This is a genomic window from Streptomyces sp. NPDC001852, from assembly GCF_042891825.1.
Taxonomy (GTDB): domain Bacteria; phylum Actinomycetota; class Actinomycetes; order Streptomycetales; family Streptomycetaceae; genus Streptomyces.
Map to the genome: position 1 here is coordinate 1 of NZ_JBIATN010000028.1, position 57,508 is coordinate 57,508.

The 57,508-nt window shown below is 71.6% G+C and carries 46 protein-coding genes and 1 pseudogene; 9 read left to right on the top strand and 38 right to left on the bottom strand.

Annotated features, from left to right (window positions below):
* Positions 1-329 (bottom strand): carboxyl transferase domain-containing protein (locus ACFYZB_RS35610; RefSeq protein ID WP_388765564.1); only part of this gene is annotated, 329 nt, incomplete at its 3' end.
* Between the two features lie 349 nt (positions 330-678).
* Here ACFYZB_RS35610 and ACFYZB_RS35615 point away from each other — a divergent pair.
* Positions 679-1,275, top strand: a complete 597-nt coding sequence (locus tag ACFYZB_RS35615; protein WP_388765566.1) for a YceI family protein — start codon at positions 679-681, stop codon at positions 1,273-1,275.
* A 145-nt stretch (positions 1,276-1,420) separates the two neighbouring features.
* Here ACFYZB_RS35615 and ACFYZB_RS35620 read toward each other — a convergent pair whose 3' ends face one another.
* Both ACFYZB_RS35620 and ACFYZB_RS35625 read right to left on the bottom strand, forming a co-directional pair.
* Positions 1,421-2,785, bottom strand: a complete 1,365-nt coding sequence (locus ACFYZB_RS35620; RefSeq protein WP_388765567.1) for a hypothetical protein — start codon at positions 2,783-2,785, stop codon at positions 1,421-1,423.
* A 48-nt stretch (positions 2,786-2,833) separates the two neighbouring features.
* On the bottom strand, positions 2,834-5,857 hold the full coding sequence (locus ACFYZB_RS35625) for a carbohydrate binding domain-containing protein (protein ID WP_388765570.1): 3,024 nt from the start codon (positions 5,855-5,857) through the stop codon (positions 2,834-2,836).
* Positions 5,858-5,995: 138 nt separating this feature from the next.
* Here ACFYZB_RS35625 and ACFYZB_RS35630 point away from each other — a divergent pair, with 138 nt between their 5' ends.
* Positions 5,996-7,861, top strand: coding sequence for a lectin (locus ACFYZB_RS35630; protein ID WP_388765572.1), 1,866 nt, complete (start codon positions 5,996-5,998; stop codon positions 7,859-7,861).
* Between the two features lie 115 nt (positions 7,862-7,976).
* A complete protein-coding gene (locus ACFYZB_RS35635) occupies positions 7,977-8,576 on the top strand; it encodes a GPP34 family phosphoprotein (RefSeq protein WP_388765574.1) in 600 nt (199 codons plus the stop codon).
* A gap of 131 nt (positions 8,577-8,707) precedes the next feature.
* Here the strand turns inward: ACFYZB_RS35635 and ACFYZB_RS35640 are convergent, their stop codons facing one another.
* From ACFYZB_RS35640 to ureA, 9 genes are all read right to left on the bottom strand, one after another.
* On the bottom strand, positions 8,708-9,127 hold the full coding sequence (locus ACFYZB_RS35640) for a VOC family protein (RefSeq protein ID WP_388765576.1): 420 nt from the start codon (positions 9,125-9,127) through the stop codon (positions 8,708-8,710).
* Between the two features lie 13 nt (positions 9,128-9,140).
* The gene (gene cimA / locus ACFYZB_RS35645; RefSeq protein WP_388765578.1) at positions 9,141-10,751 is read right to left on the bottom strand and encodes a citramalate synthase; all 1,611 of its coding nucleotides are present in this window, start codon (positions 10,749-10,751) and stop codon (positions 9,141-9,143) included.
* A 285-nt stretch (positions 10,752-11,036) separates the two neighbouring features.
* Positions 11,037-12,338 (bottom strand): MFS transporter, encoded by a 1,302-nt coding sequence (locus tag ACFYZB_RS35650; protein ID WP_388765580.1) that lies wholly within the window; start codon positions 12,336-12,338, stop codon positions 11,037-11,039.
* A 38-nt stretch (positions 12,339-12,376) separates the two neighbouring features.
* Positions 12,377-13,033, bottom strand: coding sequence for a hypothetical protein (locus ACFYZB_RS35655; protein ID WP_388765582.1), 657 nt, complete (start codon positions 13,031-13,033; stop codon positions 12,377-12,379).
* Positions 13,030-13,653: a TetR/AcrR family transcriptional regulator gene (locus ACFYZB_RS35660; protein WP_388765584.1), complete on the bottom strand. Its 624-nt coding sequence runs from the start codon at positions 13,651-13,653 to the stop codon at positions 13,030-13,032. Before ACFYZB_RS35660 ends, ACFYZB_RS35655 begins: the two co-directional genes overlap by 4 nt.
* Positions 13,650-14,039 (bottom strand): hypothetical protein, encoded by a 390-nt coding sequence (locus tag ACFYZB_RS35665; RefSeq protein ID WP_388765586.1) that lies wholly within the window; start codon positions 14,037-14,039, stop codon positions 13,650-13,652. The genes ACFYZB_RS35660 and ACFYZB_RS35665 overlap by 4 nt, the downstream gene beginning before the upstream one ends.
* Before the next feature lie 26 nt (positions 14,040-14,065).
* Positions 14,066-15,109 carry an agmatine/peptidylarginine deiminase gene (locus tag ACFYZB_RS35670; RefSeq protein ID WP_388765588.1) on the bottom strand — a complete coding sequence of 348 codons (1,044 nt, stop codon included), beginning with the start codon at positions 15,107-15,109 and terminating at the stop codon, positions 14,066-14,068.
* Positions 15,110-15,125: 16 nt separating this feature from the next.
* Positions 15,126-16,850 carry an urease subunit alpha gene (locus ACFYZB_RS35675; RefSeq protein WP_388765590.1) on the bottom strand — a complete coding sequence of 575 codons (1,725 nt, stop codon included), beginning with the start codon at positions 16,848-16,850 and terminating at the stop codon, positions 15,126-15,128.
* Positions 16,847-17,545, bottom strand: a complete 699-nt coding sequence (gene ureA / locus ACFYZB_RS35680; protein WP_388765592.1) for an urease subunit gamma — start codon at positions 17,543-17,545, stop codon at positions 16,847-16,849. The genes ACFYZB_RS35675 and ureA overlap by 4 nt, the downstream gene beginning before the upstream one ends.
* A gap of 145 nt (positions 17,546-17,690) precedes the next feature.
* Here ureA and ACFYZB_RS35685 point away from each other — a divergent pair, with 145 nt between their 5' ends.
* On the top strand, positions 17,691-19,124 hold the full coding sequence (locus ACFYZB_RS35685; protein ID WP_388765594.1) for a cytosine permease: 1,434 nt from the start codon (positions 17,691-17,693) through the stop codon (positions 19,122-19,124).
* Between the two features lie 85 nt (positions 19,125-19,209).
* Here the strand turns inward: ACFYZB_RS35685 and ACFYZB_RS35690 are convergent, their stop codons facing one another.
* The 4 genes from ACFYZB_RS35690 to ACFYZB_RS35705 all read right to left on the bottom strand — a co-directional run bounded on the left by ACFYZB_RS35690 (position 19,210) and on the right by ACFYZB_RS35705 (position 22,936).
* Positions 19,210-20,298 carry a branched-chain amino acid aminotransferase gene (locus ACFYZB_RS35690; protein ID WP_388765596.1) on the bottom strand — a complete coding sequence of 363 codons (1,089 nt, stop codon included), beginning with the start codon at positions 20,296-20,298 and terminating at the stop codon, positions 19,210-19,212.
* A 247-nt stretch (positions 20,299-20,545) separates the two neighbouring features.
* The gene (locus ACFYZB_RS35695; RefSeq protein ID WP_388765598.1) at positions 20,546-21,589 is read right to left on the bottom strand and encodes a 3-isopropylmalate dehydrogenase; all 1,044 of its coding nucleotides are present in this window, start codon (positions 21,587-21,589) and stop codon (positions 20,546-20,548) included.
* An 80-nt stretch (positions 21,590-21,669) separates the two neighbouring features.
* On the bottom strand, positions 21,670-21,801 hold the full coding sequence (locus ACFYZB_RS35700) for a hypothetical protein (RefSeq protein WP_107304243.1): 132 nt from the start codon (positions 21,799-21,801) through the stop codon (positions 21,670-21,672).
* A gap of 226 nt (positions 21,802-22,027) precedes the next feature.
* Complete coding sequence (locus tag ACFYZB_RS35705) at positions 22,028-22,936, bottom strand: LysR family transcriptional regulator (RefSeq protein WP_388765600.1); 909 nt, start codon at positions 22,934-22,936, stop codon at positions 22,028-22,030.
* A 102-nt stretch (positions 22,937-23,038) separates the two neighbouring features.
* Between ACFYZB_RS35705 and ACFYZB_RS35710 the strand changes: the two genes are divergently transcribed.
* Positions 23,039-24,034, top strand: a complete 996-nt coding sequence (locus ACFYZB_RS35710) for a zinc-binding dehydrogenase (RefSeq protein WP_388765602.1) — start codon at positions 23,039-23,041, stop codon at positions 24,032-24,034.
* Between the two features lie 84 nt (positions 24,035-24,118).
* On the opposite strand, the gene pruA is transcribed toward ACFYZB_RS35710, so the two are convergent.
* Both pruA and ACFYZB_RS35720 read right to left on the bottom strand, forming a co-directional pair.
* Entirely contained in the window at positions 24,119-25,750 is a 1,632-nt protein-coding gene (pruA, locus tag ACFYZB_RS35715) for an L-glutamate gamma-semialdehyde dehydrogenase (protein WP_351212795.1), read from the bottom strand.
* A gap of 49 nt (positions 25,751-25,799) precedes the next feature.
* A complete protein-coding gene (locus tag ACFYZB_RS35720; RefSeq protein WP_388765604.1) occupies positions 25,800-26,726 on the bottom strand; it encodes a proline dehydrogenase family protein in 927 nt (308 codons plus the stop codon).
* Between the two features lie 164 nt (positions 26,727-26,890).
* On the opposite strand from ACFYZB_RS35720, the gene ACFYZB_RS35725 reads away from it, so the two are divergent.
* Entirely contained in the window at positions 26,891-28,243 is a 1,353-nt protein-coding gene (locus tag ACFYZB_RS35725; protein ID WP_388765606.1) for a PucR family transcriptional regulator, read from the top strand.
* Positions 28,244-28,324: 81 nt separating this feature from the next.
* Here ACFYZB_RS35725 and ACFYZB_RS35730 read toward each other — a convergent pair whose 3' ends face one another.
* Positions 28,325-28,939 (bottom strand): TetR/AcrR family transcriptional regulator, encoded by a 615-nt coding sequence (locus ACFYZB_RS35730; RefSeq protein ID WP_388765608.1) that lies wholly within the window; start codon positions 28,937-28,939, stop codon positions 28,325-28,327.
* Between the two features lie 96 nt (positions 28,940-29,035).
* Here ACFYZB_RS35730 and ACFYZB_RS35735 point away from each other — a divergent pair, with 96 nt between their 5' ends.
* The gene (locus ACFYZB_RS35735) at positions 29,036-30,556 is read left to right on the top strand and encodes an MFS transporter (protein ID WP_388765610.1); all 1,521 of its coding nucleotides are present in this window, start codon (positions 29,036-29,038) and stop codon (positions 30,554-30,556) included.
* A 107-nt stretch (positions 30,557-30,663) separates the two neighbouring features.
* Here ACFYZB_RS35735 and serA read toward each other — a convergent pair whose 3' ends face one another.
* The 6 genes from serA to ACFYZB_RS35765 all read right to left on the bottom strand — a co-directional run bounded on the left by serA (position 30,664) and on the right by ACFYZB_RS35765 (position 40,650).
* On the bottom strand, positions 30,664-32,253 hold the full coding sequence (gene serA / locus ACFYZB_RS35740; protein ID WP_351212785.1) for a phosphoglycerate dehydrogenase: 1,590 nt from the start codon (positions 32,251-32,253) through the stop codon (positions 30,664-30,666).
* 257 nt (positions 32,254-32,510) lie between these two features.
* The gene (gene ilvC, locus ACFYZB_RS35745) at positions 32,511-33,509 is read right to left on the bottom strand and encodes a ketol-acid reductoisomerase (protein ID WP_351212783.1); all 999 of its coding nucleotides are present in this window, start codon (positions 33,507-33,509) and stop codon (positions 32,511-32,513) included.
* Positions 33,510-33,660: 151 nt separating this feature from the next.
* On the bottom strand, positions 33,661-34,185 hold the full coding sequence (gene ilvN, locus ACFYZB_RS35750; RefSeq protein WP_055708145.1) for an acetolactate synthase small subunit: 525 nt from the start codon (positions 34,183-34,185) through the stop codon (positions 33,661-33,663).
* A 22-nt stretch (positions 34,186-34,207) separates the two neighbouring features.
* Positions 34,208-36,055 carry an acetolactate synthase large subunit gene (locus ACFYZB_RS35755; RefSeq protein ID WP_388765613.1) on the bottom strand — a complete coding sequence of 616 codons (1,848 nt, stop codon included), beginning with the start codon at positions 36,053-36,055 and terminating at the stop codon, positions 34,208-34,210.
* 243 nt (positions 36,056-36,298) lie between these two features.
* Complete coding sequence (locus ACFYZB_RS35760) at positions 36,299-39,328, bottom strand: EAL domain-containing protein (protein WP_388765615.1); 3,030 nt, start codon at positions 39,326-39,328, stop codon at positions 36,299-36,301.
* 380 nt (positions 39,329-39,708) lie between these two features.
* On the bottom strand, positions 39,709-40,650 hold the full coding sequence (locus ACFYZB_RS35765) for a 2-hydroxyacid dehydrogenase (RefSeq protein ID WP_388765617.1): 942 nt from the start codon (positions 40,648-40,650) through the stop codon (positions 39,709-39,711).
* Between the two features lie 76 nt (positions 40,651-40,726).
* Between ACFYZB_RS35765 and ACFYZB_RS35770 the strand changes: the two genes are divergently transcribed.
* Both ACFYZB_RS35770 and ACFYZB_RS35775 read left to right on the top strand, forming a co-directional pair.
* Positions 40,727-41,725, top strand: a complete 999-nt coding sequence (locus tag ACFYZB_RS35770; protein WP_388765619.1) for an aldo/keto reductase — start codon at positions 40,727-40,729, stop codon at positions 41,723-41,725.
* A gap of 137 nt (positions 41,726-41,862) precedes the next feature.
* Positions 41,863-43,032 (top strand): PQQ-dependent sugar dehydrogenase, encoded by a 1,170-nt coding sequence (locus tag ACFYZB_RS35775; RefSeq protein WP_388765621.1) that lies wholly within the window; start codon positions 41,863-41,865, stop codon positions 43,030-43,032.
* A gap of 37 nt (positions 43,033-43,069) precedes the next feature.
* Here the strand turns inward: ACFYZB_RS35775 and ACFYZB_RS35780 are convergent, their stop codons facing one another.
* The 13 genes and pseudogenes from ACFYZB_RS35780 to ACFYZB_RS35840 form a co-directional block, all read right to left on the bottom strand.
* A complete protein-coding gene (locus ACFYZB_RS35780) occupies positions 43,070-43,288 on the bottom strand; it encodes a DUF6191 domain-containing protein (RefSeq protein WP_388765622.1) in 219 nt (72 codons plus the stop codon).
* Between the two features lie 49 nt (positions 43,289-43,337).
* Entirely contained in the window at positions 43,338-46,379 is a 3,042-nt protein-coding gene (locus ACFYZB_RS35785; protein ID WP_388765747.1) for an AAA family ATPase, read from the bottom strand.
* Between the two features lie 245 nt (positions 46,380-46,624).
* A complete protein-coding gene (locus ACFYZB_RS35790; protein WP_351212768.1) occupies positions 46,625-46,816 on the bottom strand; it encodes a hypothetical protein in 192 nt (63 codons plus the stop codon).
* A gap of 197 nt (positions 46,817-47,013) precedes the next feature.
* Positions 47,014-47,625 carry a hypothetical protein gene (locus ACFYZB_RS35795; RefSeq protein ID WP_388765625.1) on the bottom strand — a complete coding sequence of 204 codons (612 nt, stop codon included), beginning with the start codon at positions 47,623-47,625 and terminating at the stop codon, positions 47,014-47,016.
* A 58-nt stretch (positions 47,626-47,683) separates the two neighbouring features.
* Positions 47,684-48,259, bottom strand: coding sequence for a GNAT family N-acetyltransferase (locus ACFYZB_RS35800; protein ID WP_388765626.1), 576 nt, complete (start codon positions 48,257-48,259; stop codon positions 47,684-47,686).
* Complete coding sequence (locus ACFYZB_RS35805; protein WP_388765628.1) at positions 48,237-50,468, bottom strand: MMPL family transporter; 2,232 nt, start codon at positions 50,466-50,468, stop codon at positions 48,237-48,239. The genes ACFYZB_RS35800 and ACFYZB_RS35805 overlap by 23 nt, the downstream gene beginning before the upstream one ends.
* Positions 50,469-50,740: 272 nt before the next feature.
* On the bottom strand, positions 50,741-52,255 hold the full coding sequence (gene gatB / locus ACFYZB_RS35810) for an Asp-tRNA(Asn)/Glu-tRNA(Gln) amidotransferase subunit GatB (RefSeq protein WP_388765630.1): 1,515 nt from the start codon (positions 52,253-52,255) through the stop codon (positions 50,741-50,743).
* 16 nt (positions 52,256-52,271) lie between these two features.
* Positions 52,272-52,511, bottom strand: a complete 240-nt coding sequence (locus tag ACFYZB_RS35815) for a hypothetical protein (RefSeq protein WP_351212758.1) — start codon at positions 52,509-52,511, stop codon at positions 52,272-52,274.
* Positions 52,508-54,007, bottom strand: coding sequence for an Asp-tRNA(Asn)/Glu-tRNA(Gln) amidotransferase subunit GatA (gene gatA / locus ACFYZB_RS35820; protein ID WP_388765632.1), 1,500 nt, complete (start codon positions 54,005-54,007; stop codon positions 52,508-52,510). The genes ACFYZB_RS35815 and gatA overlap by 4 nt, the downstream gene beginning before the upstream one ends.
* 5 nt (positions 54,008-54,012) lie before the next feature.
* Positions 54,013-54,309 (bottom strand): Asp-tRNA(Asn)/Glu-tRNA(Gln) amidotransferase subunit GatC, encoded by a 297-nt coding sequence (gene gatC / locus ACFYZB_RS35825; RefSeq protein ID WP_004925108.1) that lies wholly within the window; start codon positions 54,307-54,309, stop codon positions 54,013-54,015.
* A 94-nt stretch (positions 54,310-54,403) separates the two neighbouring features.
* Positions 54,404-54,898, bottom strand: coding sequence for a cupin domain-containing protein (locus ACFYZB_RS35830; protein WP_351212754.1), 495 nt, complete (start codon positions 54,896-54,898; stop codon positions 54,404-54,406).
* A gap of 26 nt (positions 54,899-54,924) precedes the next feature.
* Positions 54,925-55,086: pseudogene (locus ACFYZB_RS35835) on the bottom strand (DUF4267 domain-containing protein); the annotation flags it as partial.
* 22 nt (positions 55,087-55,108) lie between these two features.
* Positions 55,109-57,355, bottom strand: coding sequence for a putative bifunctional diguanylate cyclase/phosphodiesterase (locus ACFYZB_RS35840; protein ID WP_388765634.1), 2,247 nt, complete (start codon positions 57,353-57,355; stop codon positions 55,109-55,111).
* Positions 57,356-57,508: the final 153 nt, after the last annotated feature.

Genomic DNA, 57,508 nt, shown 5'->3' on the forward strand with positions numbered 1-57,508 from the left:
AAGTCGTGCGCGTAGACGAAGACCGTACGCCCCTCCACCGTGCCCCAGCCGGTGATCACACCGTCGGTGTACGGCTTCTTGGCCTCCAGCCCGAAACCCTGCGCGCGATGCCGGCGCAGCTGCTCGACCTCCTGGAAGGACCCCGGGTCCAGGAGCAGCTCGATCCGCTCCCGCGCGGTCAGCTTGCCCTTGGCGTGCTGCGCCTCGGTCGCCTTCTCGCTGGGGCCCGCCACCGCCTGCGCACGGATCTCGTGCAGCTCGGCGACCCGCCCGCGCGCGTCCGTCGGCTCGCCGGTCGGCTCACCCGTCGTCTCTTCCAAAACGGTCATGTAGCGACCTTACGAAGGACACCAAGGAAAGCGAGCCGTTGACTCTGTACAGTCTCCGGCCCGTTTTCCTGGTGTCAGTGAACAGAACCCTGACCGCATGCAGGCGTTCCGACTGCTTACAGGGCGTCGGGGTTGTAGAGGAGGCACAAAGCCGTCACCCGGGAGCCACCCCACATTCGCCGTCGGCACATGCCATCCCCAGAGTGACACGGAGCCTCGGAGAAGCAGGCGCCCCACCGTACCGGCCCGCCGGAAGTCGGTCGCGATTGTTGAAAACCGGACGGAATAGGTCTACGGTCGGAGTCGTTAAGTTCGTTGAACGTTAAACAGAAACCTCCAGGAGGACCCCATGGGCATCTTCAGCCGCAAGGACAGCACCCCGCAGACCCCCGCCGCCGGCCCCGACCTGACCGCGCTGACCGGCGACTACACAATCGACCCGGCGCACACGACGATCGGTTTCGTGGCGCGCCACGCGATGGTCACCAACGTCAAGGGCGCCTTCCAGGACTTCACCGGCACCCTGCACCTGGACGGGGCCGACCCCGCCAAGTCCACGGCCACGCTCGACGTCACGATGGAGAGCATCGAGACCGGCAACGCCGACCGGGACGGTCACCTGAAGTCGTCCGACTTCTTCAAGACCGACGAGTTCCCGGTCATGACCTTCCGCTCCACCAAGGCGGAGGCCCTGGGCGGCGACGACTACCGCATCACCGGGGACCTGTCCCTCCTCGGCGTGACCAAGCCGATCACCATCGACCTGGAGTTCAACGGCGCCGCGAAGGACCCGTTCGGCAACGAGCGCGTCGGTTTCGAGGGCCGGGCCGAGATCCTGCGTTCCGAGTGGGGCCTGACCTGGAACGCGGCACTGGAGACCGGCGGGATGCTCGTCTCCGACAAGATCAAGCTGAACTTCGACATCTCGGCCATCAAGAACGCGTGACGCTCCGGGCCCGGCCGGGGTGCTCGGATCGCTCGGCGAGACCGAGCGCGGCGTGCCGGCACCGGCGGCCGGGCTGATGGAACGGCTGGGGCCCCAGGGGCCCCTCCGCTCCTCAGGGATGAGCCCCCAGGGATGAGCCCCCCGGTCAGAACCCCCCGCCGAAGTCTCCGCCGCCGTCTCCCCCTCCCCCGCCGAAGTCGCCGCCGTCCCCGAACCCGCCCCCGAAGTCCCCGGCGTCGAAGTCCGCGCCGGAGACGTCGCCGCCTTCGTAGCCGCCCCCGAAGTCACCTCCGCCGAAGTCGCCGTACCCGGAGCCGTAGTCGGCCGCGTACGACGGGGTGGCCATCATGCCGCCGAGGAGGGTGCCGACCAGGAGGCCCGGGAGGATGCCGCCGCCGAAGTAGCCGCCCGCCCAGGGGCCGTAGGCGGGGCCCGCGTCCCAGTAGGGGCGGCGGCCGTACTCCGTGTCGACCTCGCGGATCACCGGGTCGCGGCCGTCGGCCAGCCGGGTGGCGTCGGCCGCGCAGACCGGGACCTGACGCGCGGCGCCGCCGGGCGGGGTCCAGGTGGCGTCGGTCACCGAGGGGCCGTGGCGCGGGTCGAAGAAGCAGGGCGGGCGGCGCTCGGGCAGGGGCCGGCCCTCGCGGCGGGCGGCCAGCCGGGCGAGGGAGAAACGGCCGTCCTCCAGGGCCTCGGTGACCGTGCGGACGTCCTCCGGCCGACCCGCCTGCGCCATGCGCTGTTTGGCGGTGTCATAGGCGTCGAGGGCGTGTGCGTAGTCGGCGCGCATCGCGTCGTCGGCGCCGGGCTCGGAGGGCTGGAAGTCGAGGCGGTCCAGTTCCTCGCCGAAGGCGGTGATGTCCTCGTCCACGACCACCCGGAGGCGGTCCAGGGCGGCCCGCTGCTCCTCGGCGTGCCGACGGCGGTTCCGGCGCACCAGTGCGTAGGCGCCCGCGCCGCCCGCCACCAGCACCGCGGCCACCGCGATCAGGGCCGTGGCGGAGGATCCCCCGCCGGATGCGCCCCAGCTCTTCGGGGCGTGGCCGCCCATGTTGGCCAGGGCGCGGTCGGTGAAGTCGGTGAGCTGGGCCTTGGCCGATTCGCCCTGGACGCTCGCCACCAGGTTCCGCCGGGCCGTCGCCGGCATCACGGAGGAGTCGGCGCGGGCGTCGAAGCGGTCGCCGAGGCGGATGCCGTACAGGCCGGTGATGCCGGTGGCCGCGCGGAGGTCGGCGAAGAGGTTCGTGGTCGGGTAGCCGGCCGGGAGCACCGCGATGAACAGCGGTCTGTTCGCGGCCCTGATGCGTTTCGCCAGCGCGTCCGCGTCCGCCTTCGGGAGCTGGGCCGAGGCGGCGGGATCGACGTAGACCGGGCTCTTGCGGAGGGCCTGGGCGACGGCGGAGATGCTCGTGTCCGCGCTCGCCACGGGGGCGAACGCGGACACGACGACCAGGGCGAGGGCGGCCAGCAGCAGGGCTGGGAGGCTTCGGGTCCGCAGGACGGCCTTCATCCTTCGAAGCTACCCGAAGCCTCCCGTAATCGGTCATACAGGCCGACGCTACGCGGCCCGGTATGCCTCGATCAGCTTCTCCACCGCCTTTCCGTACCGGCCGGTCAGCAGCAGGTGGTCGGCGTCCGCGAAGGGCTTGGCCAGGGCCTCCGTCATCCGCTCACCGGCCTTCTGCTGCACGAGCAGCCGCGCCTTGGTCACCAGCTCGCGGCCGGCCCGGGCGTCGCCCCTGCGCTCGGCCGCCGTCGCCGCCGCACCCAGCGCCTTCAGGGTGGCCGCACCGCCGCGCGGCACGCCGGTGAGTGTGGTCAGGCCCCAGCCGTAGGGGAACTGCGGGTCGTACGACGCGTCGCCGACGTTGATCGGCAGCTGGGACTCGGACTTCGGCCAGGTGACGGGGAGCTGTCCGGTGAAGGGGCGCTCGCCGTAGAGGACGTCGGCGACGCCCTCGCCCTCGGTGCCGGGCAGCCAGGAGGCCACCAGCGCGTCGATCCGGTCGAGCCGGTCGCCGATCAGCTGGGGGCGGCCGGAGACGACCAGCACCGCGCACTTCATGGCCGCGCACACCTTGTCCACGGCCGCCTGGTCGGCGGCCGACAACTGGAGGCTGTGGCCGTTGCCGACGTCGCCGACGCCCTCGGCGTAGGGGGTCTCGCCGACGACGACCACGCCGGCGTCGTAGCCGTCCGTCGGGGCCGAGACGTCCTTGGAGTAGGTGACGTTGCCGCCGGCCTCGCGCATGCCCTGGAGGATGGTCGTGCCCTGGGTGTGGGTGCCGGACGCGCCCTGCCAGGTGAGGGTCCAGCCGCCGGTCTGGTTGCCGAGGTCGTCGGCGTTGGACCCGGCGACGTACACCTTCTCGCTCTTCTTCAGGGGCAGCAGCCCGCCGCTGTTCTTCAGCAGCACCTGCGACTCGGCGGCGGCCCGGCGGGCGATCGCCCGGTGGGCCGGGGAGCCGATGGCGGCGGCGCCGGACGTGTCGGCGTACGGGTGCTCGAAGAGGCCCAGCCTGAACTTCTGGGTGAGGATGCGGGAGACGGCGTCGTCGATCCGCTTCTCGCTGATCCGGCCCGCCTCCACCTCGTCGACGAGCGTGCCGCTGAAGTCCTTGTAGCCGTACGGCACCATCATCATGTCGACGCCCGCGTTCACCGCCGTGCGGACGTGGGTGGCGTAGTCGCCGGGGAGCTGGTCGATGGCGTTCCAGTCGCTGATGACGAAGCCGGCGAAGCCCATCCGGCCCTTGAGCACGCCGTTGATCATGTCGCCGCGGGCGTGCATCTTCACCGCGCCCTGGCCGTCGCCGACGATGTCGAGGGAGGAGTACGAGGGCATGACCGTGCCGATGCCCCGCTCGACGGCCGTCCTGTACGGCGCCAGGTGGATGTCCTGAAGCTGCTGCCGGGTGACCGTGGTGACGCCCTGGTCGATGGTGTAGGTGCCGGTGGTGGAGGAGCCGTACGCGGTGCCGCCGTCGCCGACGAAGTGCTTGGCGGTGGCGAGCACCTTGTCGTTGCGGCTCAGGTCCCGTCCGTCGGCCCGGCCCTGGAGGCCCTGGATGATGGTCTCCATGGACTGCACGAGGGCCGGGTCCTCGCCGAAGGACTCGTAGGAGCGGCCCCAGCGTTCGTCCCGGCTCACGCACAGGCAGGGCGCGAAGTCCCAGGGGATGCCGGTGGCCCGGACCTCGGCGGCCGTCACGGCGCCTGTCCGCTGGGCGAGTTGGGGGTCCCGGGTGGCCCCGATGCCGATGTTGTGCGGCATGATCGTGGCGCCGGCCAGGTTGTTGTGGCCGTGGACCGCGTCGACGCCGTAGACCAGCGGGATCTGCAAGCGCGTCGCCCGGGTGCGGAGCTGGAAGCCGTCGATCATCTTCGCCCATGCCTCGGGGGTGTTGGGCGTGGGCGTGGAGCCGCCGCCGGACAGCAGCGAGCCGAGGGCGTACGTCGCGATGTCGCCCCCGCCCCCGACGGCCCCGCGCTCGGCCTGGGTCATCTGCCCGGCCTTCTCCTCCAGGGACATGCGGGACAGCAGATCCGCGACGCGCTTGCGCACGGGCAGCCTGCTGTTCAGGTACGGCAGTCCGTGCGCGTCGATGACGACCTGCGGGGTCTCGGCGGGCGGCTTGGCGCCGGTGACCGTGAGTTTGAGGGGGATGGTCTTCGCGGGTGCGGGCGCCTTGTCCCTGAGCGTGGGCACCTCGATCGTTCTCGACGTTCCGGAGACGGTCCCGGCCGGGAAGGTGAGGGTGCCCTCGACAGGGGCGTAGTCGTGGCCGGCGGTGGCGGTGCCCCCCTCGGTCGTGTAGGTGACCGTCACCGGCTCGTCGACGGGCAGGTCTCCGGTCGTGGCCAGGGTGACCCTGACCTCGGCGGTGCCGCCCGCCCTGACGGGGTACACGGGCGCGTCGGTGCCCACGGAGGCGCGCAGCGACTGGTCGGCCTTGCCGTACAGCTCGACGTCGTCCATGGCGAAGTCGCCCTTGGTGCCGGCCGGAAGCGTGACGGCGTACCCCCACATCCGGGTGAGGCCGAGGACGTGGTCGATGCCGCCGACCGGCTGGTAGTCGGTGCGGTACTGGAAGTCGGTGAAGGGGATCTCGATCTGCTTCCAGCCGGTGAAGTTGTCCGTGAAGGACGTCGTCCAGAGCTCGGAGGCCTCGCCGTTCGCGCCGCCGTCCTTGATCTCGAAGGCGATCTTCCGGCCGTTGTTCCGGCCCTCCCACCAGAAGCGGACGCCCTGGTGGGCGGACCAGTCGTGGGCGGGCCGGTCGGCGGCGAAGTCGTGGGTGAAGCCGCCGTAGCCGCTGATGTCGTAGGTGCCGGTGAGGACCTTGGCGCCCTCGGGGGCGTCCGCACGGTCGGTGAGGTGCAGGGTGGGCGGGTCGTCGGCGTCGCTTCCCCAGGTGAAGATGCCGTCGGCGGGCTGGGCGGCGAAGGGGACCTCGCCCTCGAAGCGGTCGACGGGGAGCGGGGCGGGGTCGTCGGCGGCGTGGGTGGCGGCTTGGGCGGCGGACAGGGGCAACAGGGCGGCAAGCAGGGCCCCGGAGACGAGCAGGGCGGTTCTCGGCATGGACCTTCCCTCGGCTCTCGTGGTTCACTCATGGCTTAGATCACGTCGTGAGTTAACTAACGGCGCACCAACCCGTCAAGACGGCACGTCAGTTGCACCCCCACCGGTTCTGTCGACCCGAGAGGAAGGGCGACGCACATGAGGAGATCCCCCCGCGCGGTCCGGCTGCTGCTGGCCGGGCTGCTCTCCACCGTCGGCCTCACCGCCGCCGTACCCCCCGCGCACGCGGCCGGCGAGCAGGTCACTGCCTATCTCACCACCACCGACGACTCCGCAGGGCGGCATGTCGTGCGCGGTCTGCAGGCCCAGGCGCCGTTCGCCTTCCAGGCCGGCACGGGCGGCGACGGCACGAACATCACCGTGGACGAGAACACCCGCTACCAGACCTTCACCGGCGGCGGTGCGTCCTTCACGGACACCGCGGCCTGGCTGCTGAACAGCAGCGGGGCACTGTCCCAGGCGACCCGGGACGCGACCATGCGCATGCTGTTCTCGCCGACGGACGGCATCGGACTGTCGTTCCTGCGCAACCCGATGGGCGCCTCGGACCTCGCGCGGTACGGCTACACGTACGACGACGTGCCGTCCGGCCAGACCGACCCGTCCCTGACGAAGTTCTCCGTCTCCCACGACCTCGCGGACGTCGTCCCGCTCACCAGGCAGGCGCTCCAGCTCAACCCGGCCCTGACGGTGATGGCCTCCCCCTGGACCGCCCCCGCCTGGATGAAGGACAGCGGCTCGCTCGACGGCGGCTGGCTGAAGGCCGAGGACTACGGGACGTACGCCGCCTACTTCGTGAAGTACCTCCAGGCGTACCGGGCCCAGGGGATCGACGTCTCGTACGTCACCCCGCAGAACGAGCCGACCTGTTGCTCCGGCTACCCGTCGATGAGCTGGAACGCGTCCGGCATCCAGTACTTCCTCAAGAACGACCTGCTGCCGCAGCTGCAGTCGGCGGGGCTGGGCACCAAGGTCCTGGCCCACGACTGGAACTGGGACACCTACGACTCCTACGCCGCCCAGTCCGTGGACGACCCGGCGATCCGCAACCACCCCAACTTCGGCGGGATCGCCTGGCACGGCTACGGCGGTGACGTCACCAAGCAGACCACCGTGCACGACCAGTACCCCTCGCTGGACGCCTTCGGCACCGAGCACTCCGGCGGCACCTGGATCGCCGACCAGCAGCACGAGGACATGTCCAACATCATCGACTACACCCGCAACTGGGCGAAGTCGGTGACCAAGTGGTCGCTGGCCGTGGACCAGAACGGCGGTCCGCACAACGGTGGTTGCGGCACCTGCACGGGCCTGGTCACCGTGCACGACGGGGACGGCGCGAGCGGGACCGTGGACTACACCGTCGAGTACTACGACATGGGCCACCTGACCAAGTTCGTCCGGCCGGGCGCCCAGCGGATCGCCTCCACGGCGTCCACCACCGTGCCGAACGTGGCCTGGCGCAACCCCGACGGCAGCAAGGCACTGATCGCGTACAACGGCTCCTCCTCGGCGCAGACGGTGACGATCGACTGGGGCTCCGAGCACGCCACCTACTCGCTGCCCGGCAGGACCTCGGCCACCTTCACCTGGTCCGGCACCCAGTCCGACGGCGGCGCACGGAGCGGCTCCTTCGTCGGCCTGGCCGGCAAGTGCCTGGACGTGGCGGGCGGTTCGAGCGCCAACGGTACGGCGGTGCAGCTCTACGACTGCAACGGCACCGTCGCGCAGCGGTGGACCGTGGCGGCCGACGGGTCGGTCCAGGCGCTCGGCAAGTGCCTGGACGTGACCTCGGGTTCGACGGCGGACGGTGCCAAGGTCCAGTTGTACGACTGCAACGGCACCGGTGCCCAGCAGTGGTCGTACAACGCCTCGACCGGTGATGTGGTGAACACGGCGGCGAACAAGTGCCTGGACGTCACGGACGACTCGTCGGCGAACGGGGCGCGGGCGCAGATCTGGTCGTGCACGGGCGCCGCGAACCAGAAGTGGATGCTGCAGTAGGACGCACGGCGCCGCCACTGACGTCCCCCAGGGGGCTCCGCCCCCTGGGGACTCCTGCCGACCGGGATCGGTGCGCCGCGCTGCGTATCGGTCCCCCACGGCCCATGGTGGTGGTATGACCACACCGCAGGATCTGTTCCTCGTCAGCCTCGACGTGCCCGGCGATCATCCCGTCGAGGCGGGCGATCTGTCGCTGGCCCTCGCGGGGGCCGAGCTGATCGATCTTCTCGGGGCGCGGGCTCTCACCCTGGACGGTGAGCGCATCGTGCCCGGGCCCGCGCTGACCACCGGTGACCGGATGCTGGACGAGGCGGGGGCCGCGCTCGTGCGCGAGGAGCCGTACGAGACGGTGGAGGACTGGCTGTGGCGCCGGGGGGAGGGGCTGGCCACGGCCTACCGTGACGTGCTGGACACCTCCGGGCAGCTCTCCGGCAAGCCGCACCGCTGGCCGCACCGGGCGGACAAGGCAGCGGCCGCCGACACCCCGGCCCGGCGCCACGCCGCCGACCGCTGGTGGTCCCGTGAGCCGGTCCTCGCCGGGCTCGGCGCCACCCTGGGCATCCAGGGCGAGCGGCCTCCCGAGGAGGAGCCCGGCGAGGAGGCGGTCGTCACGGTCCTGGTGGCGGTCGGCGACGCGGTGACCGAGCTGGGGGCGGTACGCGAGCGGCGGCGCATCGAGAACGCGGCCTTCGACAACATCTGGCGGGCGCCCTGAGCTACCGCCCCAACGGGCAGACGTTGCCTGCCGGGGCACTAGGCCCTGTCGTCAAACTCCCTCCCCCAGAGCACGCACCTGACGCCGCGCGGCCGCCCTTCGGGCAAACGACGGGAGTTTGACGACAGGGCCTAGAAGACCGGCTGGCCGATGCCCAGCAGGTTGCCCTCGCTGTCGCGGAACCAGGCGCCCCGCTCGCCGCGCGCGCCCTTGCTCGGGTAGTTGCCCTCGACCTCGGCGATGCCGTCCCGGGTGCGGAGGCCGGGGACGTCCACGTCCTCGAACACCACGCCGCGCCGCCTCAGCTCGGTCACCGCCGCCGCCAGGTCGTCCACCTCGAAGGCCATCTGGGTGAAGGTGCCGGGCGAGGAGCCGGTGGAGCGGAACACGACGAACTCCGCCCCCGCGCACCGGTACAGCAGGCCGCCCGGGCGTTCGTCCGCCGGGTTCAGGCCGAGCTTCTCGGCGTAGAAGCGCCGGGCCCGCTCCAGGTCCCCGGCGGGCAGCCGGGTGGCCACGCGGGCCCGGGACAGCACATCGGCGTCGGTCATGCCTCCACTGTGACTACTCCGCCGGCTCCACGCCCGCCCGCAGCAGCCCGTAGGTGTACGCGTCCTCCAGCGCCTGCCAGGACGCGGCGATCACGTTCTCCGCCACGCCGACCGTGGACCACTCGCCGGCGCCGTCGGAGGTGGAGATCAGGACGCGGGTGGTGGAGGAGGTGCCGTGCACGCCCTCCAGGATGCGGACCTTGTAGTCGACCAGGTCCAGCTTGGCGAGCTGCGGGTAGATCTTCTCCAGGGCCACGCGCAGCGCGCGGTCGAGGGCGTTGACCGGGCCGTTGCCCTCGGCCGTGGCGACGATGCGCTCGCTCTTGGCCCACAGCTTCACCGTGGCCTCGTTGGCGTGGGTGCCGTCGGGGCGGTCCTCGACGATGGCCCGCCAGGACTCGACGTCGAAGTACTTCAGGGGGCGGCCCTCGACCTCGGCCCGCAGCAACAGCTCGAAGCTCGCGTCGGCGGCTTCGTAGGTGTAGCCCTTGAGCTCGCGCTCCTTCACCCGCTCGACCACCCGGCCGACCAGTTCGCGGTCGCCGCCCAGGTCGATGCCGAGTTCCTTGCCCTTGAGCTCGACGGAGGCTCGGCCCGCCATGTCGGAGACCAGCATGCGCATGGTGTTGCCGACCAGCTCGGGGTCGATGTGCTGGTACAGGTCCGGGTCGACCTTGATCGCGGAGGCGTGCAGGCCGGCCTTGTGTGCGAAGGCCGACACGCCCACGTACGGCTGATGGGTGGAGGGGGTCAGGTTGACGACCTCGGCGATGGCGTGCGAGATCCGGGTCGTCTCGCGGAGCTTGCCCTCGGGCAGCACCTTCTTGCCGTACTTCAGCTCCAGGGCCGCGACCACCGGGAAGAGGTTGGCGTTGCCGACGCGCTCGCCGTAGCCGTTGGCCGTGCACTGCACGTGGGTCGCGCCCGCGTCCACGGCGGCGAGCGTGTTCGCGACCGCGCAGCCGGTGTCGTCCTGGGCGTGGATGCCGAGCCGGGCGCCGGTGTCGGCGAGGACCGTGGAGACGACGGCGTGGATCTGGGCGGGCAGCATGCCGCCGTTGGTGTCGCAGAGGATCACGACGTCGGCGCCGGCCTCCGCCGCCGTACGGACGACGGCCTTGGCGTACTCGGGGTTGGCGCGGTAGCCGTCGAAGAAGTGCTCGCAGTCCACGAAGACCCGGCGGCCCTGGTCCTTCAGGTACGACACGGTGTCGCGGACCATCTCCAGGTTCTCGTCCAGGGTGGTGCGCAGCGCCAGTTCCACGTGCCGGTCGTGCGACTTGGCGACCAGGGTGATCACCGGGGCGCCGGACTCGAGCAGGGCCTTGACCTGGGGGTCCTCGGCGGCCTTGGCGCCGGCACGGCGGGTGGCGCCGAAGGCGACCAGCTGGGCGTGTTTGAAGTCGATCTCCGCCTGCGCGCGGGCGAAGAACTCGGTGTCGCGGGGGTTCGCGCCGGGCCAGCCGCCCTCGATGAAGCCCACGCCGAAGTCGTCCAGGTGCCGTGCGATGGCGAGCTTGTCCGCGACGGTGAGGTTGATCCCCTCGCGCTGCGCGCCGTCGCGCAGCGTGGTGTCGAAGACGTGGAACGAGTCGTCGAGCTCGCTGGTTGCCGTCTCGGTCATGGTCTCAAGGCTCCTGTTGTGGATCTTCGGTCTTACCGGAATGACCGGCTCCACCGTCCCCCCAATGGTCCCTCGCGCACCGCTCCCGGCTGCGGGTGGGCCGGAAAACGAAAAAACCCCTCGCGGGTGCGAGAGGTCTGCGCGCGGGTCGAGGACGACGGTGGCCACCCGCACCTGGTCGTACGAGGTGGTCACTGCGGACCGGCGCGCCTGCTGCCAATAATCATGGCGAACGAGAGCACGGGGGCAGTCTGGCACAGCCCCGCCCCCGGCTCACGGACCGTCTCAGGATGCGGTCGTCAGACTGGAATCCGTACGGTCCCTCACCCGGGCGAGGTCCAGGTCCCTCGTCTCCCGCATGGTGACGTACACGACAAGGGATACGGCGGCGCAGCCCGCCACGTACCAGGAGAAGCCGGACTCGATCCCGGCCTTCTTGAACCACAGGGCGACGTATTCCGCGGTGCCGCCGAACAGGGCGTTGGCGAGGGCGTACGGCAGGGCGACCCCCAGCGCGCGGATGCCGGTCGGGAACAGCTCGGCCTTCACACAGGCGTTGATCGAGGTGTAGCCGGTGACGACGACCAGCGCGAGCAGGGCCAGCCCGAGCGCGGGCCAGAAGCTGCCCGCGTGCTTGAGCAGGGTCATGATCGGCACGGTGAGGACGGTGGAGCCGATCGCGAAGGTGATGAGCAGCGGGCGCCGGCCGATCCGGTCGGACAGGGCGCCCGCGAGCGGCTGGAGGCAGGCGAAGACGATCAGCGCGGTGAAGGAGACGAGCGTCGCCGTCTGCTTGGGCAGTCCCGCCGAGTTGGACAGGTACTTGGTCAGATAGGTGGTGTACGTGTAGTACGCGACCGTGCCGCCCATGGTGAGCGCGATGACCAGGAACGCCTCCCGCCGGTGCTGCCACAGGGCGCGCAGGGTGCCGCGCTCCTCGGCGTGCGAGGCGTCCTCCTCGTAGACCTCGGTCTCCAGCATGCTGCGCCGCAGATAGAAGACGATCGCCGCGCCGAGCGCGCCCACGACGAACGGAACGCGCCAGCCGTAGCTGTGCAGCGCGCTGTCGGACATGGTCCGCTGCAGGATGATCTGGAGTCCGAGGCCGACGATCTGCCCGGCGGTCATGGAGACGTACTGGAAGCTGGAGGCGAACCCGCGCCGCCCCGGGTCCGAGGCCTCGGTCAGATAGGTGGCGCTGGCCGCGTACTCGCCGCCCACCGACAGGCCCTGCAGCAGGCGGGCGACGAGCAGCACGAGCGCGCCGCCGTATCCGGCGACCGCGTAGGTCGGGGCGACGGCGATGAGGATCGCCGACGCCGACATCAGCGTCACGGTCAGCGTCAGCGCCGCCTTACGGCCCTTGCGGTCGCCGACCCGCCCCAGCAGCCAGCCGCCCACGGGGCGCATGAAGAAACCGACCGCGAAGATGCCCGCGGTGTTCATGAGTTGGGCCGTGGGATTGCCGCTCGGGAAGAACGCTCCGGCGAAGTAGGTGGCGAAGCTCGCGTACACGAACCAGTCGAACCACTCCACCATGTTCCCCGCCGAACCGACCCAGATCCTCTTCCAGTGTTGTCGTCCCATGCGCCGGTACATGCCCGGCCCCGGAGCAACCGATTCCTTCACCCGCCTCCGCGCAGCCCCCGGTCGTCGAGGCCGGAGTAGATCACCGCGGTGCGGCCGCGGGGGAAGGAGAGGGCTTCGGCCTCCCCCGTGCAGACCGCCACCAGCGAGTCGGCCCCGCGCCACCAGGTGTCCGCCAGGCCCCTCACCTCGCCCACCGGCTCGTGGCCGTCGCGCTCGATGCGGTCGACGTCCTCGCCGACGACCTTGGTGATCCCTTGCGCCCACATGGCCGCGTGGTGGGCCAGTGCGAGTGATTCCACCCAGCCCTCGACGGTCGCGTGCAGGGGCACCCACCGCTCCGCGTGGATGCCGAACTCACCCGACGGACCGATCATGAACGAGTAGGGCACCGCGGTCCGTTGCAGCCCGGCCTCGAACCACCACCCCTCGGAGTCCGACCCCTCCGGCGAGTCGGGATCGAGGTACCGGGGTCCTCCGTCGTACCGCGCGGCGGGCGGCAGGAGCAGGCCGCCCCAGCGCTGCTGGTACGCCGCCATGCGGTCGATCACCGGCGCGGGGATGCCTCGTTCGAGCCACCACCGCCGGTGGGTTTCGACGGGCCGGACGTCGATCCTGACTCCGTGCGTGCCGACGCATGACCGGGCTCGCCGGGTCAGGCCGTCGGGGACGTCGTGGACGAGGTGGGGACTCATGGGCGGGGGTCGTCCGCGAGCAGGGAATCCGCGATGAACTCCTGTACATGTGCCAGGACTTGGTGCCGGTCCGTGCCGCGCAGGCCGATCGCCACGTGAATGGAGAAGCCGTCGAGCAGCGCGCGCAACCGCGTCGCGAAGCGGTCGGCGTCGACGCGGCGGAACTCGCCGCGCGAGACGCCCTCGGCGATCAGTGCGACCAGGTCGCGGTGCCAGGCGCCCTCGATGGCCACCTGACGGGCACGCGCGTCGTCGTCGGCGTTCTGCGAGCGGTTCCAGACCTCGAGCCACAGCGTCCAGTGGGGGTCCCGGTGGCCGTCGGGGACGTACAGGTCGACGTAGGCCGACAGGCGCTCGGCGACGGTTGCGGGGCCGGTGAGCAGCCGGCCCCGTTCCGCGCCGAGCCTGCCCTCGCTCCACTCCAGGGTCCGCAGCAGAAGCTCGTCCTTGGAGCGGAAGTAGTACAGGAGATGGCCGCTGCTCATCCCGACCTCGCGGCCGAGCGCCGCCATGGTGAGCTTCTCCAGACCGCGCTCGGCGATCATGTCCATGGCGGCGGCGAGTACCTCCTCGCGGGGCGGGGCGGGGGTACGGCGGCGGGGGGGCGGGGTCTCGCTCATGCGGGAACCGCCCGTACGGCGTCGGGGACGAACCGGGTGGAGTACTCGCTGGTGCAGTCGGCGGCCACGATCGCCACCTCGGCACCGCAGGAGCACAGGCGGTTGACGCCGTGCTCCCCGTCGGGGCCGCAGCCGCGCTCGTCGGACATCCACTTACCGCCGGGCACCACCCCGTCGTACTCCTCGTCGTCAGGGACGGGGACGAACGGCGCCCCGTAGGGCAGCGGGTCGACGGCGTAGCCGCCGCGCGGGAGCCGCGCCGGCGGCCGACGCAGCCCGTCGGGCCCGGGCAGCCCGTCCCGGCCGGGGAACCCGGGGATCTCGTCGAGGCGCCGGACCGGTTCGGCCGGCCGGTGGCCGCACGCGGCGCAGAGCAGTACATCCACGCGTATGTTCTACCTGAACCCCGGCGTCACCGGACCTTCGGCTGCTGCTGGGTGATGCAGTGGATGCCGCCCCCGCCTGCAAAGATCGCACGCGCGTCCACCAGGGTCACGGTCCGCTCGGGGAAGAGCCGGCGGAAGATCCCGGCGGCGATCTCGTCGCGGGGGTCGTCGAAGCCGCACAGCACCACGCCGCCGTTGCAGATGTAGTGGTTGATGTAGGAGTAGTCGGCCCAGTGGCCGTCGGCCTCCAGGACGGTCGGGGCAGGGACCTCGACGACCTCCAGCGCACGGCCCCGCGCGTCGGTCCGGGAGCGCAGGATGTCGATGACCTCCTTGGTGACCTCGTGGTCGGGGTGGGCCGGGTCCGGCTGGGAGTGCGCCACCACGACGCCGGGCCGGGCGAAGGCGGCGACGATGTCGACGTGGCCGAGGGTGCCGAAGCCGTGGGGCGGGTAGTCGCCGGTCAGGCCGCGCGGCAGCCATATCGCCTTGCTCGTGCCGAGGTGGGCGTGGATCTCGGCCTCGACCTCCTCCTTCGACCAGTGCGGGTTGCGCTCGGGGCCGAGCTGGACCGTCTCGGTCAGCAGCACGGTGCCCTCGCCGTCGACGTGGATCGCGCCGCCCTCGTTGACGAGCTTCGAGGCGTACGTCTTCGCGCCCGCGAGGTCCGAGACATACGCGGCGATCTTGGCGTCGTGCTCCCAGCGGGCCCAGTCCTGCGCGCCCCAGCCGTTGAACGTCCAGTCCACCGCGGCCAGTTCACCCTTGCCGTCGGTCAGGAACGTGGGGCCGATGTCCCGCATCCAGGCGTCGTCCAGGTCGCGCTCGACGGTGTCGACGTCCGGGCCGAGCAGCGCCTGCGCCTCGGCGGACTGGCCGGGACCGCAGACCACGGTCACGGGTTCGAAGCGGCGGATCGCGCGGGCCACCGAGGCCCAGGCGACGCGGGAGGCGGCGAGGTCGTCCGGGTCGTCGAAGGTGGGGTTGGGGCCCGGCCACGCCATCCAGGTGCGCTCGTGCGGGGTCCACTCGGCGGGCATGCGGAAGCCGTCGGCGGCGGGGGTGGTCATGTGAAGTCCCTGATGGTTAGAGGAAGTAGAGACGGTTGAGGGAGACGGAGTCGGCGGGCTCGGAGCTGAGCGGATCGCCGTCGAGGGTGACCAGGCCGGTGCGCCGGTCGACGTCGACCGCTCCGATGCGGGCGTTCAGCCGGAGGTCGGCCGGGCCGATGCCCCGGGTGCCGCGCACGGCGACCCTTCTGCGGCGCGTCGGCATGGTGTCGCCCCCCTGGTCGACGGCCGCCCGGGCGACGAACGCGACCGAGAGGTCGGCGGCGGTGGCGCCGTACGAGCCGAACTGCGGGCCCAGCACGAGGGGTTCGCAGGTGTCGGTGGCCGCGTTGGGGTCGCCGGTCACGCCGTACGCCGGGAAGCCGGACTTGAGGACGAGCTGGGGCTTGGCGCCGAAGTACTCCGGGCGCCACAGCACGAGGTCGGCGAGCTTGCCGACCTCGATCGAGCCGACCTCGTGCGCGAGGCCGTGCGCGATGGCCGGGTTGATCGTCAGCTTGGCCATGTAGCGCAGGACGCGGGCGTTGTCGTCGCCCTCGCCGTCGCCCTCCAGGGGGCCCAGCTCGGCCTTCATCTTGCCGGCCATGGCGAAGGTGCGGCGGACGGTCTCACCGGCCCGGCCCATGCCCTGGGCGTCGGAGGAGGTGATGCCGATCGCGCCCAGGTCGTGCAGCACGTCCTCGGCGCCCATGGTGCCGGCCCGGATGCGGTCGCGGGCCATGGCGGCGTCGCCGGGCAGGTCGGGCTTGAGGTCGTGGACGGAGACGATCATGCCGTAGTGCTCGGCGACCGCGTCCCGGCCGAAGGGCAGGGTGGGGTTGGTGGAGGAGCCGATGACGTTGGGGACGCCGGCCATCTTCAGCACGTTGGGCACGTGTCCGCCGCCGCAGCCCTCGATGTGGAAGGCGTGGATGGTGCGGCCCTCCAGCACCCTCAGGGTGTCCTCGACCGACAGGCACTCGTTCAGGCCGTCGCTGTGCAGGGCTACCTGGACGTCGTGCTCCTCGGCGACCCTGAGGGCGGTGTCCAGGGCCCGGGTGTGGGCGCCCATGTCCTCGTGCACCTTGAAGCCGGACGCGCCGCCCTCGGCCAGCGCCTCGACCAGAGGGGCGCTGTGCGAGGACGAACCCCGGCCCAGGAAGCCGATGTTGACCGGCCAGGCGTCGAAGGCGCTGAAGGCGTGGCGCAGGGCCCACGGCGAGTTGACGCCGACGCCCCAGACCGGGCCGAACTCCTGCCCGATGATCGTGGTGACGCCGGAGGCCAGCGAGGCCTCCATGATGCGCGGCGACAGCAGGTGGACGTGGGTGTCGACGGCTCCGGCGGTGGCGATCAGCCCCTCGCCGGAGACGATGGAGGTGCCGGTGCCGACGACGACGTCCACGCCGTCGAGGGTGTCCGGGTTCCCGGCGCGGCCGATGGCGTGAATACGGCCCTCCCGGATGCCGATCGAGACCTTCCTGATCCCCTGCACCGGGTCGATCACGACGACGTTGCTGATGACGACGTCACAGGTCTCGCGCACGGCGGCGGCCTTCAGGTGCAGTCCGTCGCGGGCGGTCTTGCCGAAGCCGGCCAGGAACTCGTCGCCGTAGCGCTGGGCGTCGGACTCCACGCGGACGGTGAGCCCCGAGTCGCCGAGGCGGATGCGGTCGCCGGCGCGGGGACCGTGGGTGGCGGCGTAGGCGTGCGGGTCGACGTGGATCGCCCGGCTCACCTCGCGTCCCTTCGAGCGGCTCATCGTTCCTCGCCTCCGTCCGTCGTCGCTCCCAGGTATCCGCAGGCGGCGGCCCTGCGCAGGGCCTCTTCCCGCGCGCCGGGCGCGTCCAGTGGCCCGTCGACCAGTCCCGCGAAGCCGATCGCGATCCGGTCGCCGCCGATGGGCACCAGTCCCACCTCGACGCTCTCGCCGGGCCCGAAGCGCACCGAGGAGCCCGCGGGGACGGCGAGGCGCATGCCGTAGGCCTTCTCCCGTGCGAAGTCCAGGCGCGGGTTGGCCTCGAAGAAGTGGAAGTGGGAGGTGACGGAGACCGGCACGGTCGCGGTGTTGGTGACCGGCAGCCGGACGACCGGTGCGGGGTCCGCGTGCTGGGGTCCGGGCAGCAGCGCGCCCGGTGCCTGCTCGCCGAGGCCGCCGCCGATGGGGTCGGAGACCACCGCGAGCCGGGAGCCGTCGTCGAAGACCGCCTCGACCATCACCTCGGTGACGACGTCGGCGACCCCGGGCAGCACGTCCTCGGGGCCGAGCACCGCGCGGGCCGCCTCGACGGCCTCGGCGAGCCGCCTGCCGTCCCGGGCCGCCTCGCACACGGTGTCCGCGATCAGCGCGGTCGCCTCCGGCACGTTCAGCTTCAGTCCGCGCGCCCGGCGGGCCCGGGCCAGCTCGGCGGCTCCGAAGAGCAGCAGCCGGTCACGTTCCGTGGGGGTCAGTCTCACGACGCGGCACCTCCTTGCCTTCCATACTTTAGAACATCACTCTAAACACAGAATTGGTGAGACGGAAGCATTGACCGAGGGACTGGCCTCACGTCACATTGAACGTCGCTCAAATCGAACCGGCGGTAGTCGAAGGAGACCAGCCATGCCGATAGAACAGCGCGGAGTCGACACCATCCCGGACGAGGAGCGGACCAGTGGTCCGCGCGACCTCGTCTCGATCCTGCTCGGCTCCAACCTCTGCCTCGGAGTGATCATCTTCGGCTGGCTGCCCCCGTCCTTCGGGCTCGGCTGGTGGGCGTCGGTCAGCTCGATCGTGGCGGGCACGGTCGTCGGTACGGCGGTGACGGCACCGCTGGCCCTCATCTCCCTGCGCACCGCGACCAACCTCTCCACCTCCTCGGGCGCCCAGTTCGGCGTCCGGGGCCGGCTGGTCGGCTCGGTCGTCGGTCTGCTCCTCGCCCTCGGCTACACCGCGCTGACGGTGTGGATCGGCGGCGACGTGATGATCGGCGTGCTCGGCCGGATGTTCGGGCTGCCCGCGGACGGGGGGTCGTACGCCGTCGTCTACGCGCTGCTCGCCGGTGCCACGGTCGCGGGCGCGGTGTACGGCTACCGGGTGCTGCTGAACATGTCCAAGGTCCTGTCCATCGGCATGACCGTCCTGCTGCTGCTCGGCGTCCTCGCCTACGCCCCGCACTTCTCCACCGCGGCCATGCCCCAGACGGGCGGCTATCTGCTCGGCTCGTTCTGGCCGACCTGGTTCCTGTCGGCCGTGGCCGCGGGCCTGTCCGGTCCCATCGCCTTCATCACCCTGCTCGGCGACTACACCCGGTACATCTCGCCCGCCCGGAACTCCAACCGCCGTGTCCTGCAGGCCACTTGGGTCGGCCTGGTCCTCGGCCTGCTGGTGCCGCAGCTGTTCGGCACGTTCACGGCGTACGGCGCCCACGCGGCCCTCGACTACGCCGGTCCGCTGGTGCAGGCCTCCCCCACCTGGTACCTGGTCCCGCTGCTGTTGTCCGCCTCGGCCGGCTCGGTCGGCAACGCCGGTCTGATGCTGTACTCCATGGGCCTGGACCTGGACGCGATCCTGCCCAGGGCGTCCCGCGCCCGCGCCACCTACACGGTCGCGATCGTGGCCACGGCCTGCGTGTTCGTGGGCCACTACGCCTGGAACGCCCAGTCCGCGATGACGTCCTTCGTCCTCCTTCTCACCGCCATCGGCACCCCGTGGGCCGTGATCACCCTCATCGGCTTCGCCCGCTGTCGCGGTGTGTACGACGCCGACGCCCTGCAGGTCTTCAACCGCCGTTCGCGGGGCGGGATCTACTGGTACCGCGCGGGCTGGAACGTACGGGCGACCGTCTCCTGGGCGCTGGGCGCCGGCGTCGGTCTGCTGGCGGTGTCCCTGCCGTCGTACCAGGGCCCGCTGCTGCGCCTGACCGGCGGCGTGGACTGCAGCTTCCTGCTGTCCGGCACGGTCGGCGGCCTGATCTACCTGGCGCTCACACCCCGGACGGCCTCGGCCCGGGCGGCGACCGAGCAGGAACCGGTCGGCGCGGAGAGCCGGGTCTAGGCAGTCACCCTACCGCTGCTCCGTACGGCGGTGACCGGCGGTGCCGAACCGGACCTGGGTCGTCGGGCACCGCCGGCCGAAAGGCTCAGCCGATCTTGTGCATCCAGCCGTGCTTGTCGTCCGTCACACCGCGCTGGATGCCGAGCAGGGCCTCGCGCAGGCGGAGGGTGACCTCGCCGGGGGTGCCGTCGCCGTGGGTCCAGGCGTCCGTCCTGGTCTTGACGTGGCCGATGGGCGTGACCACGGCGGCGGTGCCGCAGGCGAAGACCTCGGTGAGCGCACCCGAGGCGGCGTCCTTGCGCCACTGCTCGAGGGTGACCACGCCTTCCTCGGCGGTGTAGCCGAGGTCGCGGGCGACCTGGAGCAGGGAGTCGCGGGTGATGCCCTCCAGGATCGAGCCGGTCAGGGCGGGGGTGACGATCCGGTCGCCGTACACGAAGGCGACGTTCATGCTGCCGCTCTCCTCGACCTTGGTGCGGGTGACCGCGTCGAGGTAGACGACCTGGTCGCAGCCGTGCGCGGCGGCCTCGGCCTGCGGCAGCAGCGAGGCGGCGTAGTTGCCGCCGGTCTTGGCGTCGCCGGTGCCGCCGGGGACCGCACGGACGTGGTCCTCGGAGACCCAGATGGTGACCGGCTTGACGCCACCGGCGAAGTACGCGCCGGAGGGCGAGGCGATGAGCATGAACAGGTACTCGTTCGCCGGGTGCACACCGAGCGCGGCCTCGGTGGCGAACATGAACGGACGCAGGTACAGCGACTGCTCGCCGCCGTGCGGCGGGACCCAGTCGGCGTCCTGGGTGAGCAGCGCGTCCAGCGCGGCGATGAACAGCTCCTCGGGCAGCTCGGCCATGGCCATGCGGCGGGCGGAGTTGCGGAAGCGGCGGGCGTTCGCCTCGGGGCGGAACAGCGCGATCGAGCCGTCGGGCTGGCGGTAGGCCTTCAGTCCCTCGAAGATCTCCTGGCCGTAGTGCAGGACGTGGGTGGAGGGGTCGAGGGAGATCGGGCCGTACGGGACGAGCTGGGCGTCGTGCCAGCCGCGGCCCTCGGTCCACTTGATCGTCACCATGTGGTCGGTGAAGTGGCGGCCGAACCCGGGGTTGGCCAGGATCGCCTCGCGCTCTGCGGCGGCGAGGGGGCTGGCGGAGGGCTTGAGCTCGATCGTGGGCGTCGTCATGAGTGATGTGTCCTTCACCGGTTGTTGTGACGGGCCGCGCTCACGCCCCGTCACTGCGACCTGCCAGTGTTAGGACATCCGAGCTTTCCCTCATACCGCGGCTCCGCGTTCGATTATCGCGCGGGGCCCGCGGCGGAAGGAATGGGGGTGAATGCGGCCCAGGGGTCGATGGTGGCACCCGGCGGGGACATGCGGAAGCCGCCGGGTGGTCGTCCGACCCGGCGGCTTCTCGTGCGGGAGCGCCGGGTCAGCCGGCTACTCGGGTGGCGAGCGCGTCGCCGATCTGCGAGGTGCTGCGGGCACCCAGCGCGGCGCGCTCGGTGAGGTCCGCGGCGACCGCCGCGTCGATGCGGTCGGCCTCGCTGTCGTAGCCGAGGTGGCGCAGCAGCAGGGCGACGGACAGAACGGTGGCGGTGGGGTCGGCCTTGCCCTGCCCGGCGATGTCGGGCGCGGATCCGTGGACCGGCTCGAACATCGAGGGGAACTCGCGGGAGGGGTTGATGTTCCCGCTCGCGGCCACGCCGATGCCGCCGGAGACGGCCGCGGCGAGGTCGGTGATGATGTCGCCGAAGAGGTTGTCGGTGACGATCACGTCGAACCGGCCGGGGTCGGTGACCAGGTAGATGGTCGCCGCGTCGACGTGGATGTAGTCGGTGGTGACCTCGGGGAACTCCTGGGCCACCCTGTTGAAGACGTTCGTCCACAGGTGACCGGCGAAGGTCAGCACGTTGTTCTTGTGGACGAGGGTGAGCTTCTTGCGCGGGCGGGCCTGGGCGCGGGCGAAGGCGTCGCGGACCACACGCTCGACACCGAAGGCCGTGTTGACGGAGACCTCGGTGGCGACCTCGTGCTCGGTGCCCTTGCGGATGGTGCCGCCGTTGCCGGTGTACGGACCCTCGGTGCCCTCGCGGACGACGACGAAGTCGATCTCCGGCTGGCCGGCGAGCGGGGTGGCGACACCGGGGAGGAGCTTCGACGGGCGCAGGTTGACGTGGTGGTCGAAGGCGAAGCGGAGCTTGAGCAGGAAGCCGCGCTCCAGCACGCCGGACGGCACCGACGGATCGCCGATGGCGCCGAGCAGGATGGCGTCGTGCTGCTTCAGCGCGTCGAGATCGGCGTCGGTGAGGGTCTCACCGGTGGCGTGGTAGCGCTTGGCGCCGAAGTCGTACTCCTTGGTCTCCAGCTTCACATCCTGCGGCAGGACGGCGGAGAGGACCTTGAGACCCTCGGACACGACTTCCTGTCCGATGCCGTCCCCGGGGATCACTGCGAGATCGATGCTGCGAGACATGCGGGCACCCTACTCCTCGTCCCAGGTGATGACACGGCCCGTCCGCCATATGGACGACCGGGGCGGGGTCCGACGCGGGCTCAGTGGCCGGTCTCGCCGCCGTTGTCGCGGCGGTCGAGGGCACGCTGGAGGGCGGCGGCGGCGTTCTTGCGGTCGGACTCGCTCGCGGGGGACACGTGGCGGACTCGGCGGCGGACGGTCGTCTCGGCCATGGGAATCGACTCCTTCGGCAAACACGGAGCACGGCAATGAGGGGTTACGAGACGCCGGATGGGGCGGGGAGCCGAAGGGCCGCAGGGGTTGCCTGCACCGGGCCCGGCTCACGACCGCCATTCGCTTGATCGAGCGAGACGTTCGGCTCCTACAAAACTAAGGGAGCGGCCCGCTTCTGTCTCCACAATTACTCGGACTTCCTACTATCTGAGACAGTGCACCGCGTCACACCGCCCTGAGCTGGGCTTTCGTGCCTTCGGGTGACGTGCCGTCGAGTGACCGCAGGGTCCGGATCAGGGCCCGTACGGCGGCGGTGGCGGCGAGTTCCGGGGTGGTGACGTAACCGACGCAGCGGTACGGCCGTTCCGGTCCGAGGTCGGTGATCTCGACGGCGGGCGGCGCCCCGGCGAGGGAGAGCGCGGGCATGATCGCCATGCCGAGCCCGCTGCCCACCATCGACAGCACCGCCCCGTCGTCCTCGGCGCTGACGGTCGCCGCCGGGATCCAGTCCTGGGCGGCCCACCAGGCACGGGTGTAGGAGCCGCAGTTCTCGGCCCAGTCGACCAGCGGCAGCGTGCGCGGATCCGGGTGGCCGGCCGGATGCACCAGGGAGTACGGCTCCCGCAGCAGCTCCCCGCCGACCAGCCCGTCCGGCGGCGGCCCGCTCAGGGTGGCGATCCCGAGGTCGGCCCGCCCGGCGGCGACCTCGCCCGCGGTGCCGGCGCCCAGTTCCCGTCCGACCGTGACGGTCACCTCGACGCCGGGGTGCCGGGCGGCGAGCCGCTCCAGGGCGGGCGGCAGCAGACGCAGCGCGGCGCTGCGGAAGGCGGCGATCCGCAGCGGCCCGCAGAGCTCGCCGGTGTCCGCCGCACGGGCGTCGGCGGCCAGCGCCCGGAGCATGCGCAGCACCCGCCGCGCGTGCGCCGCCGCCCGGTCCCCCGCGGGCGTCGGCCGGGCACCGAACCGCCCCCGCTCGAAGAGCACGACGCCCAGCTTGCGTTCGATGCCGCGCACGGCGTGCGAGACGGCCGACTGGGTGGCCCCGAGCCGGGCGGCCGCGGCGGAGAAGGCGCCCTCCTCGGCCACGGCAACCAGGATCCTCAGCTCCTGCGGGGCAAGGTCGACTGCTGTCACTCGGGGCTCCCGCCTGCGTGTATGAGGGCGTTTCATGGATCGCCGGTTTCCATGAACCGTACCGTCTGCCCACCCCGGCCGACCCTCCCTACGGTCCTGCTCATGACCGAGATCGCGCTCACCGTCCAGCAGACCGCCCGTCCCACCGGCTTCCCCACCGCCGGACACTTCCGCTTCGCCGAGTCACCGGTACCGCAGCCGGCGCCCGGCACCGCCCTGGTGGAGAACCTGCTGTGGTCCGTGGACCCGTACCACCGCGAAATGATGGACGGCGACTTCGAGCTGAACGCCCCGCTGGAGGGCCGCACCCTGGGCCGGGTCACCGCCTCCCGCACCCCGGAGCTGCCCGAGGGCGAGATCGTCTTCCACCGTCGGGGCTGGCGCACGCACGCCGTGGTGCGCCCCGAGGAGGTCCGGCGGCTCCCGCACCACCCGGGCGTGCCGCTGTCGGCGTACCTGAGCGTGCTGGGCGGCACCGGCCTGACGGCGTACGTCGCCCTGACCCGGATCGCCCGGCTGCGCGAGGGTGAGGACGTGTTCGTCTCCGGCGCCGCGGGCGGGGTCGGCACGGCGGCCGGCCGGTTCGCCCGGCTGCTCGGCGCGGGCCGGGTGATCGGCAGCGCGGGCACCGCGGAGAAGGTGAAGTACCTGACGGAACGGGCCGGCTACGACACCGCCTTCGACTACCGCGCGGCCCCGGCCGCCGACCTGCTGGCCCACGCCGCCCCCACCGGCATCGACGTCTTCGTGGACAACGTCGGCGGCGAGCAGCTCGGCGCGGCGATCGGCGCGCTGCGCGAGCGGGGCCGGGTGGTACGGGTCGGCACGATCAGCCAGTACAACACCCCCACTGCCCCGCCCGTCCTCTTCGACCACGCCGACGTGGTGGAGAAGATCCTGCGGATCGAGGGCTTTCTGGTGAAGGACCACCGGGACGCGCAGGAAGAGCTGTACGACTTCGCCGTACCGCATCTGCGCAGCGGGGCGCTGGCGGCGGACGAGACGGTGATCGACGGGTTCGGGCGGATCGTGGAGGCGTTCCTGCTGATGCTGCGCGGCGGGAACACGGGCAAGATCCTGGTCCGCGCGACGGATTGACGTCCCGTCGGGCAGCACAGTGGAAACGGGCCGGGAAGCCTGCTCGGTGTCAGGCTTCCCGGCCCGTGCTCAGGGGGCCGGGGGTCAGCCCATGTGCGGGTAGGAGTAGTCGGTCGGCGGGACCAGGGTCTCCTTGATGGCGCGGGTCAGGGTCCAGCGCAGCAGGTTCTGCGGGGCGCCGGCCTTGTCGTTGGTGCCGGAGGAGCGGCCGCCGCCGAAGGGCTGCTGGCCGACGACGGCGCCGGTCGACTTGTCGTTGATGTAGAAGTTGCCGGCCGCGTAGCGCAGCTTCTCCATCGTGTACGCCGCCGCCGCGCGGTCGCCCGCGATGACCGAGCCCGTGAGGGCGTAGTCCGACACCGACTCCATCTGGGTCAGCATCTCGTCGTACTGGTCGTCCTCGTAGACGTAGACGCCGAGGAACGGGCCGAAGTACTCCGTGCGGAAGATCTCGTTCTCCGGGTCGGTGGAGACGACGACCGTCGGACGGACGAAGTAGCCGACCGAGTCGTCGTAGCTGCCGCCCGCGACGATCTCGCAGGTCGGGTCGGACTTCGCGCGGTCGATCGCGGCCTTGTTCTTGGCGAAGGCACGGTCGTCGATCACGGCGCCGATGAAGTTCGACAGGTCGGTGACGTCACCCATGGTGAGGTAGTCGACCTCGGCCGCGAACTCCTCCCGGAAGCCCGAGTTCCAGATGGAGGCCGGGATGTAGGCGCGGGAGGTGGCCGAGCACTTCTGGCCCTGGTACTCGAAGGCACCGCGGGTCAGGGCGGTCTTCAGCACCGCGCGGTCGGCGCTCGGGTGGGCGACCAGGAAGTCCTTGCCGCCGGTCTCGCCGACCAGACGCGGGTACGAACGGTACTTCTCGATGTTGTTGCCGACCGTCTTCCACAGGTACTGGAAGGTCTTGGTCGAACCCGTGAAGTGGATGCCGGCCAGGTCGCGATGGACCAGGGCGACCTTGGAGACCTCGATGCCGTCACCGGTGACGAGGTTGATGACGCCCTTGGGCAGGCCGGCCTCCTCCAGGAGCTGCATCAGCAGCACGGCCGCGTGGGTCTGCGTCGGGGACGGCTTCCAGACGACGACGTTGCCCATGAGCGCGGGGGCCGTCGGCAGGTTGCCCGCGATGGCGCTGAAGTTGAAGGGCGTGATCGCGTAGACGAAGCCCTCCAGCGGACGGTGGTCGAGGCGGTTCCACACGCCCGGGGAGTTCGCCGGGGGCTGCTCGGCGAGGATCTGGCGCGCGTAGTGGACGTTGAAGCGCCAGAAGTCGACCAGCTCGCACGGTGTGTCGATCTCGGCCTGCTGGGCGGTCTTCGACTGGCCCAGCATGGTGGAGGCGGCGATCGTCTCGCGCCAGGGGCCGGCCAGCAGTTCGGCGGCGCGCAGGATGATCGCGGCGCGGTCGTCGAAGGACATCGCGCGCCAGGCCGGGGCGGCGGCCAGGGCGGCGTCGATGGCGTCCTTCGCGTCCTGCTGGGTGGCGTTGCGCAGGGTGCCGATGACGGCCTTGTGGTTGTGCGGCTGGACCACCTGGAACGGCTCGCCGCCGCCCATCCGCTTCTCGCCGCCGATGGTCATCGGCAGGTCGATCGGGTTCTCGGCCAGCTCCTTGAGCTTGGCCTCCAGCCGGGCGCGCTCGGGCGAGCCGGGGGCGTAGCCGTGCACCGGCTCGTTGACGGGGGTGGGGACCTGGGTCACAGCGTCCATGAGATCCGAACTCCTTGTACGTGAGCGGGTGTTGGGGCGGTTGGGGGGCTCAGCCCTTGCTGACCATCGAGCGAAGGAAGAACCGCAGGTTGGCGGGTTTCTCCGCGAGACGGCGCATGAAGTAGCCGTACCAGTCGGTGCCGTAGGCGGTGTAGACGCGCATGCGGTGGCCCTCGGCGGCCAGTCGCAGGTGCTCGTCGCCACGGATGCCGTACAGCATCTGGAACTCGTACTCGTCGAGCTTGCGGCCGGCCTTGTGGGCCAGCTCCTGGGCGATGGCGATCAGGCGCGGGTCGTGGGACCCGATCATCGGGTACCCCTCGCCCTCCATCAGGATCCTCAGGACACGGACGTACGCCTTGTCGATCTCGTGCTTCTGCTGGTAGGCGACCTCGGCGGGCTCCTTGTAGGCGCCCTTCACCAGGCGGACGCGGCTGCCGTTCGCGGCGAGGCGGCGGGCGTCGGCCTCGGTGCGGAACAGGTAGGCCTGGATGACGCAGCCGGTCTGCGGGAAGTCCTTCCGCAGCTCGTCGTGGATGGCGAACATCGAGTCGAGGGTGGTGTGGTCCTCGGCGTCGAGGGTGACGGTCGTGCCGATGGCGGCGGCGGCCGCCACGACCGGGCGGACGTTGGCGAGCGCCAGCTCGTGCCCGCCTTCGAGCGCCTGCCCGAACATGGACAGCTTCACCGACATCTCGACCCGCTCGCCGAGCTCCAGCTCCTTGAGGTGGTCGATCAGCAGCAGATACGCGTCCCGGGCGGCGGAGGCCTGCTCGGGGGTGGTGATGTCCTCGCCGACGACGTCCATCGTCAGCTCCAGGCCCTTGGCCGTCAGGTCCTTGATGATCGGCACGATGTCGTCGACGGTCTCGCCCGGGATGAAGCGGTCGACGACCTGCTTGGTCACCGGGGCCGCCGAGATCAGGCGTCGCATCCGGTCGCTGCGCGACGCGGCGAGAATCACGGGACCCAGCACGGGGCACCTCCACAGACAAGCACCAATTCGGCCGTCACCCGACGATTCGGGTACGGCACGGAGAACCACCGTGAAACCTAAGGATCTCTCCGATCGTGGGCCATCGACAGCTGTCACGCATCCGTGCACAGGATCTCAGACAGGTGTATGAAGGCCGCCGGAAAATGAGGGAGAATGCCCGAGTGGCGGCGGATTTCAAAGGCTTCCAGGCCTTCAAGGGCGACTACCAGGAGCTGGTGGACGAGATCTCGGAGCTGCTGGGCGCCCCGGCGACCCTGGAGAACCGCGACTTCGAGCTGATCGCCTTCGGCGCCTACGACAGCGACGACGAGCTGGATCCCTCCGCGCTGGACCCGGTGCGCACCCGCTCGATCCTGACCCGGCGCTCCACGGCCACGGTCCGGGCGTGGTTCGAGGGCTTCGGCATCACCCGTGCGACCGGACCGGTGCGGATCCCGCCGACCCCGGAGGCCGGGGTGTACCGCGGCCGGATCTGCCTGCCCGTACGCCATCGGGGCGTCGCCCTCGGCTACGTCTGGCTGCTGGACAGCGACCCCGGGCCGACGGACGCACAGCTGGCCGCCGCGATGGAGGTGGCCGGCCGGATCGGCGCGCTGCTCGCGGACGAGGCGGAGGCCGGGGCGGGGCTGAGCCGGGAGCTGCGGGCGGTGCTCACCGCCGAGCCCGGCTGGCAGCAGGACATGGCGGTGGCGGAACTGCGCACCGCCCTCGGCCCCCGCGCCGACGGCCCGCTCACCCTCGTCTGCGTCGCCCCCTGGCCCTCGGCCGACCCCGAAGACGCCCCCGCCGCCCGCACGATCCCCCACGCCACCGCCCTGTGCACGCTGCCCTGGGGCCCCTCGGAACAGAGCCTCGCCCTGCTGGTCCGGCTGCGGACGCCGGAGGTGACCACGCCGGCCCTGGCAGCGGCCACGCGACTGCTCAAGGAGGCCGAGGGGGTTCAGGGCACGATGGGGGGCGGGGGGCGCGGGGCTGGGGCTCGGGCGGCTGCGGCGGGGACCTCCGGAGCGGCCCGGGTCGCCGGGGGCGCGGGGAGTGCCGGGGGTGCGGGGAGTGCCGGGGGTGCGGGGAGTGCCGGGGGTGCCGGATGCGCCGCCGGGGTCGGTGATCCCCGCACCGGCCTCGCCGAGTTGGGCACGGTCTGGCAGGAGGCCGCCGCCGCCACGCGCGCCGCGCTGGCCGAGCCGCGGTTCGGGCCGGTCGCCCAGTGGGCGCGCATCGGGCCGTACCGGCTGCTGACCGCGCTGCCGCCGCAGGCCGCGCACGACCCCGTGGTCGGCCCCCTCCTCTCCCCCGCCCACCGGGAACTGGCCCGCACCGCCGAGGTCTACCTCGACTGCGCCGGCCAGGCCGGCCGTACCGCCGCCGAACTGGGCATCCACCGGCAGACCCTCTACTACCGCCTCTCCCGCGTCGAGCAACTGACCGGCCTGGACCTGGACGACGGCGAGGACCGCCTGCTGCTGCACATGGCACTGAAACGGGCGCGGCTGTGAAGTGCCGGATCCCGCACGGGCATTCCGGCAGGGCGCGACCGGGTGGCGCAGACCCGGGCCGACGAGGTGCCGCTCAGTGCCTCATCGAGCGCCCGCGGCCGCATCCGTCTCCGTGCCCCCGCGCGCCGCGATGACCCGCCGCAGGCCCTCCGTCAACTGCTCCGCGCTGGTGGCCGAGTCCGGGTCGAAGAGCCACTGGACCATGAGGCCGTTGAGGAGAGTCATGTAGAAGCGGCCCTCGGTTTCGGCGGCTTCCTCGTCGAGGTCGGCTTCCGGGATGCCGCTGAACATCGCCACGAGCCCCGAGCGCCCCTCCTTCTGCGCCTCGGCCAGCAGCTTGCGCACCTCCGTGATCCGGTCGTCGCCCTGGAACATCAGCTCGAAGCTGAGGAGCCAGACCGCCCGCGACTCGGGAACCGTGCGGATGATCGTCGCCCAGACCTCCCGGAAGCGCTCCAGCGAACCCGGCGGCTGGCTCAACTCGCCGCCGTACGCCGGGTCGAACCCCTCCCCCACGCCCTCGATCAGCGAGATGTACGCCTGCACCAGCAGCTCGTCCTTCGACCCGTAGTGGTAGCCGATCGACGCCAGGTTGGTCCCCGACTCCTTGACGATGTCCCGCGCGGTCGTACGCAGGAACCCCTTCTCCAGCAGGCAGCGCTTGGCGCCTTCGAGCAGATCCTCACGGTGTCCCATGGCCCCACCTTACCGCCGATCCATACGAGCGTCCTAGACAAGTGACTTATACATTCGTTCTAGACAAGCGTTTAAGACGCCCGTACAGTCACTGGCATGACGAACGCGACGAGCACCACCACAACCCCGGCCACCCGTGCGGGACGGCGCGAATGGACCGCTCTCGGCGTGCTGATGCTGCCGCTGCTGCTGGTCTCGATGGACGTCTCGGTCCTGTACTTCGCGACCCCCGCGATCAGCGCGGACCTGCACCCGAGCGGCACCCAACAGCTGTGGATCTTCGACGTCTACGGCTTCGTCCTGGCCGGCCTGCTGATGACGATGGGCTCCCTCGGCGACCGCATCGGCCGCCGCAGGCTGCTCCTCATGGGAGCCGCGGCCTTCGGCGGCGCCTCGCTCCTCGCGGCCTACGCGAACAGCGCCGACACCCTGATAGCGGCCCGCGCGATCCTCGGCGTCGGCGGCGCGACCCTGATGCCGTCCACGATGGCGCTGCTGCGCACGATGTTCACCGACCCCGCTCAGCGCACCAAGGCGATCGGGCTGTGGTCCGGCGTCATGACCGGCGGCATCGCGCTCGGCTCCGTGATGAGCGGCATCCTGGTCGAGCACTTCTGGTGGGGCTCGGTCTTCCTGGTCAACCTGCCCGCGATGGCGCTGCTGTTGCTCATCGGTCCGGTGCTGCTGCCGGAGTCCAGGGATCCGAACCCCGGGCGTTTCGACTGGGTGAGCGTCCCGCTGTCGATGGCCGCCGTGCTCCCCGTGATCTACGGCCTGAAGGAGATCCCCTCCGAGGGCTGGCACCCGCTGTACGTCGCCTCCGTCGCCGTCGGCCTGCTCTTCGCGGCGCTCTTCGTCCACCGTCAGCGCAGCAGCGACTCGCCGCTGATCCCGCCGGCCCTGCTCAAGGGCCACGGCTTCGCCCCGGCGCTGGTCCTGAACCTCCTCGGCAGCCTCGGCATGATGGGCTCGGCCATCTTCACCACGCAGTACCTGCAGTCGGTCCTCGGCTTCAGCCCGCTGTCGGCGGCCCTGTGGAGCCTGCTGCCCTCGGTGTTCATCGGGCTCGCCGGGCCGGTCACCGCGCAGCTCGTGCAGCGGGGCGTCAACCGGGGGTACGTGGTCGCGGGCGGCTTCGCCGCCATGGCGGCCGGTTACGCGATGCTCGCCCTCGTCGGCACCGACTCGCTGTGGCTGGCGCTGGCCGGGTCCGGTGTCCTGGCCTGCGGCGTCGTCGCGATCATGTCCCAGCTGACCGACCTGGCCATGAGCAGTGCCCCGGTGGAGCGTGCGGGAACGGCCTCCTCCCTGCTGGAGACCAGCGCCGAGTTCGGCGGCGCGCTCGGCATGGCGGTCCTCGGCTCGATCGGTACGGCGGTCTACCGCCACGAGATGCCGGCCACCGCCCCGGCCCGGGCCCGCGAGACCCTGGGCGACGCCCTCGCCACGGCCGCGCACCTGCCCGGCCGGGCCGGCGAGTCCCTCCTCGGCACGGCCCGCGAGGCGTTCACCACCGGGATGCAGGGCGCGGCGATCGCCGGGGCGGTGCTGCTGGCGCTGGCGGCGGTGGGGGCGGCTGTGAGCCTGCGGAGGATCGAGGTCAGGAACGAGAAGTAGGGCACCGCACAACGCCGGACGGGCTGAGCAAACCTCAGCCCGTCCGGCGTTTGAGGACGACTCCGGCCCTCCGGCCGACCGAGTCGGGGTGGAGGGCCGGGAGAGAATCAGACCAGGTTCACCGACCGAGCCGACACAGCACCGATCTCCGACGCGACCTCGGCCAGCACACCGGCGGCCACCGTGTCATCGACCGTGAGCACGGCCAACGCCTCGCCGCCCACCGCCGCGCGAGCAACCTGCATGCCGGCGATGTTGATGCCGGCCTCGCCGAGGATCCGGCCGACGGTGCCGACGACACCGGGACGGTCCTCGTAGCGCAGGACGACCATGTGGTCGGCGAGGGCGAGGTCGACGTCGTAGTCACCGACCGCGACGATCTTCTGGACGTGCTTCGGGCCGGCCAGCGTGCCGGAGACCGACACCTCCTCGCCGTCCGCGAGCGTGCCGCGCACGGTGACCACGTTGCGGTGCTCGGCCGACTCGGAGCTGGTCGTCAGCCGGACCTCGACGCCACGCTCCTGCGCGAACAGCGGCGCGTTGACGTAACTCACCGTCTCGTCGACGACGTCCTCGAAGACGCCCTTGAGCGCGGACAGCTCCAGCACCTTCACGTCGTGCTGGGTGATCTCGCCGTAGACCTCGACGTCGAGGCGGTGCGCGACCTCGCCGGCGAGCGCGGTGAAGATACGGCCGAGGCGCTCGGCGAGCGGCAGGCCCGGCTTGACGTCCTCGGCGATGACACCGCCCTGGACGTTGACCGCGTCCGGGACCAGCTCACCGGCGAGGGCGAGGCGGACGGACCTGGCGACCGCGATGCCCGCCTTCTCCTGGGCCTCGTCGGTGGAGGCGCCGAGGTGCGGGGTGCAGACGACCTGGTCCAGCTCGAACAGCGGGGAGTCGGTGCACGGCTCCTTGGCGTACACGTCGAGGCCGGCGCCGGCGACCCGGCCCTCCTTCAGCGCCGAGTACAGCGCCGCCTCGTCCACGATGCCGCCGCGCGCGGCGTTGACGATGCGCACGCTCGGCTTGACCCTGCGCAGCGCCTCGTCGCCGATGAGGCCGAGGGTCTCGGGGGTCTTGGGCAGGTGGACGGTGATGAAGTCGGAGACCTCCAGCAGCTCGTCCAGGGACAGCACCTTGACGCCCATCTGCGCGGCCCGCGCGGGCTGGACGTAGGGGTCGTAGGCGACGACCTTCATGCCGAAGGCGGACATGCGCTGGGCTACCAGGGCGCCGATGCGGCCGAGGCCGACGACACCGAGGGTCTTCTCGGCCAGCTCGACGCCCGTGTACTTGCTGCGCTTCCACTCGCCGTTCTTCAGCGCGGCGTTGGCCTGCGGGATGTTGCGGGCGGAGGCGAGGATCAGACCGCAGGCCAGTTCGGCGGCGGTCACGATGTTGGAGGTCGGAGCGTTGACGACCATCACGCCGGCCTTGGTGGCGGCGGAGACGTCGACGTTGTCCAGGCCGACGCCGGCGCGGGCGACGACCTTGAGCTTCTTCGCGGCGGCGATGGCCTCGGCGTCGACCTTGGTCGCGGAGCGGATCAGGATCGCGTCGACGTCGGCGATGGCGGGGAGCAGTTCGGCTCGGTCGGCTCCGTTGGCGTGCCGGATCTCGAAGTCCGGGCCGAGTGCGTCCACGGTCGCGGGCGACAGCTCTTCAGCGATGAGTACGACGGGTTTCGAGCTCACGTGAGGTCCTCACAAGTCCAGAGCATGCGGACGGCCGTCCCGACGGCCGCAGGCGGAGGAGGGGGGCTAGCCGCGGAAGACGCACGACGCTGTGGGCCTGACGCGTGTTGTGTGCAGCAGTGTAGTGGCGTGGCGCAGGGCGTCTTGCGCCTCCACGGAAGGATCACCCGTCCGGGGCTGGACGGGGTGGACAACAGGTCGACAGACGGATGGACAACGGGGCCGGAGCAGCATGCCCCGGCCCCCTGACGTGAGGCTTACGCCTCCTCGTTCACCCAGCTCATCAGCTTGCGCAGCTGCTTGCCCGTGGTCTCCAGCAGGTGCTCGGAGTCCTGCTGCTTGTACTCGTTGTACTTCTTCAGGCCGCCGTGGTACTCGTCCATCCACTGCTGGGCGAAGGAGCCGTCCTGGATCTCGGCGAGGACCTTCTTCATCTCGGCCTTGGTGGCGTCGGTGATGATGCGCGGGCCGGTGACGTAGTCGCCCCACTCGGCGGTCTCGGAGATGGACCAGCGCATCTTCTCCAGGCCGCCCTCGTACATGAGGTCCACGATCAGCTTCAGCTCGTGCAGGCACTCGAAGTAGGCGATCTCCGGCTGGTAGCCGGCCTCGGTCAGGGTCTCGAAGCCCGCCTTGACCAGCGCGGCCGTACCACCGCAGAGGACGGCCTGCTCACCGAACAGGTCGGTCTCGGTCTCCTCGGTGAAGGTCGTCTTGATGACGCCGGCGCGGGTGCCGCCGATGCCCTTGGCGTAGGACAGGGCGAGCGCGAAGGCGTTGCCGGAGGCGTCCTGCTCGACGGCGGCGATGCACGGAACGCCGCGGCCCTCCTCGTACTGACGGCGCACCAGGTGGCCCGGGCCCTTCGGGGCGACCATGCAGACGTCCACGCCGGCCGGGGGCTTGATGAAGCCGAAGCGGATGTTGAAGCCGTGGCCGAAGAACAGCGCGTCGCCGTCCTTCAGGTTCGGGGCGATGGACTCCTCGTAGACCTGGGCCTGGATCGGGTCCGGCACCAGGATCATGATGACGTCGGCCTCGGCGGCGGCCTCCGACGGCGTCACCACGCGCAGGCCCTGCTCCTCGGCCTTGGCCTTGGACTTGGAGCCCTCGTGCAGACCGACACGGACGTCGACACCGGAGTCACGCAGCGACAGCGCGTGGGCGTGGCCCTGGCTGCCGTAGCCGATGACCGCGACCTTGCGGCCCTGGATGATGGACAGGTCGGCGTCAGCGTCGTAGAACAGCTCGGCCACTTTGGGTTCTCTCCTTGGTGTGCAGGTTGTGCGTCCCACCGTATGCCGGTGGGGGGAAGGGAAGTCTCGGGGTCTCGGCATCCGGGCGGACGGCGTGTCGCCACCCGCCCGGTTTCAGCCGTACTTCAGCTTTCTTCAGCTCTACTCAGCTTTACGCGGATCGGTCGAGAGCGCGCAGCGAGCGGTCGGTGATCGAACGGGCGCCGCGGCCGATCGCGATCGTGCCGGACTGCACCAGCTCCTTGATGCCGAACGGCTCCAGCATCTTGAGCATGGCGGACAGCTTCTCGCTGGATCCGGTGGCCTCGATGGTGACGGCCTCCGGGGAGACGTCGACGGTCTTGGCGCGGAACAGCTGGACGATCTCCACGATCTGGGAGCGGGTCTCGTTGTCGGCGCGGACCTTCACCAGGACGAGTTCGCGCTGCACGGCCTGACCGGGCTCCAGCTCCACGATCTTCAGCACGTTGACGAGCTTGTTGAGCTGCTTGGTCACCTGTTCCAGCGGCAGGTCCTCGACACCCACCACGATGGTGATGCGGGAGATGTCGGGGTGCTCGGTGACGCCGACCGCGAGCGAGTCGATGTTGAAGCCGCGGCGCGAGAACAGGGCGGCGATCCGGGCGAGGATGCCCGGCGTGTTCTCCACCAGGACGGAGAGCGTGTGCTTGGACATGGTCTTTTTACGTCTCTCTCGCTCAGTCGTCTTCGTTGTCGCCGAAGTCGGGGCGGACGTCCCGGGCGGCCATGATCTCGTCGTTGGAGGTGCCGGCGGCGACCATCGGCCACACCATCGCGTCCTCGTGGACGATGAAGTCGACGACCACCGGTCGGTCGTTGATGGAGTTCGCCTCTTCGATGACCTTGTCCAGGTCCTCCGGGCGCTCACAGCGCAGGGCCACGCAGCCCATCGCCTCGGACAGCTTCACGAAGTCCGGCACGCGCGTGCCCTTGGCCTCCGGGTTGATGTCGTCGGGGCCGCTGTGCAGCACGGTGTTGGAGTAGCGCTGGTTGTAGAACAGTGTCTGCCACTGGCGGACCATCCCGAGGGCGCCGTTGTTGATGATGGCGACCTTGATCGGGATGTTGTTCAGGGCGCAGGTGGTCAGTTCCTGGTTGGTCATCTGGAAGCAGCCGTCGCCGTCGATCGCCCAGACCGTGCGACCCGGCTGTCCGGCCTTGGCGCCCATGGCGGCGGGGACCGCGTAGCCCATGGTTCCGGCGCCGCCGGAGTTCAGCCAGGTGGCGGGCTTGTCGTACTGGATGAAGTGCGCGGCCCACATCTGGTGCTGGCCGACGCCCGCGGCGAAGATCGTGCCCTCGGGCGCGAGTTGGCCGATGCGCTCGATGACCGCCTGCGGGGAGAGCGAGCCGTCCTCGGGCTGGTCGTAGCCGAGCGGGTAGGTCTCGCGCCAGCGGCTCAGGTCGCTCCACCAGGCGGTGTAGTCGCCCTTGTGGCCCTCGCTGTGCTCCTTCTGCACCGCCTGGATCAGGTCCGCGATGACCTCGCGGGCGTCACCGACGATCGGGACGTCGGCAGCGCGGTTCTTGCCGATCTCGGCCGGGTCGATGTCGGCGTGGACGATCTTGGCGTACGGGGCGAAGCTGTCCAGCTTGCCGGTGACGCGGTCGTCGAAGCGGGCGCCGAGGGCGACGATCAGGTCGGCCTTCTGCAGCGCGGTGACGGCGGCGACCGCACCGTGCATGCCCGGCATTCCCACGTGCAGCGGGTGGCTGTCGGGGAACGCGCCGAGCGCCATCAGGGTGGTGGTGACGGGCGCTCCGGTGAGCTCGGCGAGGACCTTCAGTTCGGCGGTGGCCTGCGCCTTGAGGACGCCGCCGCCGACGTAGAGGACGGGCCGCCTGGCGGAGGTGATCAGCTTGGCGGCCTCGCGGATCTGCTTGGCGTGCGGCTTGGTCACCGGGCGGTAGCCGGGCAGGTCCATGGTGGGCGGCCAGGAGAAGGTGGTCTTCGCCTGGAGGGCGTCCTTGGAGATGTCGACCAGGACCGGGCCCGGGCGGCCGGTGGAGGCGATGTGGAACGCCTGCGCGATGACCCGGGGGATGTCCTCGGCCTTGGTGACCAGGAAGTTGTGCTTGGTGATCGGCATGGTGATACCGACGATGTCCGCCTCCTGGAAGGCGTCCGTGCCGATCGCCTTCGAGGCGACCTGGCCGGTGATCGCGACCAGCGGGACGGAGTCCATGTGCGCGTCGGCGATCGGCGTGACCAGGTTGGTGGCACCGGGGCCGCTCGTCGCCATGCAGACGCCGACCTTGCCGGTGGCCTGCGCGTAGCCGGTGGCCGCGTGGCCGGCGCCCTGCTCGTGGCGGACCAGCACGTGACGGACCCGGGTGGAGTCCATCAGGGGGTCGTACGCCGGCAGGATCGCGCCGCCGGGAATGCCGAATACCGTGTCAGCGCCGACCTCCTCGAGGGAGCGGATGAGGGACTGCGCACCCGTGACGTGCTCGACGGGGGCGGAGTGCTGTCCTCCGGATCGGGGCCGCGGCTGCGGATGGGCCCCGGTGGCCTGCTCGGTCATCGGCATTCTCTTCTCGATGCTGAGGGTTTTTGCGAGGTTTGTGCGGAGTTCAAGCGCTGCACGAAAGGCACTCGTGCAACAAAAAACCCCTCGTGCCGTAGGGCAAGCGAGGGGAGCGCGCCGGTGAGGTCGCTGGGGTTTCCGGATCGTCCTCCGGTGGGTCCCAGCTCAGCCGACGCGCTGTCCAAGTACGAGAATTCGGGTGCGCATGGCACTGACCCTCCCCCCGACGCGCACCACGTGTCAAGTGGGTGGGACGGGAGTCTCAGAATGTGAGCGAAGGGCACTGCCGCCTCCGAAGACAGCCGTAACACCCCCTGTGTACACCCCCGAGCGGCCCTTCGGCTCGCTCACACTCCCCGCGAACGCCGGTTCGGCGGGCGCGTGCGGCACCGGGTAGTGGCCGGATCCGAGCGCCCGGCGCAGCCGGTACTCGTCCAGCGCCCCCGCGAACGCCATGCCCTGCCCGTGCGTGCAGCCCATCGCTCGCAGCGCGACGACCTGCTCCGGCAGGTCCACGCCCTCGGCCACGGACTGCAGACCCAGATCGCCGGCGATCCGCAGCAGACCGCTGGTGATCTTGTGCAGCCGTGCGGACTCCACGACGCCCTCGACCAGGGTGCGGTCGAGTTTCAGGAGGTCCACGGGGAGCCTTCGCAGGGCGGTGATGGCCGCGTGGCCGCTGCCGAAGCCGTCCAGCGCGATCCGCACCCCGAGCCGGCTGAGCGCGGTCAGCCGCCGCTCCAGCTCGTCCAGGGAGATCCGCGGATCGGTGTCGGACAGCTCGAGGTGCAGCGCGCCGGGCGGCAGCCCGTGCCGGGCGAGCAGCGCCTCCACGGAACCGAGCGGCATCGAGCGGTCCAGCAGACGCCGGGCGCTGATCCGGACGGCGACCGGTACGACGGCCCCGGTGGCGGCCCGTTCGGCGGCCTGCTCGACGGCCTCCTGCAGGATCCAGCGGTCGAGCTCGGCGGTCTTGTCGCCGTCCTCGGCCACTCGGAGGAACTCGGCCGGGGTGAACAGCACCCCCTGCGAGGAGCGCCAGCGCGCCTGCGCCGAGACCGCCGTGATCCGGCCGCTCGCCAGGCACACCACCGGCTGGTGCAACAGGGCGAACTCGCCGTCGTGCAGTGCGGCGCGCAGCCGGGTGGCCAGCTCCGCCTTGCGTACGACGTCCTGCTGCATCTGCGGCTTGTACAGCTCGACCCGGCCCTTTCCGGCCGCTTTCGCGCGGTACATCGCGAGGTCGGCGTTGCGCAGCAGCTCGCCCGCGCCGAGGCCCGGCTCGGCGAAGGCGACTCCGATGGAGGCGTTGACCCGGACGTCCTGGCCGTCGATCGCGTACGGCTGGGAGAGGGTCACCCTGAGGCGGTCGGCGAGCTCCAGGATGTTCCGCTCCCGGGCCGCACGGTCCCGGGTGCCGTCCCCGACGATCAGGGCCGCGAACTCGTCGCCGCCCAGCCGGGACGCGGTGTCCCCGTGCCGGACCGCGTCCTGGAGTCTGCGGGCGGCCTGGACGAGCAGTTCGTCCCCGGCCTGGTGCCCGATCGTGTCGTTGACGGCCTTGAAGCCGTCCAGGTCGATGAAGAGCACGGCCGTGCCCCGCAGGGCGGCGCCCCGGTCGGTGGCGCGGCGGCCGGACACGGCCTGCTGCACGCGCCGGGTGAACAGCGCGCGGTTGGGCAGGTCGGTCAGCGGGTCGTGCTCGGCGTTGTGCTGCAGCTGTGCCTGCAGGCGGACGCGCTCGGTGACGTCCCGGCTGTTGAAGATCAGGCCGCCGTGGTGGCGGTTGACGGTCGACTCGACGTTGAGCCAGCCGCCGTCGCCGGACCGGAAGCGGCACTCGATGCGGGTGGTGGGTTCGTCCTGGGGGCTGGCGGCGAGGAAGCGGCGCACCTCGTGCACCACGCAGCCCAGGTCCTCCGGGTGGATGAGGCCGGCCAGTTCCGTGCCCACCAGGTCCTCGGCGGGGCGGCCGTAGACCCCGGCGGCGGCCGGGGAGACGTACCGCAGGACGCCGTTGGGCGCGGCGATCATGATCACGTCGCTGGAGCCCTGCACCAGGGAGCGGAAGTGGTTCTCCTTCTGCGCCAGTTCCTGGGTGAGGGTGATGTTGTCCAGCAGCATGATGCCCTGCCGGATGACGAGCGCGAGCACGACGGCTCCCGCGGTGATCAGCACGACATGGTCGGGTCGGCGCCCGTTGAGGACGTTGTACAGGATGCCCAGGGTGCACACGGCGGCGGCGAGGTACGGGGTGAGGGCGGCGAGGGAGCCGGCGAGCGGCCGGCCGGCCGGATACCGGCTGTGATCACCACCCGGGGCGGGCACGGGCACATGGTGGTGGCTCGCGCCGCGCTGTCCGGGCACGTGCTCGTGGACCACGCGCGTGTGCCCGTCCGGTACGTGCGCCTCCTGTGCGCCCTTGCGGCGGGGCGCGGCCCAGGGGGCGTAGGCGAGCAGCAGCGAACCGGCGAACCAGCCGGCGTCCAGCAGCTGCCCGGAGTGGTAGCTGCTGTGCAGCAGCGGCGAGGTGAACAGCGCGTCGCACATCACGGTCAGTGCGAGCGCGCCGATCGCCGTGTTCACCGCGGTGCGGTTGCCCGGGGTGCGGCGGAAGTGCAGCGCGAGCACCATGCTGACCAGCGCGATGTCGAGCAGCGGGTACGCCAGCGACAGCGCGGTGTGCGCCACGCTCGGTCCGTCGAACCGGGCCGCCTGGGCGAGCGCGAGGCTCCACGACAGGGTGAGCAGCGAGCCGCCGATCAGCCAGGCGTCCAGCGCCAGACAGATCCAGCCGGCCTTGGTCACCGGCCGCTTGGCGAGCACCAGCAGGCCCACGATGGCGGGCGGCGCGAAGCACAGGAAGAACAGGTCCGCGTAGGACGGGCTGGGCACGGGCCGGCCGAGGACGACCTCGTACCACCCCCAGACCGCGTTGCCGAGGGAAGCCATCGCCGAGGAGAGGGCGAACAGCAGCCAGGCCGAGCGGAAGCGGACGCGCGGACTGCGGGCGTACAGGAAGCAGGAGACGGCAGCGGTGCCCGCCGCGGCGGCCAGCCCGAAGTCGCCCATGATCAGCGCCAGTTCGTCCGTGCCCCAGTCGAAGGCGGCCCCGACGGCGTAGGCCGCGCAGACCAGGGCGAGAACGAGCTGCTCCTTCGTGCGCGTGCCTTCGCCGGCGGCCGGCCGGCGGAGCGACGGCGCCTGCTGCGGATGCGGTGCGCGCACCGTCGTGTCGAGGGCGGTCGTCACCGAGGGCGGCGCGCTCACCGGGGCCTCCCGGTCTGAGCCGCTCCCGGGTCCCGACGGTCCCGGTGCGCTGGGTGTGCATGCCTCCTGCGGCCGCTGTGCCTGCGCTGCTGGTGGCTGTGGTGGCTGGTGTGGTGACCACGTCTGCGCGTGGTCGTGCGCCAGGGTCGTCGGCGGCTCCGCCGCGTCGGATCGTTCGTCCATAGGCCGTGCATCGCCCGTCGCCCCCCTCACAAATCTGAAATGTCCATCCCCGGCGCCGAACGGTCGGCGGCAGCCCCTGTCGGGACGATACACCAGGATCGTCACTCAGGGACATAGCGTCTCTACGCTCCGTGACGACCAGCGGGGATGCGGGTACGGGCCGCGTCCGAGGGGTTGCGGAGGGTGCCGGAACCGGACTAGGCCCCTGTCGTCACGATCACGTTTCGCAGCGGCTCGTGGTTCACGTAGCGGGTCAGCTGGTCGACGAGCAGCCGCTTCGCGCGTGGCAGGAAGGCGGAGGTGGGCCCGCCCACGTGGGGGCTGATGAGCACGCCGGGGGCCTGCCAGAGCGGGTGCCCGGGCGGCAGCGGCTCGGGGTCGGTGACATCCAGGGCCGCGGTGACACGTCCGCTGTCCAGCTCCGCGAGCAGCGCCTTGGTGTCCACGACGGGACCGCGCGCGACGTTCACGAGCAGGGCACCGTCCTTCATCCGCCCCAGGAACTCGGCGTCGACCAGCCCTCTTGTCTCCTCCGTCAAGGGCGTGGAAAGGATCACGACGTCGGCGTGTGGAAGCAAAGAAGGCAATTCGGTGAGCGGATGCACCGGACCGCGCGCCGTGGTGCGCTTGGAGCGCGCGACGCGCGCCACCCGCGCGAGTTCAAAAGGCGCGAGCCGGTCTTCGATGGCTTCGCCGATGGAGCCGTAGCCGACGATGAGGACGGACTTGTCGGCGAGGGCCGGCCGGAACCCGCCGAGCCACTCGCCGCGCTCCTGGGCCCGCACGAAGTCCGGGATGCCGCGCAGGGAGGCGAGGACCAGGGTCAGCGTCAGCTCGGCGGTGCTCGCCTCGTGCACCCCGCGCGCGTTGCACAGCCGCACGCCGGGGCGCAGGTGGTGCAGGCCCTGCTGCACATGGTCGATCCCGGCCGACAGCGTCTGTACGACCTCGACGGAGGTCATCTCCGGCAGCGGGCGCACGCCGATCCCGGCGGGCTTCATGTAGGGCACGACGTAGAAGGAGCAGTCGGCCGGGTCGGCCGGGAACTCCTCGCCGCCGTCCCAGAACAGGTACCGGAGCCCCTCGGGAAGCCCCTCGATCTCCTCCGGCGCTATGGGAAGCCACACGTCAGCACTCATGGCATGGAGGCTATGTCAGGTACGCGCGCGTGCAGAGGTTAGGTTGGGGGCCGGGCAGAGGGAGGTTCACGAGCAGGTGGAGCGCAGGACGATCGGCGCGGGGGCGCTCGCGGTGGGGGCCGTCGGACTCGGGTGCATGCCGATGAGCTGGGCGTACAGCGGGTCGCGGCAGCGGGGCGACGCATCGCTGAGGACCGTGCACCGGGCGCTGGACCTGGGCTCGACCCTGCTGGACACGGCGGACATGTACGGCCCGTTCACCAATGAGCTGCTGCTGGGCCGGGTGCTGAAGGAGCGGCGCGCGGAGGCCTTCGTGTCCACGAAGGCGGGGCTGCTGGTGGGCGAGCAGCACATCGTGGCCAACGGCCGTCCCGGATATGTGAAGCGGGCCTGCGACGCTTCCCTGCGTCGCCTCCAGACGGACGTGATCGACCTCTACCAGCTGCACCGCGCCGATCCCGAGGTCCCCATCGAGGAGACGTGGGGCGCGATGGCCGAGCTGGTGCGGGCCGGCAAGGTGCGGGCACTGGGCCTGTGCGCGGTGGGCGCGCGCGGCGGCCGCCGCTCGGGGGCGGGACTGCACGACGGCACGTTGCGGCAGTTGCGGCGGGTGCAGCAGGTGTTCCCGGTGGCCGCGGTGGAGGCGGAACTGTCGGTGTGGTCGCCGGAGGCGCTGCAGGCGCTGCTGCCGTGGTGCGAGGCGCGGGGCGTGGGTTTCCTCGCGGCGATGCCGCTGGGCAACGGCTTCCTGACCGGCACGCTGACCCCCGGTGAGGGCTTCGAACCGGACGACGTCCGGGCCCGGCACCCCCGTTTCACCGCCGAGATGATGGCCGCCAACCAGCCGATCGTCGCGGGCCTGCGCCGCATAGCGCGCCGCCACGGCGATCACGTCACCCCGGCCCAGGTGGCCCTGGCCTGGGTCCTGGCGCAGGGCCGCCATGTGATCGCCCTTCCGGGCACCAAGCAGGAACGGTGGGCCGTGGAGAACGCGGCGGCGGGCGACCTGCGGCTGACCGAGGACGACCTCGGGGAGGTGTCGCGGCTGCCGGCGGCCCGAGGGTCGTGGGACTGAGGGGGCCCGGCGGTCGAGGCGGGTCCGTGAGGGTGGGGGGTACCCGGCGGTGGAAACGGGGAGCCTGGAACCGAGGGCACCCTGCGCGCTGTGCGCGCCCTGCGCACCTGCCGCCGGATGACCGCCTCGAAGGGACCGTGATCGTGCAACGACGAGCTGTGCCGGCCGTGTTGGCCGCGGCCGCCCTCCTGCTGACGGCCGGCTGCTCCTCCGACGGGGGAGGGCCTCCTGGCGGCTTCGGGGGGCCGGCGGCCAGGGGTACGGCACCGGGCACGGCCCCCTCCGGCCGCACCACCGAGCCGGCACCGCCGGCCAAGGGTTCGGTGAAGGTGCTGCGCACCGTGGCCGAGGGCCTGAAGACACCCTGGGGCCTGGCCCCGCTGCCCGGCGGCGGTCTGCTGGTCTCCTCCCGTGACGACGGCACGATCACCCGGATCGACGAGAAGACGGGCCGCAAGACCGAGCTGGGCACGGTCTCCGGGGTCTCCCCGGCCGGCGAGGGCGGGCTGCTGGGCATCGCCCTGTCCCCCGACTACGCCTCGGACCACATGATCTACGCGTACTTCACCTCGGCCTCGGACAACCGCATCGTCCGCGTGCTGTACGACGAGCGGAAGCCGCCCGGTGAGCAACTGGGCGCTCCGGACACGGTGTTCAAGGGCATACCCAAGGGCCGGGTCCACAACGGCGGCCGGATCGCGTTCGGCCCGGACGGCATGCTGTACGCGGGCACCGGCGAGAGCGGCGAGCGGGGCCTGGCGCAGGACAGGAAGTCCCTGGGCGGCAAGATCCTGCGCCTGACCCCGGAGGGCGAACCGGCGCCGGGCAACCCGTTCCCCGGCTCGCCGGTGTATTCCTACGGCCACCGCAACGTCCAGGGTCTGGCGTGGGACGACCGGCAGCGCCTGTTCGCCTCGGAGTTCGGGCAGGACACCTGGGACGAGCTGAACGCGATCAAGCCGGGCGGGAACTACGGCTGGCCGAAGGCCGAGGGCAGGTCCTCGAACCCCGCCTTCCAGAACCCGATGGCCCAGTGGCACACCGACGACGCCTCCCCCAGCGGCATCGCCTACGTCAAGGGTGTGATCTGGATGGCGGGCCTGCGGGGACAGCGCCTGTGGCGCATCCCGCTCAAGGGCACGGAGGCCTCGGCGGCACCCCAGGCCTTCCTCACCGGCGAGTACGGCCGGCTGCGCACGGTGGTCGCGGCGGGCGGCGACAGGCTCTGGCTGGTGACCAGCAACACCGACGGCCGGGGCCGGCCGACGAAGGGGGACGACCGGGTGCTGGAGGTGGCGGTGCAGTAGCGCTCGCGCTCAGGTGACGTACCGCTCGCCGGACCGTTCACGCGGATTCGGGTCTTCCCTCCGGACCCTCCTTCTCCTCCGCCTCGGCCGGCGATGGCTCCGGCAGTCGTATGACCGCCTTCCCGGAGGCCAGGTCTATCGGGCCCCGTCCCGGGTCGTTGTCGCCGACGTCCTCGCGGGTCAGCTCCAGGCGGTTCTGTTCGTCCCGGGTGTGTTTGCGGCCGGGTGCGAACAGTTCCTCGAAGGCGTTGAACACGGCCCCTCCCCCGCTTTCTCCCCCTTGCGGCTTTTCTTCAGCGTAGATCTCAGCCCGTCGTTCCGGCAGTGAGCGTCTCGGCCGGGAACAGCCCCAGCCGGTGCGCCATCGCCGCCGCCTCGCCCCGGCCGGAGACGCCGAGCTTGCCGAGGATGTTGGAGACATGGACGCTCGCGGTCTTCGGGGAGATGAACAGCTCCTCGGCGATCTGGCGGTTGGTGCGGCCGGCCGAGACCAGGCGCAGCACGTCCCGCTCCCGGCTGGTGAGGCCGAGGGCCGCGGCCGGGTCGGCGGAGGCGAGGGCCTGCCGGGGCGTGCGGGTCAGGGTGAGGCGGGCGCGCTGGGCGAGCCGGGCGACGGTGTCGGCGAGAGAGCGGGCGCCGAGGTGGGCGGCGACGGCGGCGGCCAGCCGGAGCAGTTCCACCGCGCGGTCGCGTTCGTCGTCGCCGCCGTCGGCCAGGAGCGCTCCGGCGAGACGGTTGCGGACCCGGGCGAGCTCGTAGGGGCGGTCCAGGCACTCGAAGGCGGTGACGACCGGCGACCAGTCGTCGGCCGTGTCCGTGCCCTCCGCGCGGCGCAGCTCCGCGCGGGTCCACCGGTCGTAGGCCTGCCAGAGGGGGGCGCCGGTGGTGAGCGTGCGCACGGCTTCGCGCAGGCGCTCGAGGGTCTCGGCGCGGCCGGGTTCGGCAGCGGGCAGGGCACGGGCCTCGGCCTCCGCGGTGGCGGCGGCCCGCAGCAGCGGCCAGCCGTAGCGCTGGGTGCCGGGCGGGAAGCCGTCGTCCAGGGCCCGGTGCAGTTCGGCGCGGGCGTCGGCGATGCGGCCCTCCTCGGCGGCGACACCGAGGGTGACCCGGGCCAGGGGCAGGGCGTGCTGGGGCATGGGGTCATGGGTGCCGTAGTGGGCGCGGGCGGCGGCGAGTTGGCGGCCCGCCTCGGTGAGGTCGCCACGGGCCAGGGCGAGGTGCGCCAGGAGCAGGGCGCCCATGCCACGGGTCTTGGCGCTGTGGCCGGCCCCGGTCGCGTGGGTGGCGGCCTCGGCGGCCTCCGCCCAGTCGCCGAGCGAGTACAGCGTCTCGGACAGGTTGCCGCGTATCCAGGACTCGGAGTCCAGCAGCCCCTGTCTGCGAACGAAGGCGATGCCCTCGCGCAGGAGGGGGAGGGCCTCCCGGGCGCGGCCGATGCCCTGCAGCTGGGAGGGCAGGTTCACATAGGCGCGGCCCGCGACGTGGTGCACGCCCTCCGCGAGGGTGTCGCGCAGCACCTGCCGCATCTCCGCCAGGCCCGTGTCGGTGTCGCCGGAGTCGACCTTGAGGCAGCCCAGGGTGAGACGGGCGTGCAGTTCGATGTCGCGGGCGCCGACCATGCGCGCGTACTCCACGGCGCGCTCGGCGGCGGCGAAGGCATCGGGTCCCGGCCGGTGCAGCATGGACCAGTTGGCGGCGAGGGCCAGCACCTCGGCGTGCACCTCGGACGGTGGCAGGCCGCGCACCAGGTCCTGGGCGGTGGCCAGTTCCTGCCGGCCGTCGCCGCGGGCCTGGGCCTGGACGAGCCGGGAGCGCTGCACCCAGAACCAGGCGGCGCGCAGGGGGTCCGGCTCGTCCTCCAGGAGACGCAGCGCGCGCTTGGTGATCTTCAGCGCGCGTTCCCGCTCGCCACCGAACCGGCCGGCGACGGCTGCCTCGGCCATCAGGTCGAGATAGCGCAGCGGGGTGGCGGCCGGGTCGCAGCCGCACGGGGGATAGACCTCGGTGTAGTCGACCGGGCGCAGGGCGGAGCGCACCTCCTCCGGGGCGCTGTCCCACAGCTCCATCGCCCGCTCCAGGAGCCCGAGTTGCTCGGTGTAGGCGTGCCGGCGGCGGGCCACGACGGAGGCGTCCAGGACGGCGGGCAGGGCCTTGGCGGCGTCGTGGGCGTGGTACCAGTAGCTGGCCAGGCGCATCACCCGGGCGTCGGCCGGGACGAGCGCGGGACCGGCCTCCAGGGCTTCGGCGTAGCGCCGGTTGAGCCGGGAGCGTTCGCCGGGCAGCAGGTCGTCGGCGACGGCCTCGCGGACCAGGGAGTGCCGGAAGCGGTAGCCGTCGCCGGCCGGGGTGACGGTGAGGATGTTGGCGCCGACGGCGGCCCGCAGCGCCTCGATGAGGTCGTCCTCGGCGAGCTGGGCGACGGCGGCGATCAGCCGGTACTCCACGGTGGAGCCGCCCTCGGCGACGACCCGGGTGACCTGCTGGGCGCTCTCGGGCAGCGCCTCGACCCGGACCAGGAGCAGGTCGCGCAGGGAGTCGGTGAGTCCGGTGCAGCAGCCGTCGCAGGCGGCGACGGCGAGTTCCTCGACGAAGAAGGCGTTGCCGTCGGAGCGTTCGAAGATCTCGTCGACCTGGGCGGGGTCCGGTTCGGCGGCGAGGATGCCGGCGATCTGGCGGCCCACCTCCTCGCGGGTGAAGCGGGCGAGTTCGATACGGCGGACGGTGCGCAGCCTGTCGAGTTCGGCGAGCAGCGGGCGCAGCGGGTGGCGGCGGTGGATGTCGTCGGAGCGGTAGCTCGCGAGGACGAGGAGGCGGCCGGCGCGCAGGGTGCGGAAGAGGTAGGCGAGGAGGTGGCGGGTGGAGGCGTCGGCCCAGTGCAGGTCCTCCAGGACGAGCACGACCGGGTGTTCGGCGGCGACCCGTTCCAGCAGCCGGGCGGTGAGCTCGAACAGGCGGGCCATGCCCTGCTCGTCGTGGCGGCCGGCGCCGGCCTCGCCCAGGTCGGGCAGGAGGCGGGCCAGTTCCCCCTCCTGTCCCTGCGCGGCCGCGGCGAACTCCGCGGGCAGGGCGTCGCGCAGGGCGCGCAGCGCGGTGGAGAAGGGCGCGAACGGCAGGCCGTCGGCGCCGATCTCCACACAGCCGCCGACGGCGACGGCCGCGTGCCGCCCGGCGGCGTCGGCGAACTCCTCGACGAGGCGGGTCTTGCCGACCCCCGCCTCGCCGCCGAGCAGCAACGCCTGGGGCTCGCCGGCGCGGGCGCGGGCGAGCGCGTCGTTCAAGGTGTTCAGCTCGTCGGTGCGGCCGACGAACACAGGGCTGACGGACCTGGTCTCCACGGGCCCGAGCATCGCACGGGGTGCGGACGGCACGGCAGCGGTTTTCCACAGGCCCGGTGCGATCGTCGTACCGGCGACCGGGAGGGTCGTATCAGCAGACGGAAGGGTCGTACGACTGGGGCGGGCAGTCGTACGGCCCTGGTCCGGGAGGTCAGGACGATCCGGCAGGTCCGCAAGGCCCGGAGGGCGGCCGACCCCCGTACGGCCACCCTCCGTCCCGGCCCCGTTCGTCCCGGCTCCGCCCGACGGTCCGGTGCTCACGCGGTGCGCGGGACACGGCGCCGGCGGGGCCGGTCGGTATGGGACTCGGCGACCGCGCCGGCGTGGCCGGCGGAGCCCTCGCGGCGGGCGGCGCGGCGGGCCCGGGCGGCCTCGCGGGCCAGGCGCACCTGCTCGGCCTCGTGGATCAGCTGGGCGGAGCGCATCTTGTGGTACTCCAACTCGATCATGACGTGTCCTTCGGGGAGAGCCGGTGTCGTGCGTCGCTTTCTGCGATGCCTCCACCTTCGTCTCCCAGGGGGGTGCGCCACATCGGGAGAGTTCCGCATCTTCGGGCGGCGTACGGGCACGCACGCACGCGTAAGGGGCCTCAGGGAGTCCGTAAGGTGCTCTCGGATTCCCTAAGGCCCCTGGGACCTGCGGTTTCTCAGCCGGTCGAGGGCAGGGCGAGCAGGGCGTCGGAGTACTTCAGAACGGCCAGCAGCAGGCCGACGACCCCGAGTGAGACACCGGCCCACGCGACCGACCTGGTCCAGGGCGCCTGCGGGCGGCCCGGAGCGCCGAAGGCGGGCCGGGCGAGCACGACCACGCCGGTGAGCAGCGCGGCCAGCGCGAACAGGCCGGCCCACAGGGCGGTGCTGTGCCAGGCGTTGCCGTAGACCGCCTTGATCTGGGTGGCGACGCTCGCCGTGGAGGAGGTCCGCAGTTGGCCGATGAGCTGCTCGCGGGCGCCGGCGACGGTGCCGATCCAGCCGCCGCTGAGCGAGACGAGGCCCAGGGCGGCCGAGACGACGGCACCGGCGCCCTGTCCCACCCCGGAGGGCGCCTTGTCCGGCGCGGGTTCCTGCTCCCCGGCGGCTTCCTCCACGGAAGCCGCCTCCTCGACGGCCCCCTCCTCGACGGCGTCCGCCCGCCCCGAGCCGTCCTCAAGGACCTCCGCCCGTCCGGCTTGTTCCTCGGTGGTGGCGGCCTCCACCGCCGTCTCGTCGCCCTGCGCCTCGGTGCCGGCCTCGGCGCCTTCCACTGTCTTCGTAGCCATGCCCGGCACCGTACGGACCCTGTCTGAGAGGTCCCTTAATGATCGCAAACAGTGATCGTCAGCGATCGTCGTGCGCGGTACGCGCGCGTGCCGCGCGCCATTCGGGGGCGAGCACCGACCAGATCTCGGTGTCGTGCCGGACGCCCCGGTGCCGATGGTTCTCCCGGAGCACGCCGTCCCGGGTCATCCCCAGCCGCCGGGCGACGTTGATGCTCGGCAGGTTGCCGGAGGCCGCGTGCCACTCCACGCGGTGGATGCCCCGCTCCTCGACCGCCCAGTCGATGAGCAGGCGCATCGCCCGGGTGATCAGTCCCCGTCCGGTCGCGGCGGGCTCCAGCCAGCAGCCGACCTCGCAGTTGCCCCGCTCGGCGTCGAAGTTCAGTGTCAGCACCCCGCCGACGAGCTTCCCGTCCAGCCAGATGCCGTGGTAGGAGGCGCTGTCGGCGGCGCGCAGATCGGCGTACCGGCGGAGCGTCTCCCGGGCCGAGGCCGGGTCCGTGACCTGCGAACCGAACGGGATGAACTGCCCGATGAACTCCCTGCCCCGGTCCAGGTGGGCGAGGAACTCCTCCGCGTGCCACACCTCCAGGGGCCGCAGTTCGGCGCCGTCGTCACCCAGGGATATCGCGTACATCGCGCTGCTCTTCCTTCCGCAGTTCCGCCACCGACACCGCGCCGAGCCTCTCATGCGCGACGCGGCACTCGGGCGGCTCGATGCTGAGGCGGGGCAGGCGGCGCTCGAGCCAGGCGGGCAGCCACCAGTTGGCGGCGCCGAGCAGATGCATCAGGGCGGGCACGAGGAGGGTGCGCAGGACGAAGGCGTCCAGGGCGACGGCGGCGGCGAGCGCTATGCCGAACATGGCGATCACGCGGTCGCCGCTGAGCACGAAGGCGAGGAAGACCGAGATCATGATGATCGCGGCGGAGTTGATGACGCGGCTGGTCTCGGCGAGGCCCACGCGGACGGCGCGCCGGTTGTCACCCGTTTCCAGCCACTCCTCGTACATCCGGCTGACCAGGAAGACCTGGTAGTCCATGGAGAGTCCGAAGAGGACGGACACCATGATCACCGGGAGGAACGGCTCGATGGGCCCGGCCCGGCCGAGGCCGAGCAGTTCGCTGCCCCAGCCCCACTGGAAGACCACGACGACCACGCCGAACGCGGCGGCCACGGCGGCGATGTTCATCACGGCAGCCTTGAGCGGGATGCCGAGCGAGCGGAACGCGACGAGCAGCAGCAGACAGCCGAGTCCGATGACCGCGCCGACGAACAGGGGCAGTTTGCCGACGATCACATCCGCGAAGTCGTCGTAGCCGGCGGTGACCCCGCCGACCTGGATGTCGAGCGAGGTGCCGGTCTCCGCGCGCGGCAGCACCTTCGTGCGCAGCCGGTCCACGAGGTCGCTGGTGTGCTGCGACTGCGGCGCGGAGTCGGGGACGACGGTGAGGTAGGCGGTGCCGCCGCCGGTGTCGTAGGTCGCCGGGGTGACGGAGGAGACGCCCGGCGTGGCCCGCAGGGTCGTGTCGAGGTTGTCCAGGGCGAGCCGGTCGGCGGCGCCGTCCACGCGGGTGACCAGGGTGAGCGGTCCGTTCACTCCGGGCCCGAAGCCCTCGGCGAGCAGGTCGTAGGCCTTGCGTGTGGTGGCGGTGCGCGGGTCGTTGCCCTGGTCGGAGGTGCCGAGGTGGAGGGAGAGGGTGGGCAGGGCGAGCAGGGCGACGACGGCGACGGCGAGCGAGCCGAGCAGCTTGGGTCGGCGCTCGACCAGCGCCGACCAGCGGGCGGCGAGACCGGTGGGCAGCTCCGGGCGCGGCCCGTGCGCGGCGAGCCGGCGTCGCTCGCGGCGGCTGAGCGCCCGGGGGCCGATGTACGACAGCAGGGCGGGCAGCAGGGTGACGGAGGCCGCGACGGTGAGCACGACCGTCAACGAGGCGGCCACGGCGACCCCGTTGAGGAAGCTCAGCCTCAGTGTCAGCATGCCCAGCAGGGCGATGCACACCGTCGCACCCGCGAAGACGACCGCGCGTCCGGTGGTGGCCACGGCGTTCACGGCGGCCTCGGTGACACTCAGGCCGCGTTTCAGTCCGCGCCGGTGTCTGGTCACTATGAACAACGCGTAGTCGATGCCGACGCCGAGGCCGATGAGCATGCCGAGCATGGGCGCGAAGTCGGCGACCGTCATGGCGTGGCCGAGCAGGCCGATGCCGGAGTAGGCGGTGCCGACGCCGACCAGGGCGGTGGCGATGGGCAGGGCCGAGGCAGCGAGCGAGCCGAAGGCGAGGAACAGTACGACGGCGGCGACGAGCACGCCGACCAGCTCGGCGGTGTGTTCGCGCGGGGACGCCGTGAGCCCGATGGCACTGCCGCCCAGTTCCACCTGGAGCCCGTCGCTCTCGGCGGCCTTGGCGGTGTTCACCACGGCCTGGGCCTGGGCCTTGCCGATGTGCTCGGATTCCTGCGCGAAGGTGACGGTGGCGTAGGCCGTGTGGCCGTCGGCGCTGATCCGGTGGGCGCCCTGGCCGCCGTACGGGCCGGTCACCGAGGCGACGCCGGGCAGCGAGGCGATCCGGTCCAGGGTGCGGGTCATGGTCTGCTCGACGCCGGCGGCACGGACGGTGCCGGTGGCGGTGTGCCAGACGACGGTGTCGCTGTCACCGCCCAGGCCCGGGAAGCCCTCCTTGAGCAGCTGCGCGGCGCGGCCGGCCTCGGTGCCGGGGACGTCGTAGGCGTTCGAGTACGACGAACCGGCCACGGCCGCGGCCGTGGTGACTCCGCCGAAGGCGAGGAGCCACAGCAGCACGGCGATCAGCCGATGCCGGACACACCAACGGGCGAGGTCTGCCACGGACGTGCTCCCAGAAGTGCGATTTTTGGATCTTTGGCCGGGAACGATCGTCCATAAACTGAACAGCCCGCAAAGAAGGTATGAGCAATCAGAAGACACTCTTGCAGGCGAAAGTGATCGTTTGCGACGATCATGGGCTTATTCACCGGAGTGGGAGCGACATCACAGGACACTCCAGCGAACTCTGTCGCCTCATAAGGTCCTTATAAGCGAGCGAGGGGCAGTACACCGGGTTCGGTGCACTGCCCCTCGGGATCGTTCCGCGCTGCCGCTCAGCCCTCGCCGACGCCCAGCTTCTGAAGGATCAGCTCCTTGACGCGGGCCGCGTCGGCCTGCCCCCGGGTCGCCTTCATGACCGCGCCGACCAGGGCACCGGCCGCGGCCACCTTGCCGCCACGGATCTTGTCCGCGACGCCCGGGTTGCCGGCGATGGCCTCGTCGACGGCGGCGGTCAGCGCGCCCTCGTCGGAGACGACCTTCAGACCGCGCTTGTCGACGACCTCTTCCGGGGTGCCCTCGCCCGCGAGGACGCCCTCGATGACCTGGCGGGCCAGCTTGTCGTTCAGGTCGCCCTTCGCGACGAGCTCGGCGACCCGGGCCACCTGCGCCGGGGTGATCGCCAGCTCGTCCAGCGCCTTGCCGGACTCGTTGGCGCTGCGCGCCAGTTCACCCATCCACCACTTGCGGGCGGAGGCCGCGTCGGCACCGGCGTCGATCGTGGCGACGATCGGGTCCAGCGCACCGGCGTTGAGGATCGCCTGCATGTCGGTGGTGGAGATGCCCCACTCGGCGAGCAGCCGGGTGCGGCGGGCCAGCGGCATCTCGGGCAGGGCCGCGCGGATCTCCTCGACCCACTCACGGGAGGGGGCGACCGGGACGAGGTCGGGCTCCGGGAAGTACCGGTAGTCCTCGGCCTCCTCCTTCGTACGGCCGGAGGTGGTGGAGCCGGTGTCCTCGTGGAAGTGGCGGGTCTCCTGGACGACCTTGCCGCCGTCGTTCAGCACGGCGGCGTGGCGCATCACCTCGAAGCGGACCGCGCGCTCCACCGACCGCAGGGAGTTGACGTTCTTCGTCTCGCTGCGGGTGCCGAACTTCTCGGCGCCCTTCGGCATCAGCGACAGGTTGACGTCGCAGCGCATCTGGCCCATCTCCATGCGGGCCTCGGACACGCCGAGGGCACGGATGAGCTCGCGCAGCTCACGGACGTACGCCTTCGCGACCTCGGGGGCGCGCTCGCCGGCGCCGACGATCGGCTTGGTGACGATCTCGATGAGCGGGATGCCGGCGCGGTTGTAGTCGAGGAGGGAGTGCTGCGCGCCGTGGATACGGCCCGTGGCGCCGCCGACGTGCGTCGACTTGCCAGTGTCCTCCTCCATGTGGGCGCGCTCGATCTCCACGCGGAAGGAGGTGCCGTCCTCCAGCTGGACGTCGAGGTAGCCGTTGAAGGCGATCGGCTCGTCGTACTGGGAGGTCTGGAAGTTCTTCGGCATGTCCGGATAGAAGTAGTTCTTCCGGGCGAAGCGGCACCACTCGGCGATCTCGCAGTTCAGGGCGAGACCGATCTTGATCGCGGACTCGACTCCGGTCGCGTTGACGACCGGGAGCGCGCCCGGCAGGCCGAGGCAGACGGGGCAGGTCTGGGTGTTCGGCTCGGCGCCGAGCGCCGTCGAACAGCCGCAGAACATCTTGGTCTTGGTGCCGAGTTCGACATGGACCTCGAGGCCCATGACGGGGTCGTACGACGCCAGCGCGTCCTCGTACGACACCAGGTCGGTCGTGGTGGTCACGGTGAAAACTTCCCTCTCAGCCCAGCAGGACGTCGTCGTCGCCCAGCCGCTTCAGCTCACGGCAGAGGATCGCGAGGCCGGTCACGATGGCCACGGCGGAGACCGTGGCGTCGATCAGCCGCAGCGTGTCGTGCTCGGCGCGGGCCTTCTTGATCTGCTTGGCGACACCGAACGCGCCGAACGCGGTGGTGGCCATGGACAGGTACGTACCGGACTTGGACTTCTTGAAGTCCTTGGCCTTCGACAGCTTGCTCACAGCGACGGTGCCTCCTCCAGCAGCGGGTGTCCCCACTTTTCCACGAAGGCGGCCTCGACGGCGGCGCCCACCTTGTACAGACGGTCGTCCTGCATCGCCGGGGCGATGATCTGCAGGCCCACCGGGAGGTTGTCCTCCGGGGCGAGGCCGCAGGGCAGGGACATGGCCGCGTTGCCCGCCAGGTTGGTCGGGATGGTGCACAGGTCCGCGAGGTACATCGCCATCGGGTCGTCGGCGCGCTCGCCGATCGCGAAGGCGGTGGTCGGCGTCGTCGGCGAGACGATGACGTCGACCTGCTCGAAGGCCTTCTCGAAGTCACGCGTGATGAGCGTGCGGACCTTCTGCGCGGAGCCGTAGTACGCGTCGTAGTAGCCGGAGCTCAGGGCGTACGTGCCGAGCATGATGCGGCGCTTGACCTCGGGGCCGAAGCCGGCCTCGCGGGTCAGGGAGGTGACCTCCTCGGCCGAGTGGCCGCCGTCGTCGCCGGTCCGCAGGCCGTAGCGCAGGCCGTCGAAGCGGGCGAGGTTGGAGGAGCACTCGGAGGGCGCGATCAGGTAGTACGCCGACAGGGCGAGGTCGAAGGACGGGCAGTCCAGCTCGACGATCTCGGCGCCCAGCTCCTTCAGCAGCTCGACCGACTCGTCGAAGCGCTGGATGACACCGGCCTGGTAGCCCTCGCCGCGGAACTGCTTGACCACGCCGACGCGCATGCCCTGCACGGAGCCGTTCTTCGCGGCCTCGACGACCGGCGGGACCGGGGCGTCGATGGAGGTGGAGTCCATCGGGTCGTGCCCGGCGATGACCTCGTGCAGCAGGGCCGCGTCGAGAACCGTGCGGGCGCAGGGGCCGCCCTGGTCCAGGGAGGACGAGAACGCCACCATGCCGTAGCGGGAGACCGCGCCGTACGTCGGCTTCACGCCGACCGTGCCGGTGACGGCGGCCGGCTGGCGGATGGAGCCGCCGGTGTCGGTGCCGATGGCGAGCGGAGCCTGGAAGGAGGCGAGCGCGGCGGAGGAACCGCCGCCCGAGCCGCCGGGGATCTTGGTGAGGTCCCACGGGTTGCCGGTCGGCCCGTACGCGCTGTTCTCGGTGGAGGACCCCATGGCGAACTCGTCCATGTTGGTCTTGCCGAGGATGACGACGTCGGCCGCCTTCAGCTTCTTGGTGAGCGTCGCGTCGTACGGCGGGATCCAGCCCTCGAGGATCTTCGAGCCGACGGTCGTGGGCACGCCCTCGGTGGTGAAGATGTCCTTGAGCGCGAGCGGGACGCCGGCCAGCGGGCCGAGCTTCTCGCCACGGGCCCGCTTCTCGTCCACGGCGCGGGCCTGGGCGAGGGCGCCCTCGCGGTCGATGTGCAGGAAGGCGTGCACCTTCTCGTCGACGGCCTCGATCCGGGCGAGGTGGGCCTCGGTGACCTCGACGGCCGTGAGCTCGCCGGAGGCGATCTTCTCGGCGATCTGCGCGGCGGTGAGCCTGATGATGTTGCTGTCCGTCATGGTGGTCACTCCTCCCCCAGGATCTGCGGCACCTTGAAACGCTGCTGCTCCTGGGCCGGGGCGCCGGAGAGCGCCTGCTCGGGGGTGAGCGAGGGACGGACCTCGTCCGGGCGCATGACGTTCGTCAGCGGGAGCGGGTGCGAGGTCGGCGGTACGTCTTGGTCGGCGACCTCGCTGACGCGGGCGACCGCGCCGATGATGTCGTCCAGCTGGCCCGCGAAGTGATCGAGCTCTTCGGGCTTCAGCTCCAGACGCGCCAGCCGGGCGAGGTGGGCGACCTCCTCGCGCGTGATGCCAGGCATGCAGCGTTCCTCTGGGGTGAGTGTGTGTGGTTTGGGGCCAATCCTATGGGGCGGGGCGGGGTGGCCGTGAAACGGTTTCCCCGGGCCCCGCCGCTCAACGGTGTCGCCCCTCCCAGGCCGCGCTCTTCAGGAAGTGGTTGTCGTACAGCTCCTGGACCTCCAGGATGCTCTCCGGGGTGGCCTCGCCGAGGCGGATCCGCTGGAGGTGGCGGAAGTACTCGAAGCGCTCGACGCCCGGGGCGATCACGATCAGGATGTCGGCCGGGCTGCCGGGGGCGGCGGCGAAGGCGTGCGGCCGGTCCGGCGGGACGATGACCAGGTCGCCGCGCCGGGCGGTGACCACGTCGTCGCCGGACAGCACCTCCGCCTCGCCGTCGAGCAGGAAGAACATCTCGGCGGAGTTGTGGTGCACGTGCGGGCGGGCGCCGTCCGCACCCTCGCTGAGGGTGACCCGGACGGTGGACAGTGCGCCCCCGGCGGCGCTGCTGTCCGCGAGCAGCTTGACGGTGGTGGGCGCCTGGCCGACCACCTCGGCCTCCGCGTCCCGGACGAGGACGGTGTCGTCGAACTTCGGAACGAACAGCGACATGATGCGTTTCCCCCTGTCGGATGCCGTCAGACCGCGAAGAGCAGTCCGGCACTGATCAGTACAACGATCGCGGTGGCGAAGTGGATCCCGAACGCGACGCCCTTCGTGCCGCCGTTGCGCAGGACTGTCACGGTGTCACCGAACGGTACGAGTGCCACAGCGACCATGAACCACGCCTCCGCGTGGGCCGCCCGGCGGGGGGAGAGAGAACTACTCGGCCGCGGGCAACGCTGCGCGCGGCCGCTGCCAGCCACGGGACCCCCGCGCCCGCAACCACGCCGTCGTCTCCTCGGGCGGCATCGCCGCGGCCACGAGCCATCCCTGAACGGCGTCACACCCGAGGTCGCGCAGCCGCTCCCAGGTCTCGTCGTCCTCCACGCCCTCGGCGACGACGAGAAGACCGAGCGAATGCGCGAGATCCACCGTGCACCGCACGATCTCCGCATCCTCCGCGTCGACCGCCAGCCGCGCCACGAACGACCGGTCGATCTTCAGCTCGCTCACCGGCAGCCGCCGCAGGTGCACCAGCGACGAATATCCGGTGCCAAAGTCGTCCAGCGACATCTTCACGCCGTGCCCGGTCAGCCCGGCGAGGGTGTCCGCGGCCCGCTGCGGATCCTCCAGCAGCACATGCTCGGTGATCTCCAGCTGCAAGGCCCCCGCAGGGACCCCGTGCCGGGCCAGCCGCGCGGCGACCGACCCCGCGAAGCCGGGCGTGTGGACATCGCGCGGGGAGACGTTGACGGCGACCGGGACCCGCAGCCCCTGCGCGCGCCACTTGGCGACCTGCGCGAGCGCGGTCTCCAGGACGTACTCGGTCAGATGGGGCATCAGCCCGGAGGATTCGGCGATCGCTATGAACTCGTCCGGCGGAACCTTCCCGCGCTCGGGATGCACCCAGCGCACCAGCGCCTCCAGGCCGGCCACCTGACCGTCGAAGCGCACCTTGGGCTGGTAGTGCAGCTGCACCTCGTGCGCGTCCAGCGCCCGGCGCAGATCCCCGAGGAGGCCGAGCCGGTCGGGGGTGTTGGAGTCCCGCTTGGACTCGTACACCTCGACGCCCGTACGGTCCCTCTTCGCCTGGTACATCGCCACGTCGGCCCGGCGCAGCAGCCCTTCGGCGTCCAGGGCGTGGTCGGGGAAGACCGCGACGCCGGCGCTGGCCTCCAGGACGAGGGTGAGGCCGTCGAGGTCCAGCGGGGAGCTGAGCGCGGCGACGAGGCCGCGGGCGACGCGGGTGGCCGACGTGGTGGAGTCGGCTACGGGCAGTAAGACGGCGAACTCGTCGCCGCCGAGCCGCGCGGCCTCCGCTCCGCGCGGCAGGGCGAGCCGCAGCCGGTCGGCTATCTGGAGCAGCAGCCGGTCACCGGCGAGATGACCGAGGGTGTCGTTCACCGACCGGAAACGGTCGAGGTCGATCAGCATGAGGGCGGAACGGGCGCCGATGCGTTCGGCGTCGTCGAGGGCCGTCCAGATCCGCTCCAGCAGCCACTGCCGGTTGGGCAGTCCGGTCAGCGGGTCGCGCAGCTGCTCCTCGGCGCGCGCGCGTGCCATCCACAGGGTGGAGTCCAGGGCGATGAGCGGGATGGCGAACAGCGGGAGCAGGACCGGCCCGGCGTCGGCGACGACACACAGCAGCGGTGCGATGCCGAGCAGCGCGACGGCGACCAGGCCCTGTCTCACCAGGGCGGTGCGGGCCACGGTGGGCACTTTGCCGCCGCGCGGGGCGTAGAGGTACCACTGCAGGCCGCGGCTGACCGCGAGGTAGGCGACGGCGGCGAGGACCACCTCGGGCGCGGCGGCGAAGCTCCAGCTGTCGGGCCGCCAGGGCGACTCGACGCTCGGGACGCGGCCGAACGCGCCGAGCAGCAGCGCGCCGGCGCCGATGCCGAGGATGTCCACCGCGCCGTGCAGCACACCCTGCCGCACGTGGTGGCGCCGGGCGATGCCGACCAGGACGACGACGGTGAGGCTGACCATGCCGGCGGGCACCCAGCCGTACAGGAGCAGGACGGCGAGGGTGAGGGCGGCGCCGGAGCCGGTGCCGCGCCACCAGCGGGCGCGGCCCAGCATGACGAGGTGGCCGACGATGACGCCGGTGAGCAGGGCCAGCGACCAGCCGACGGTGCCGCTCGGGAACAGGGCGTGGTGGCCGGTGAAGGCGCGGTAGAAACCGGCACCGAGGACGAACGCGGCGGCGGCCACGACGACCGCGGGCAGGGTGGGCCAGGTCAGGTGCCGTTCGGGATCGGCGTCGGCACCGGTCAGGGCGGGGGCGGGCTCGATGGCCACGGGTATGGGCGGGTGGGCGTCGGCGGCGGTGCCCGGTCCGGTCGCGCGGGCCCGGCCGCCCGTGCGGCCGTGGCCCCGCGCCGTCCATCGGGTCGCGCACCAGGTGCCCGCGCGACGGCGCAGGCGCAGCCGTGAGTCCGGGGCGACGCTCTCGGTCGGTTCCATTCCCGTCCCTCTCACAGCCGGCGGTGCCCACGCCACGCGGCCCGATGTCCGACAGCCATCAGCAGCTCCGCGTTGAAGAAACCTTCCCCGCACGCCGGGAGCGCACGGAGATGCCCCAACCGCAGCTGGGCACGGCAGGTGCACATCTCAACA

Excerpts from the sequence above, each read along its gene's own strand:
- ACFYZB_RS35615 (WP_388765566.1), top strand. The coding sequence starts at position 679 with ATGGGCATCTTCAGCCGCAAGGACAGCACCCCGCAGACCCCCGCCGCC.
- ACFYZB_RS35620 (WP_388765567.1), bottom strand. The coding sequence starts at position 2,785 with ATGAAGGCCGTCCTGCGGACCCGAAGCCTCCCAGCCCTGCTGCTGGCC.
- ACFYZB_RS35625 (WP_388765570.1), bottom strand. The coding sequence starts at position 5,857 with ATGCCGAGAACCGCCCTGCTCGTCTCCGGGGCCCTGCTTGCCGCCCTG.
- ACFYZB_RS35630 (WP_388765572.1), top strand. The coding sequence starts at position 5,996 with ATGAGGAGATCCCCCCGCGCGGTCCGGCTGCTGCTGGCCGGGCTGCTC.
- ACFYZB_RS35635 (WP_388765574.1), top strand. The coding sequence starts at position 7,977 with ATGACCACACCGCAGGATCTGTTCCTCGTCAGCCTCGACGTGCCCGGC.
- ACFYZB_RS35640 (WP_388765576.1), bottom strand. The coding sequence starts at position 9,127 with ATGACCGACGCCGATGTGCTGTCCCGGGCCCGCGTGGCCACCCGGCTG.
- cimA (WP_388765578.1), bottom strand. The coding sequence starts at position 10,751 with ATGACCGAGACGGCAACCAGCGAGCTCGACGACTCGTTCCACGTCTTC.
- ACFYZB_RS35650 (WP_388765580.1), bottom strand. The coding sequence starts at position 12,338 with ATGGGACGACAACACTGGAAGAGGATCTGGGTCGGTTCGGCGGGGAAC.
- ACFYZB_RS35655 (WP_388765582.1), bottom strand. The coding sequence starts at position 13,033 with ATGAGTCCCCACCTCGTCCACGACGTCCCCGACGGCCTGACCCGGCGA.
- ACFYZB_RS35660 (WP_388765584.1), bottom strand. The coding sequence starts at position 13,653 with ATGAGCGAGACCCCGCCCCCCCGCCGCCGTACCCCCGCCCCGCCCCGC.
- ACFYZB_RS35670 (WP_388765588.1), bottom strand. The coding sequence starts at position 15,109 with ATGACCACCCCCGCCGCCGACGGCTTCCGCATGCCCGCCGAGTGGACC.
- ACFYZB_RS35675 (WP_388765590.1), bottom strand. The coding sequence starts at position 16,850 with ATGAGCCGCTCGAAGGGACGCGAGGTGAGCCGGGCGATCCACGTCGAC.
- ACFYZB_RS35685 (WP_388765594.1), top strand. The coding sequence starts at position 17,691 with ATGCCGATAGAACAGCGCGGAGTCGACACCATCCCGGACGAGGAGCGG.
- ACFYZB_RS35690 (WP_388765596.1), bottom strand. The coding sequence starts at position 20,298 with ATGACGACGCCCACGATCGAGCTCAAGCCCTCCGCCAGCCCCCTCGCC.
- ACFYZB_RS35695 (WP_388765598.1), bottom strand. The coding sequence starts at position 21,589 with ATGTCTCGCAGCATCGATCTCGCAGTGATCCCCGGGGACGGCATCGGA.
- ACFYZB_RS35700 (WP_107304243.1), bottom strand. The coding sequence starts at position 21,801 with ATGGCCGAGACGACCGTCCGCCGCCGAGTCCGCCACGTGTCCCCCGCG.
- ACFYZB_RS35710 (WP_388765602.1), top strand. The coding sequence starts at position 23,039 with ATGACCGAGATCGCGCTCACCGTCCAGCAGACCGCCCGTCCCACCGGC.
- pruA (WP_351212795.1), bottom strand. The coding sequence starts at position 25,750 with ATGGACGCTGTGACCCAGGTCCCCACCCCCGTCAACGAGCCGGTGCAC.
- ACFYZB_RS35725 (WP_388765606.1), top strand. The coding sequence starts at position 26,891 with ATGAGGGAGAATGCCCGAGTGGCGGCGGATTTCAAAGGCTTCCAGGCC.
- ACFYZB_RS35730 (WP_388765608.1), bottom strand. The coding sequence starts at position 28,939 with ATGGGACACCGTGAGGATCTGCTCGAAGGCGCCAAGCGCTGCCTGCTG.
- ACFYZB_RS35735 (WP_388765610.1), top strand. The coding sequence starts at position 29,036 with ATGACGAACGCGACGAGCACCACCACAACCCCGGCCACCCGTGCGGGA.
- ilvN (WP_055708145.1), bottom strand. The coding sequence starts at position 34,185 with ATGTCCAAGCACACGCTCTCCGTCCTGGTGGAGAACACGCCGGGCATC.
- ACFYZB_RS35755 (WP_388765613.1), bottom strand. The coding sequence starts at position 36,055 with ATGACCGAGCAGGCCACCGGGGCCCATCCGCAGCCGCGGCCCCGATCC.
- ACFYZB_RS35765 (WP_388765617.1), bottom strand. The coding sequence starts at position 40,650 with ATGAGTGCTGACGTGTGGCTTCCCATAGCGCCGGAGGAGATCGAGGGG.
- ACFYZB_RS35785 (WP_388765747.1), bottom strand. The coding sequence starts at position 46,379 with ATGCTCGGGCCCGTGGAGACCAGGTCCGTCAGCCCTGTGTTCGTCGGC.
- ACFYZB_RS35790 (WP_351212768.1), bottom strand. The coding sequence starts at position 46,816 with ATGATCGAGTTGGAGTACCACAAGATGCGCTCCGCCCAGCTGATCCAC.
- ACFYZB_RS35795 (WP_388765625.1), bottom strand. The coding sequence starts at position 47,625 with ATGGCTACGAAGACAGTGGAAGGCGCCGAGGCCGGCACCGAGGCGCAG.
- ACFYZB_RS35800 (WP_388765626.1), bottom strand. The coding sequence starts at position 48,259 with ATGTACGCGATATCCCTGGGTGACGACGGCGCCGAACTGCGGCCCCTG.
- gatA (WP_388765632.1), bottom strand. The coding sequence starts at position 54,007 with ATGACGGACAGCAACATCATCAGGCTCACCGCCGCGCAGATCGCCGAG.
- gatC (WP_004925108.1), bottom strand. The coding sequence starts at position 54,309 with ATGCCTGGCATCACGCGCGAGGAGGTCGCCCACCTCGCCCGGCTGGCG.
- ACFYZB_RS35830 (WP_351212754.1), bottom strand. The coding sequence starts at position 54,898 with ATGTCGCTGTTCGTTCCGAAGTTCGACGACACCGTCCTCGTCCGGGAC.
- ACFYZB_RS35840 (WP_388765634.1), bottom strand. The coding sequence starts at position 57,355 with ATGGAACCGACCGAGAGCGTCGCCCCGGACTCACGGCTGCGCCTGCGC.